Annotated in this window: 61 protein-coding genes, 1 tRNA gene and 1 pseudogene; 38 read left to right on the plus strand and 25 right to left on the minus strand. The window is 75.6% G+C overall.

Annotated features, from left to right (window positions below):
* Positions 1 to 99: 99 nt before the first annotated feature.
* The 3 genes from ACI79O_RS17845 to ACI79O_RS17855 form a co-directional block, all read right to left on the minus strand.
* Positions 100 to 888, minus strand: a complete 789-nt coding sequence (locus tag ACI79O_RS17845; protein WP_456889793.1) for an enoyl-CoA hydratase/isomerase family protein — start codon at positions 886 to 888, stop codon at positions 100 to 102.
* A 4-nt stretch (positions 889 to 892) separates the two neighbouring features.
* Positions 893 to 1,813, minus strand: coding sequence for a KPN_02809 family neutral zinc metallopeptidase (gene ypfJ / locus ACI79O_RS17850; RefSeq protein WP_456889789.1), 921 nt, complete (start codon positions 1,811 to 1,813; stop codon positions 893 to 895).
* A gap of 66 nt (positions 1,814 to 1,879) precedes the next feature.
* Positions 1,880 to 2,725 carry a formate/nitrite transporter family protein gene (locus ACI79O_RS17855; RefSeq protein WP_456889785.1) on the minus strand — a complete coding sequence of 282 codons (846 nt, stop codon included), beginning with the start codon at positions 2,723 to 2,725 and terminating at the stop codon, positions 1,880 to 1,882.
* Positions 2,726 to 2,854: 129 nt separating this feature from the next.
* On the opposite strand from ACI79O_RS17855, the gene ACI79O_RS17860 reads away from it, so the two are divergent.
* The gene (locus ACI79O_RS17860) at positions 2,855 to 3,238 is read left to right on the plus strand and encodes a hypothetical protein (RefSeq protein WP_456873540.1); all 384 of its coding nucleotides are present in this window, start codon (positions 2,855 to 2,857) and stop codon (positions 3,236 to 3,238) included.
* Positions 3,239 to 3,248: 10 nt separating this feature from the next.
* Positions 3,249 to 4,472, plus strand: a complete 1,224-nt coding sequence (locus ACI79O_RS17865; protein WP_456914811.1) for a glutathionylspermidine synthase family protein — start codon at positions 3,249 to 3,251, stop codon at positions 4,470 to 4,472.
* Positions 4,473 to 4,481: 9 nt separating this feature from the next.
* Here the strand turns inward: ACI79O_RS17865 and ACI79O_RS17870 are convergent, their stop codons facing one another.
* Positions 4,482 to 5,036, minus strand: coding sequence for a dihydrofolate reductase family protein (locus ACI79O_RS17870; RefSeq protein ID WP_456914812.1), 555 nt, complete (start codon positions 5,034 to 5,036; stop codon positions 4,482 to 4,484).
* A gap of 76 nt (positions 5,037 to 5,112) precedes the next feature.
* Here ACI79O_RS17870 and ACI79O_RS17875 point away from each other — a divergent pair, with 76 nt between their 5' ends.
* Positions 5,113 to 5,571, plus strand: coding sequence for a nitroreductase family deazaflavin-dependent oxidoreductase (locus ACI79O_RS17875; protein ID WP_456914813.1), 459 nt, complete (start codon positions 5,113 to 5,115; stop codon positions 5,569 to 5,571).
* 57 nt (positions 5,572 to 5,628) lie between these two features.
* The gene (locus ACI79O_RS17880; RefSeq protein WP_456914814.1) at positions 5,629 to 6,594 is read left to right on the plus strand and encodes an ABC transporter substrate-binding protein; all 966 of its coding nucleotides are present in this window, start codon (positions 5,629 to 5,631) and stop codon (positions 6,592 to 6,594) included.
* 24 nt (positions 6,595 to 6,618) lie between these two features.
* Here ACI79O_RS17880 and ACI79O_RS17885 read toward each other — a convergent pair whose 3' ends face one another.
* From ACI79O_RS17885 to ACI79O_RS17895, 3 genes are all read right to left on the minus strand, one after another.
* On the minus strand, positions 6,619 to 7,590 hold the full coding sequence (locus tag ACI79O_RS17885) for an aldo/keto reductase (RefSeq protein ID WP_456914815.1): 972 nt from the start codon (positions 7,588 to 7,590) through the stop codon (positions 6,619 to 6,621).
* Positions 7,591 to 7,939: 349 nt separating this feature from the next.
* Positions 7,940 to 9,013, minus strand: a complete 1,074-nt coding sequence (locus ACI79O_RS17890) for a winged helix DNA-binding domain-containing protein (protein ID WP_456914816.1) — start codon at positions 9,011 to 9,013, stop codon at positions 7,940 to 7,942.
* Positions 9,014 to 9,052: 39 nt separating this feature from the next.
* Positions 9,053 to 9,583, minus strand: coding sequence for a GNAT family N-acetyltransferase (locus ACI79O_RS17895; RefSeq protein ID WP_456914817.1), 531 nt, complete (start codon positions 9,581 to 9,583; stop codon positions 9,053 to 9,055).
* 61 nt (positions 9,584 to 9,644) lie between these two features.
* On the opposite strand from ACI79O_RS17895, the gene ACI79O_RS17900 reads away from it, so the two are divergent.
* The 6 genes from ACI79O_RS17900 (at position 9,645) to ACI79O_RS17925 (ending at position 13,240) form a co-directional block, all read left to right on the plus strand.
* Positions 9,645 to 10,244, plus strand: a complete 600-nt coding sequence (locus tag ACI79O_RS17900; protein WP_456914818.1) for a class I SAM-dependent methyltransferase — start codon at positions 9,645 to 9,647, stop codon at positions 10,242 to 10,244.
* Between the two features lie 10 nt (positions 10,245 to 10,254).
* The gene (locus ACI79O_RS17905) at positions 10,255 to 10,380 is read left to right on the plus strand and encodes a hypothetical protein (protein WP_456889767.1); all 126 of its coding nucleotides are present in this window, start codon (positions 10,255 to 10,257) and stop codon (positions 10,378 to 10,380) included.
* An 11-nt stretch (positions 10,381 to 10,391) separates the two neighbouring features.
* A complete protein-coding gene (locus ACI79O_RS17910) occupies positions 10,392 to 10,817 on the plus strand; it encodes a DUF1801 domain-containing protein (protein ID WP_456889766.1) in 426 nt (141 codons plus the stop codon).
* 105 nt (positions 10,818 to 10,922) lie between these two features.
* Positions 10,923 to 11,135, plus strand: coding sequence for a three-helix bundle dimerization domain-containing protein (locus ACI79O_RS17915; protein WP_456873529.1), 213 nt, complete (start codon positions 10,923 to 10,925; stop codon positions 11,133 to 11,135).
* A 45-nt stretch (positions 11,136 to 11,180) separates the two neighbouring features.
* Complete coding sequence (locus ACI79O_RS17920) at positions 11,181 to 12,800, plus strand: ABC-F family ATP-binding cassette domain-containing protein (RefSeq protein WP_456914819.1); 1,620 nt, start codon at positions 11,181 to 11,183, stop codon at positions 12,798 to 12,800.
* Between the two features lie 50 nt (positions 12,801 to 12,850).
* Positions 12,851 to 13,240 carry a hypothetical protein gene (locus tag ACI79O_RS17925; RefSeq protein WP_456889761.1) on the plus strand — a complete coding sequence of 130 codons (390 nt, stop codon included), beginning with the start codon at positions 12,851 to 12,853 and terminating at the stop codon, positions 13,238 to 13,240.
* Between the two features lie 104 nt (positions 13,241 to 13,344).
* On the opposite strand, the gene ACI79O_RS17930 is transcribed toward ACI79O_RS17925, so the two are convergent.
* Positions 13,345 to 14,550 carry an alanine racemase gene (locus tag ACI79O_RS17930; protein ID WP_456914820.1) on the minus strand — a complete coding sequence of 402 codons (1,206 nt, stop codon included), beginning with the start codon at positions 14,548 to 14,550 and terminating at the stop codon, positions 13,345 to 13,347.
* Positions 14,551 to 14,647: 97 nt separating this feature from the next.
* Between ACI79O_RS17930 and ACI79O_RS17935 the strand changes: the two genes are divergently transcribed.
* Positions 14,648 to 15,985 carry a D-arabinono-1,4-lactone oxidase gene (locus ACI79O_RS17935; protein WP_456914821.1) on the plus strand — a complete coding sequence of 446 codons (1,338 nt, stop codon included), beginning with the start codon at positions 14,648 to 14,650 and terminating at the stop codon, positions 15,983 to 15,985.
* Between the two features lie 5 nt (positions 15,986 to 15,990).
* On the opposite strand, the gene ACI79O_RS17940 is transcribed toward ACI79O_RS17935, so the two are convergent.
* The 3 genes from ACI79O_RS17940 to ACI79O_RS17950 form a co-directional block, all read right to left on the minus strand.
* Positions 15,991 to 16,884, minus strand: a complete 894-nt coding sequence (locus ACI79O_RS17940) for an oxidoreductase (RefSeq protein WP_456889755.1) — start codon at positions 16,882 to 16,884, stop codon at positions 15,991 to 15,993.
* 42 nt (positions 16,885 to 16,926) lie between these two features.
* Positions 16,927 to 18,141, minus strand: coding sequence for an MFS transporter (locus tag ACI79O_RS17945; RefSeq protein ID WP_456889753.1), 1,215 nt, complete (start codon positions 18,139 to 18,141; stop codon positions 16,927 to 16,929).
* 137 nt (positions 18,142 to 18,278) lie between these two features.
* Positions 18,279 to 19,457, minus strand: coding sequence for an alcohol dehydrogenase catalytic domain-containing protein (locus ACI79O_RS17950; RefSeq protein WP_456914822.1), 1,179 nt, complete (start codon positions 19,455 to 19,457; stop codon positions 18,279 to 18,281).
* Positions 19,458 to 19,744: 287 nt separating this feature from the next.
* Here ACI79O_RS17950 and ACI79O_RS17955 point away from each other — a divergent pair, with 287 nt between their 5' ends.
* The 3 genes from ACI79O_RS17955 to ACI79O_RS17965 all read left to right on the plus strand — a co-directional run bounded on the left by ACI79O_RS17955 (position 19,745) and on the right by ACI79O_RS17965 (position 23,123).
* A complete protein-coding gene (locus ACI79O_RS17955; RefSeq protein WP_456914823.1) occupies positions 19,745 to 21,031 on the plus strand; it encodes a peptidoglycan DD-metalloendopeptidase family protein in 1,287 nt (428 codons plus the stop codon).
* Between the two features lie 91 nt (positions 21,032 to 21,122).
* Positions 21,123 to 22,037, plus strand: a complete 915-nt coding sequence (locus ACI79O_RS17960) for a cation diffusion facilitator family transporter (protein WP_456873520.1) — start codon at positions 21,123 to 21,125, stop codon at positions 22,035 to 22,037.
* Positions 22,038 to 22,130: 93 nt separating this feature from the next.
* A complete protein-coding gene (locus tag ACI79O_RS17965; RefSeq protein ID WP_456914824.1) occupies positions 22,131 to 23,123 on the plus strand; it encodes a cytochrome c oxidase assembly protein in 993 nt (330 codons plus the stop codon).
* Positions 23,124 to 23,181: 58 nt separating this feature from the next.
* Here the strand turns inward: ACI79O_RS17965 and ACI79O_RS17970 are convergent, their stop codons facing one another.
* Positions 23,182 to 24,783, minus strand: a complete 1,602-nt coding sequence (locus tag ACI79O_RS17970) for an MFS transporter (RefSeq protein ID WP_456914825.1) — start codon at positions 24,781 to 24,783, stop codon at positions 23,182 to 23,184.
* Positions 24,784 to 24,860: 77 nt separating this feature from the next.
* On the opposite strand from ACI79O_RS17970, the gene ACI79O_RS17975 reads away from it, so the two are divergent.
* A complete protein-coding gene (locus ACI79O_RS17975; protein ID WP_456914826.1) occupies positions 24,861 to 25,382 on the plus strand; it encodes a metallophosphoesterase family protein in 522 nt (173 codons plus the stop codon).
* Entirely contained in the window at positions 25,379 to 26,233 is an 855-nt protein-coding gene (locus ACI79O_RS17980) for a putative RNA methyltransferase (protein WP_456914827.1), read from the plus strand. Before ACI79O_RS17975 ends, ACI79O_RS17980 begins: the two co-directional genes overlap by 4 nt.
* A gap of 103 nt (positions 26,234 to 26,336) precedes the next feature.
* Here the strand turns inward: ACI79O_RS17980 and ACI79O_RS17985 are convergent, their stop codons facing one another.
* The gene (locus tag ACI79O_RS17985; protein ID WP_456873515.1) at positions 26,337 to 26,615 is read right to left on the minus strand and encodes a GlsB/YeaQ/YmgE family stress response membrane protein; all 279 of its coding nucleotides are present in this window, start codon (positions 26,613 to 26,615) and stop codon (positions 26,337 to 26,339) included.
* Positions 26,616 to 26,819: 204 nt separating this feature from the next.
* Here ACI79O_RS17985 and ctaD point away from each other — a divergent pair, with 204 nt between their 5' ends.
* Together ctaD and serB are read left to right on the plus strand one after the other, a co-directional pair.
* Entirely contained in the window at positions 26,820 to 28,577 is a 1,758-nt protein-coding gene (gene ctaD / locus ACI79O_RS17990) for an aa3-type cytochrome oxidase subunit I (RefSeq protein WP_456873514.1), read from the plus strand.
* 116 nt (positions 28,578 to 28,693) lie between these two features.
* Positions 28,694 to 29,974: a phosphoserine phosphatase SerB gene (serB, locus tag ACI79O_RS17995; protein WP_456914828.1), complete on the plus strand. Its 1,281-nt coding sequence runs from the start codon at positions 28,694 to 28,696 to the stop codon at positions 29,972 to 29,974.
* A gap of 69 nt (positions 29,975 to 30,043) precedes the next feature.
* Here the strand turns inward: serB and ACI79O_RS18000 are convergent, their stop codons facing one another.
* Complete coding sequence (locus tag ACI79O_RS18000) at positions 30,044 to 30,616, minus strand: isochorismatase family protein (RefSeq protein WP_456889739.1); 573 nt, start codon at positions 30,614 to 30,616, stop codon at positions 30,044 to 30,046.
* 13 nt (positions 30,617 to 30,629) lie between these two features.
* Positions 30,630 to 31,913, minus strand: coding sequence for a nicotinate phosphoribosyltransferase (locus ACI79O_RS18005; RefSeq protein ID WP_456914829.1), 1,284 nt, complete (start codon positions 31,911 to 31,913; stop codon positions 30,630 to 30,632).
* Between the two features lie 72 nt (positions 31,914 to 31,985).
* On the opposite strand from ACI79O_RS18005, the gene clpS reads away from it, so the two are divergent.
* Entirely contained in the window at positions 31,986 to 32,282 is a 297-nt protein-coding gene (gene clpS, locus ACI79O_RS18010) for an ATP-dependent Clp protease adapter ClpS (RefSeq protein WP_456914830.1), read from the plus strand.
* The gene (locus tag ACI79O_RS18015; RefSeq protein ID WP_456914831.1) at positions 32,279 to 32,776 is read left to right on the plus strand and encodes a DUF2017 family protein; all 498 of its coding nucleotides are present in this window, start codon (positions 32,279 to 32,281) and stop codon (positions 32,774 to 32,776) included. The genes clpS and ACI79O_RS18015 overlap by 4 nt, the downstream gene beginning before the upstream one ends.
* On the opposite strand, the gene ACI79O_RS18020 is transcribed toward ACI79O_RS18015, so the two are convergent.
* Positions 32,715 to 33,071, minus strand: coding sequence for a hypothetical protein (locus ACI79O_RS18020; protein WP_456889736.1), 357 nt, complete (start codon positions 33,069 to 33,071; stop codon positions 32,715 to 32,717). The genes ACI79O_RS18015 and ACI79O_RS18020 overlap by 62 nt on opposite strands.
* Before the next feature lie 94 nt (positions 33,072 to 33,165).
* Here ACI79O_RS18020 and ACI79O_RS18025 point away from each other — a divergent pair, with 94 nt between their 5' ends.
* The 7 genes from ACI79O_RS18025 to ACI79O_RS18055 all read left to right on the plus strand — a co-directional run bounded on the left by ACI79O_RS18025 (position 33,166) and on the right by ACI79O_RS18055 (position 38,207).
* A complete protein-coding gene (locus ACI79O_RS18025; protein ID WP_456873507.1) occupies positions 33,166 to 33,639 on the plus strand; it encodes a Mov34/MPN/PAD-1 family protein in 474 nt (157 codons plus the stop codon).
* Positions 33,640 to 33,796: 157 nt separating this feature from the next.
* Positions 33,797 to 34,075, plus strand: a complete 279-nt coding sequence (locus ACI79O_RS18030) for a ubiquitin-like small modifier protein 1 (protein WP_456873506.1) — start codon at positions 33,797 to 33,799, stop codon at positions 34,073 to 34,075.
* A 44-nt stretch (positions 34,076 to 34,119) separates the two neighbouring features.
* The gene (locus ACI79O_RS18035; protein ID WP_456889728.1) at positions 34,120 to 35,070 is read left to right on the plus strand and encodes a PLP-dependent cysteine synthase family protein; all 951 of its coding nucleotides are present in this window, start codon (positions 34,120 to 34,122) and stop codon (positions 35,068 to 35,070) included.
* Positions 35,067 to 35,717, plus strand: a complete 651-nt coding sequence (locus ACI79O_RS18040) for an HAD-IA family hydrolase (protein WP_456889726.1) — start codon at positions 35,067 to 35,069, stop codon at positions 35,715 to 35,717. The genes ACI79O_RS18035 and ACI79O_RS18040 overlap by 4 nt, the downstream gene beginning before the upstream one ends.
* Before the next feature lie 54 nt (positions 35,718 to 35,771).
* A complete protein-coding gene (locus tag ACI79O_RS18045) occupies positions 35,772 to 36,509 on the plus strand; it encodes an MBL fold metallo-hydrolase (protein WP_456914832.1) in 738 nt (245 codons plus the stop codon).
* 157 nt (positions 36,510 to 36,666) lie between these two features.
* Positions 36,667 to 37,620, plus strand: a complete 954-nt coding sequence (locus tag ACI79O_RS18050; RefSeq protein WP_456914833.1) for a DNA polymerase domain-containing protein — start codon at positions 36,667 to 36,669, stop codon at positions 37,618 to 37,620.
* A gap of 101 nt (positions 37,621 to 37,721) precedes the next feature.
* Complete coding sequence (locus ACI79O_RS18055) at positions 37,722 to 38,207, plus strand: DUF4262 domain-containing protein (RefSeq protein ID WP_456914834.1); 486 nt, start codon at positions 37,722 to 37,724, stop codon at positions 38,205 to 38,207.
* A 38-nt stretch (positions 38,208 to 38,245) separates the two neighbouring features.
* Here the strand turns inward: ACI79O_RS18055 and bcp are convergent, their stop codons facing one another.
* On the minus strand, positions 38,246 to 38,734 hold the full coding sequence (gene bcp / locus ACI79O_RS18060) for a thioredoxin-dependent thiol peroxidase (RefSeq protein WP_456873500.1): 489 nt from the start codon (positions 38,732 to 38,734) through the stop codon (positions 38,246 to 38,248).
* A gap of 48 nt (positions 38,735 to 38,782) precedes the next feature.
* On the minus strand, positions 38,783 to 39,187 hold the full coding sequence (locus tag ACI79O_RS18065; RefSeq protein WP_456889714.1) for a YjbQ family protein: 405 nt from the start codon (positions 39,185 to 39,187) through the stop codon (positions 38,783 to 38,785).
* A 170-nt stretch (positions 39,188 to 39,357) separates the two neighbouring features.
* On the opposite strand from ACI79O_RS18065, the gene rph reads away from it, so the two are divergent.
* The 5 genes from rph to ACI79O_RS18090 all read left to right on the plus strand — a co-directional run bounded on the left by rph (position 39,358) and on the right by ACI79O_RS18090 (position 43,380).
* Positions 39,358 to 40,080 carry a ribonuclease PH gene (gene rph / locus ACI79O_RS18070; protein ID WP_456914835.1) on the plus strand — a complete coding sequence of 241 codons (723 nt, stop codon included), beginning with the start codon at positions 39,358 to 39,360 and terminating at the stop codon, positions 40,078 to 40,080.
* Complete coding sequence (gene rdgB / locus ACI79O_RS18075; protein WP_456889710.1) at positions 40,077 to 40,688, plus strand: RdgB/HAM1 family non-canonical purine NTP pyrophosphatase; 612 nt, start codon at positions 40,077 to 40,079, stop codon at positions 40,686 to 40,688. The genes rph and rdgB overlap by 4 nt, the downstream gene beginning before the upstream one ends.
* Positions 40,689 to 40,785: 97 nt before the next feature.
* Complete coding sequence (locus ACI79O_RS18080) at positions 40,786 to 41,871, plus strand: HPP family protein (protein WP_456914836.1); 1,086 nt, start codon at positions 40,786 to 40,788, stop codon at positions 41,869 to 41,871.
* A gap of 89 nt (positions 41,872 to 41,960) precedes the next feature.
* Complete coding sequence (locus ACI79O_RS18085) at positions 41,961 to 43,175, plus strand: glycosyltransferase (protein ID WP_456889705.1); 1,215 nt, start codon at positions 41,961 to 41,963, stop codon at positions 43,173 to 43,175.
* A 43-nt stretch (positions 43,176 to 43,218) separates the two neighbouring features.
* On the plus strand, positions 43,219 to 43,380 hold the full coding sequence (locus ACI79O_RS18090; RefSeq protein WP_176450154.1) for a hypothetical protein: 162 nt from the start codon (positions 43,219 to 43,221) through the stop codon (positions 43,378 to 43,380).
* A gap of 5 nt (positions 43,381 to 43,385) precedes the next feature.
* On the opposite strand, the gene ACI79O_RS18095 is transcribed toward ACI79O_RS18090, so the two are convergent.
* Complete coding sequence (locus ACI79O_RS18095) at positions 43,386 to 44,267, minus strand: hypothetical protein (RefSeq protein ID WP_456914837.1); 882 nt, start codon at positions 44,265 to 44,267, stop codon at positions 43,386 to 43,388.
* 211 nt (positions 44,268 to 44,478) lie between these two features.
* On the opposite strand from ACI79O_RS18095, the gene ACI79O_RS18100 reads away from it, so the two are divergent.
* Positions 44,479 to 45,399, plus strand: coding sequence for a DUF6910 family protein (locus tag ACI79O_RS18100; RefSeq protein ID WP_456889698.1), 921 nt, complete (start codon positions 44,479 to 44,481; stop codon positions 45,397 to 45,399).
* A gap of 32 nt (positions 45,400 to 45,431) precedes the next feature.
* Here the strand turns inward: ACI79O_RS18100 and ACI79O_RS18105 are convergent, their stop codons facing one another.
* Positions 45,432 to 46,043: a class I SAM-dependent methyltransferase gene (locus ACI79O_RS18105; protein WP_456889694.1), complete on the minus strand. Its 612-nt coding sequence runs from the start codon at positions 46,041 to 46,043 to the stop codon at positions 45,432 to 45,434.
* Positions 46,044 to 46,103: 60 nt separating this feature from the next.
* Positions 46,104 to 46,184 (minus strand) — tRNA-Leu (locus ACI79O_RS18110).
* Between the two features lie 91 nt (positions 46,185 to 46,275).
* Here ACI79O_RS18110 and ACI79O_RS18115 point away from each other — a divergent pair.
* Positions 46,276 to 46,539: a DUF3618 domain-containing protein gene (locus ACI79O_RS18115; RefSeq protein ID WP_456873491.1), complete on the plus strand. Its 264-nt coding sequence runs from the start codon at positions 46,276 to 46,278 to the stop codon at positions 46,537 to 46,539.
* A 1-nt stretch (position 46,540) separates the two neighbouring features.
* Entirely contained in the window at positions 46,541 to 47,038 is a 498-nt protein-coding gene (locus tag ACI79O_RS18120; RefSeq protein ID WP_456889691.1) for a DUF427 domain-containing protein, read from the plus strand.
* A gap of 18 nt (positions 47,039 to 47,056) precedes the next feature.
* On the opposite strand, the gene ACI79O_RS18125 is transcribed toward ACI79O_RS18120, so the two are convergent.
* A complete protein-coding gene (locus ACI79O_RS18125) occupies positions 47,057 to 47,692 on the minus strand; it encodes a TetR/AcrR family transcriptional regulator (RefSeq protein ID WP_456873489.1) in 636 nt (211 codons plus the stop codon).
* A 120-nt stretch (positions 47,693 to 47,812) separates the two neighbouring features.
* Between ACI79O_RS18125 and ACI79O_RS18130 the strand changes: the two genes are divergently transcribed.
* Complete coding sequence (locus ACI79O_RS18130) at positions 47,813 to 48,910, plus strand: EAL domain-containing protein (protein ID WP_456889687.1); 1,098 nt, start codon at positions 47,813 to 47,815, stop codon at positions 48,908 to 48,910.
* On the opposite strand, the gene ACI79O_RS18135 is transcribed toward ACI79O_RS18130, so the two are convergent.
* Both ACI79O_RS18135 and ACI79O_RS18140 read right to left on the minus strand, forming a co-directional pair.
* Positions 48,888 to 49,469, minus strand: coding sequence for a histidine phosphatase family protein (locus ACI79O_RS18135; protein ID WP_456873487.1), 582 nt, complete (start codon positions 49,467 to 49,469; stop codon positions 48,888 to 48,890). The two genes, ACI79O_RS18130 and ACI79O_RS18135, sit on opposite strands and share 23 nt — an antisense overlap.
* A gap of 92 nt (positions 49,470 to 49,561) precedes the next feature.
* Entirely contained in the window at positions 49,562 to 50,032 is a 471-nt protein-coding gene (locus ACI79O_RS18140) for an STAS domain-containing protein (RefSeq protein WP_456873486.1), read from the minus strand.
* 186 nt (positions 50,033 to 50,218) lie between these two features.
* Here ACI79O_RS18140 and ACI79O_RS18145 point away from each other — a divergent pair, with 186 nt between their 5' ends.
* Positions 50,219 to 51,373: an acyl-CoA dehydrogenase family protein gene (locus ACI79O_RS18145; protein WP_456914838.1), complete on the plus strand. Its 1,155-nt coding sequence runs from the start codon at positions 50,219 to 50,221 to the stop codon at positions 51,371 to 51,373.
* Positions 51,366 to 52,043, plus strand: a complete 678-nt coding sequence (locus ACI79O_RS18150) for a PaaI family thioesterase (RefSeq protein WP_456914839.1) — start codon at positions 51,366 to 51,368, stop codon at positions 52,041 to 52,043. The genes ACI79O_RS18145 and ACI79O_RS18150 overlap by 8 nt, the downstream gene beginning before the upstream one ends.
* A gap of 245 nt (positions 52,044 to 52,288) precedes the next feature.
* Here the strand turns inward: ACI79O_RS18150 and ACI79O_RS18155 are convergent.
* A pseudogene (locus ACI79O_RS18155) lies at positions 52,289 to 52,405 on the minus strand (dihydrofolate reductase family protein); the annotation flags it as partial.

Consider the following 52,405-nt stretch of genomic DNA (forward strand, 5'->3'; position numbering starts at 1 on the left):
CCCCCCCCCCCCCCCCCCCCCCCCCCCCCCCCCCCCCCCCCCCCCCCCCCCCCCCCCCCCCCCCCCCCCCCCCCCCCCCCCCCCCCCCCCCCGGGGGAGTCAGCCGCCCCAGGGGAAGCGCGGGGCGCGGCGCTCGGTGAAGGCGGCGACGCCCTCGGCGAGCTCGCCCGCGGCCGCGGTCTCCCGGTACCAGCGGCCGGCGAGCTCCTCGACCCGGTCCTCGTCGTCCCGGTCGGCGAGCGCGGCGGTGATCTCCTTGGCCGCCCGCTGGGTCAGCGCCGAGCGGGCGGCCAGCACCTCGGCGAAGCGCCGCACCTCGCCGGCGAGGTCACCGGCGGGCAGCAGCCGGTCGACCAGGCCGGTGCGCAGTGCGGTCTCGGCGTCGACCAGCTCGCCGGAGTAGAGGAGGTAGCGGGCCGTCGCCGGTCCCACCAGCCGGACGAGCTGGCGGGTCGACGTCGGGGTGAAGACGATGCCCACCTTCGCCGGGGTCACCCCGAAGACGCCGGTCGGGTCGGTGAACCGCAGGTCGCAGCAGGTGGCCAGCTCCACCCCGCCGCCGATGCAGTAGCCGCGGATCATCGCGATCGTCGGCTTCGGGAAGTCGCGCAGCGCGGCCTGCGCGGCGAGGTTGGCCTCGCGCACGTGCGCCATGGGGTCGCCGGCGTCGGGCCCGCCCAGCAGGTCGGCGATGTCGGCGCCGGCGCAGAAGACGGGCCCGGTCCCGGTGACGACGAGGACCCGCACCTCCGGGTCCTCGGCCAGCCCGGCCAGGATGCCCGGCAGCGCCGCCCACATCTCCGCGGTGAGCGCGTTGCGCTTCTCGGGACGGTCGATGGTGAGGGAGGCGACCGCGCCGTCGCGGCCGGTCCGCAGGGTCCCGGTCACCGGCTCAGCCCAGGTCGTCGGTGGCGAAGGTGTCGCACTGCGCCGGGTCGCCGGTCTCGTAGCCGGTGGTGAACCAGCGCCGGCGCTGCTCGGAGGAGCCGTGGGTGAACGCGTCCTGGTCGACCGTGCCACCGCCCAGGTTCTCCTGGATGAAGTCGTCGCCGATGCGCCCCGCCGCGTCCAGTGCCGCGTCGATGTCGGCCTGGGTGATCTCCTCGATCAGCGGGGCGCCGGACTCGTCGGGCACCGTCTCGGCGTGGTTGGCCCACGCCCCGGCGAAGCAGTCGGCCTGCAGCTCCAGGCGCACCGTGCCGCTCGTGGGCCCGGTCTCGCCCGGGGTCACCTGCTGGTTGGTCCCGAGCAGGTTCTGCACGTGGTGGCCGTACTCGTGGGCGATGACGTAGGCGTTGACGAACAGCCCGCCCTGGGCGCCGAACTGGGTGCGCAGGGTGTCGAAGAAGGTCAGGTCGATGTACACGAGCTGGTCGGCCGGGCAGTAGAACGGTCCCGAGCCGCTGGTCGCCCCGCCGCACCGGGTCTGCACCTGGCCGGAGAAGAAGACCGTGTCGGTGGGCACGTACCGGTCGCCCAGCGTCAGGGACCAGTAGTCCTGGATCGAGTCGATGTCGGCGACGACGGCGCACTCGACCGACTCGTTGGCGTCGCCGCTGTCGTCGCAGGACTGCTCGAGCGCGGTGTTGTCGGCCGTCTCGCCCTCGGCCAGGCCGCCCGAGAGCGCCCCGAGCCCGGCACCGGCGCCGCCGCTCCCGCCGCCGAGCACCTGGATCAGCACGATCACGAGGATGCCGACCAGGCCGAGCCCGCCGCCGCCGACGGCGATCCCGCGCCCGCCGCCGAGCCCGCCGCGTCCGCGCCGGTCCTGGACCGACGACGTGTCGAGCCGCCCACCCTCCCTGTACCGCATCGCCCGACCGTGCCACCGGCTCCCGGGCCCCGCGACCGGGGAGCGGCTCAGCAGCGACGCCGCCGCTCAGGCGCGCTCGGCCGGCTCCGCTCCGGTGCGCGGGGCGGCGTCGCGGTCCTCGCGCAGGAACAGGTACCAGTACGACGTCCCGACGAAGACCACCGCGCCGACCAGGTTGCCCAGGCCCGCCAGCAGCCAGTTGGTCAGGGTGTCACCCCAGTTGGCCCCCTCGACGCCGGCGAACTGCGCGGCCGGGAGGAAGAACATGTTGGCGACGACGTGGTCGAAGCCCATCGCGACGAAGGCCATGACCGGGAAGAAGACGGCGAGGATCTTCCCGGCGACGCTCGTGGCCGACAGCGACATCCACACCGCGAGGCAGACCAGCCAGTTGCAGCCGACGCCGCGCAGGAAGACCTCCCACGCGGTGTGGGAGGTCTTGCCCTCGGAGATCTCCGCCAGCCGAGCGAAGGTCAGCCCGGCGCTGCCGGTGCTGTCCGGGTCGCCGATGACGCCGGTGGAGACGGCGAGGAAGTAGGCCACGAACAGCGCGCCGAGCAGGTTGCCGCCCAGCACCAGCGTCACGTTCCGGACGACGTCGGCGACGGTGATCTTGCCGTTCATCGCGCTCAGCGGGACCAGCATCATGTTGCCGGTGGCCAGGTCGGAGCCGGCGATCAGCACCAACACCAGGCCGAGGGTGAACGCCGCGCCCATGAACAGGGTGGGCAGCGTGCCCCAGGTGTCGGCGTCCAGCCCCGAGGAGACGGTGATCGCGACCAGCGCCCCGAAGGAGATGTAGGCGCCGGCGAGGAAGGAGCTGACCAGCACCCGGTCCCAGCTGCGGTGCACCTTCTTGGCGCCGGTCGCGGCGGCGACCTTGGCGATCTCGGCGGGTTCCCTGGCGGTCATCGCGCCTCCCCGGGGACGACGGCGTCGGTGCCCGGACCGTAGCGGCACAGGACCGTCCGCGCCGCCCGGCGGCCGTGCGCGGGCACGACACGCCTAGGGTCGGGGCGTCCACCGACGCGGGAGGGGTCCATGGCGTTCTCGAACCGGGTGCGCAGCGCGCTGACGACGACGGTGCTCGCCACCGCCGCCACCGGGTTCCTCGCCGGCTGCGGCAGCGACGAGGCCGACGAGCAGGTCGCCTACTGCACCGACGAGGACGGCGAGATCGTCGACGACGACTACTGCGACGACGACTACCGCGGCCCCGGCCTGTTCTTCCTCTACCTCGGCGCCTTCCGCACCGGCCTGCCCGTGGGCACGGTGCTGCCCGCCGGCGGCACCCGCGTCGACCCGCGCGACACCGTCGCCCGCCAGCGCTACGGCCTGCCGGCGGCCGGCGCGGTGGTGGCCGGCACCCGGGTGGCCGGCGGCATCGGCTCGGGCACCGCCGGCACCGGCAGCTCGGGCTCCTGAGGCGCGGGGCGTGCGGCGCGTCGAGAGCGGCGTCGTCCGGCCCGGCTGGGAGGCCGAGATCGAGGCGCAGGGGCTGGTCTACAACCGCACCACCACCCCGGGCGGCGAGGTGCGCAGCTACTGGCGCGAGGGCCCGTACTACGACTTCACCTCCGACGAGGTCGCCCGGCTCGAGGGCTGGGTCGCCCAGCTGTTCGAGATGTGCGTCGCCGCCGGCGACCACGTGATCGAGCACGACCTGTTCGACCGGATGGGCATCCCGCTCATCGCCCGGTCGGGCATCCGCGCCACCTGGGAGTCCGAGCCGCCGAGCGTCTACGGCCGCTTCGACCTGCGCTACGACGGCTCGGGACCTCCCCGGCTGCTGGAGTTCAACGCCGACACCCCGACCGGGCTGGTCGAGTCGGCGGTCACCCAGTGGAACTGGCACCTGTTCACCGGGCAGGGCCGCGACCAGTGGAACGCGCTGCACGAGAAGCTGGTCGCCGCCTGGCAGCGCAACCTCACCCGCTGGGAGCGGCGCACCGGGCTGCGCCCGCGGGTGCACCTGGCCTGGAGCAGCGCGGACGCCTCCGGCGAGGACCGGATGACCGTCGCCTACCTCATGGACACCGTGGTGCAGGCCGGCTACGAGGCCGTCGAGCTGGTCGTCGAGGACATCGCCCTGGACTCCGGCGACGGGCGCTTCTACGACCCGGCCGGCCGCCACCTCGACGTCGTCTTCAAGCTCTACCCCTGGGAGTGGCTGGTCGACGACGAGTTCGGCGCTGCCGTCCTCGCCGACGCGGCGCGGCCCGGCGGCACGACGTGGATCGAGCCGGTCTACAAGATGCTGTGGAGCACCAAGGCGCTGCTGCCGGTGCTGTGGCGGCTCTTCGGCGGCGACCCCGTGCTCTCCGAGCTGCTGCTGCCGGCCTACTTCGCCGACGAGATGCCCTCGAGCTGGCGGGACTACGTGCGCAAGCCGCTGTGGGGCCGCGAGGGCGCCAACGTGCAGATCGTGCGCGACGGGCAGGTGGTGACGGCGCTGCCGGGCCGCTACGGCACCGAGGGGTTCGTCGTCCAGGAGTTCGCGCCGCTGCCCGACTTCGCCGGCGTCGACGGCCCGCACCACCCGGTGCTCGGCGCCTGGGTGGTCGACGGCGAGCCCGCCGGCCTCGGCATCCGTGAGAGCGACGGGCTGATCACCGACAACCTCAGCTTCTTCGTCCCGCACACCGTCGACGCCCGCTGAGCCCCCGGCTCACGCCGGCCGGTAGGTCAGCAGCGTGACGCCCGAGCGGAACGTGCGGCTGCCGGTGGCGGTGAGCCGGACGTCGGTGCCCTCGGGGAACAGCCGCCGGCCGCGGCCGAGGACCCGCGGGAAGACGAACAGCCGGTACTCGTCGACCAGCCCGGCGGCGACCAGCACGTGGCAGAGGGTGATGCTGCCGGTGACGCCCACCTCGCCGTCGCGCTCGGCCACCAGCCGGCGCACCTCCTCGACCGGGTCGCCCGACAGCACGGTGGTGTTCGCCCAGCCCGGCTCGGTGAGCGTCCGGGAGACGACGGCCTTCTCCACCGCGTCCAGGTGCGCCGAGATGCCGGTGGTGTCACCGGTCTGCTGCGGCCAGAAGCCGCGCATCTCCTCGAAGGTGCGCCGGCCGACGAGGAACACCGACTGCCCGGCCATGTGCCCGCGCACGACGTCGAGCTGGTCGTTGGCGTCGGCGCCGTCGTCCTGCGGGGCGAACCAGCCGCCGGTGGCCTCCACGACGCCGTCGAGGGTGGTGTTCTGCGTGATGACGAGCCGGCCCACGGGGCCTCCTGTCGGTCGGGGTCTGCCGAGGGGGACCGGCCCGGCGTCGCGGACTCATCGGTCCTACGGTCGGGACATGCCACTCGAGGGGGAGTACGAGCCGAGCACGCAGGGCTGGGTCCGTGACCAGGTGGAGCGCTACGAGGCCACCGGTGGCCGGGAGGCGAACACGCTGCGCGACACCGGGCTGCCGGTGGTGGTCTTCTCCACCCGGGGCGCGCGGACGGGGAAGGTGCGCAAGCAGCCGCTCATGCGCGTGGAGCACGAGGGCGCCTACGCGATGGTCGGCTCCCAGGGTGGCGCGCCGAAGGACCCGGCCTGGGTGGCCAACCTGCGCGAGCACCCCGACCAGGTGACCGTGCAGGACGGCCCGGAGCCGTGGGACGGCGTGGCCCGGGAGGTCACCGGTGAGGAACGGGCGCAGTGGTGGGAGCGGGCCGTGGCCGCCTACCCGGCCTACGCCGACTACCAGCGCCGGACCGACCGGGTGATCCCCGTCTTCGTCGTCGAGCGGAAGCGGTGGAGTCTTAGGTGAGGCTCCCTAAGGTCATCTGCCGGTGCCGGACGGTCCGGCGCCGGGAGGAGGGCAGTGGTGCTCTGGGGACGGACGGGACGCGGTCGGGTGGCCGGCGCGGTGCTGGCGGTGGCGGTGCTCAGCGGGTGCGGGTCGACGGAGGCCGTGGCGGGAGCCGAGGCGGCGCCCGCCGAGGAGACGCGCACGGTCGAGCACGCCATGGGCGAGACCGAGGTCGCCGGCACCCCCGAGCGGGTCGTCGTCCTGGACACCGGCGAGCTCGACGCCACCCTGGCGCTGGGCGTCACGCCGGTCGGCGCGGTCCGCACCGACGTCAGCGACGAGCTGCCCGGGTTCGTGACGGCGGCCGGCGCCGACCCCGCCGACATCGCCGCCGTGGGCACCATCGCCGAGCCGGACCTGGAGGCCATCGCGGCGCTCGAGCCCGACCTCATCCTGTCCAACTCGGTGCGGCACGCCGACGTCTACGAGCAGCTGGCGGGCATCGCCCCCACCGTCTTCGCCGAGACGATCGGGGAGAGCTGGCAGGAGAACCTGCTGCTGGCCGGCGAGGCGCTCGGTCGCGAGGAGCAGGCGCAGGAGCTGCTCGACGCCTACACCTCCCGGGCCGCGGAGGTCGGCGCCCTCTACGGGGACCCGGCGGCGACGGAGGTCAGCGTCGCCCGGTTCCTCGACGGCACGCTCGTCCGGCTCTACGGCGAGGGCTCGTTCATCGGGTCGGTGCTGGCCGACGTCGGCTTCGCCCGGCCGGAGGTGCAGCGCACCGCCGAGACCTTCGTCGAGGTCTCGCCCGAGCAGGTCACGCAGGCCGACGGCGACCTGCTGTTCCACGGCGCCTACGGGGAGGCGGGGGCGACGGCTGCCGCGCAGGTCACCGGCGGGCCGCTGTGGCAGTCGATCCCCGCGGTCGCCGAGGGGCGGTCCTTCGCCGTCGACGACGACCGCTGGTTCCTCGGCCTCGGCCCGCTCGGCGCCGGCCTGGTCCTCGACGACCTCGAGGAGCTGGCCGGCCGGCCGGCCTGACGCTCCCGCGCCGTCGCCGGCGGCTCAGAACCCGGCGACGGCGTGCGGGGTGTAGGGCTCCTCGAGCCGCGCGACCTCGTCGTCGGTGAGGTGCAGGTCGACGGCGGCGACGGCGTCGTCGAGGTGCCCGACCTGCGTGACACCGACGATCGGTGCGGTCACGACCGGCTTGGCGAGCAGCCAGGCCAGCGCCACCTGCGCCCGCGGGACGCCGCGCTCGCGGGCCACCTCGGCCACCCGCTCGACGATCGCGCGGTCGCTGCGCTCGTCGTAGAGGCGGTTGCCGAAGGCGTCGTTGCGCGAGCGGTGCGTCGTCTCGTCCCAGTCGCGGGTGAGCCGGCCGCGGGCCAGCGGGCTCCACGGGACCACGCCGATGCCCTGGTCGGCGCACAGCGGCAGCATCTCCCGCTCCTCCTCGCGGTTGAGCAGGTTGTAGTGGTCCTGCATCGACACGAAACGGTGCCAGCCGTGCTGGCCGGCGGTGGACAGCGCCTTGGCGAACTGCCAGGCCCACATGCTGCTCGCACCGAGGTAGCGGACCTTGCCCGAGCGGACACACGCGTCCAGCGCCTCGAGCGTCTCCTCGACCGGTGTGTGCGGGTCCCAGCGGTGGATCTGGTAGAGGTCGACGTGGTCGACCTGAAGCCGCCGCAGGCTCGCCTCGAGCTCGCGCAGGACGGCCACGCGGGACAGCCCGCCGCCGTTGGGGCCCGGGCGCATCCGGCCGTGCACCTTGGTGGCCAGGACGACGTCGTCGCGGCTGGTGAACGCGCGGATCGCCCGCCCGGTGATCTCCTCGCTGGAGCCGGCCGAGTAGACGTTGGCGGTGTCGAGGAAGGTCACGCCGGCCTCGAGGGCGCGGCGGATGAGCGGCATCGCCTCGTGCTCGGGCAGGCTCCACGGGGTCATCCCGCGCTCCGGCTCGCCGAAGCTCATCATCCCGAGGCAGATCCGCGAGACCTCCAGGCCGGTGGCGCCCAGCCGCGTGTACTGCATGCGCCCACCCTGCTGCGGCGGCCGGTCGCCCGCGACCGCGCCCACGTGCGCCTTGCCGGGGTCGAGGGCGGCGCTCCTGCGGACATCCGTCGGCGCTCCTGCGGTGTTCTCGACACTCCTGCGGTGTCACAGCACCGCAGGAGTGCGCGCAGCACCGCAGGAGTCGGCGTGGACCCTGCGGCGGCCGGTCGCCTGCGACCGCGCCCGCCCGGGTGCGCGTTGCCGGTGTTCCTCGTGTATTGCCGGCCCTGCAGCGCCCGCAGTGCACGAGGAACGCGGGCAGTGCGGTGCTCAAGGCAACCGCCCGGGCAGTGCGGCGCTCCGGGCAGCTGCGCGGGCAGTGCGGTGCTCAGGGCAGCTGCGCGGCCAGCTCCGGCACCCGCTCGGCAACGCCGTCGGGGAAGGCGGTGAAGGGCTCGGCGGTCACCGTCCGCTTCGCGCCCGTGCCCGTCCACCGCCACGTGCCGACCGCGCAGCCGCCGGTGACCACGGTGGGGCGGAAGACACCGTTGCCGCCCGGGACGATCCGGTCGGCGTGCTCGGCGGGCACGGTGCAGGTGCGGTCGGCGTAGCCCAGCACCACCTCGTCGAAGCCGGGGAGCAGGTGCACGCCCTCGGCCTCGGCGCGACAGGCGGCCAGCCGGTCGGGGGTCTCGGGGTCCATCAGCATCTCGGTGCCGTCGACGTCGACCGCCGCCAGCCGGTCGCGCACCAGCGCGAGGCCGGCCCGGACGTCGCGCACCGTCGTCCCCGCCCAGCGGACCAGGTCGGCGACGGTGGCCGGCCCGTGCCCGGTGAAGAAGCGCAGCGCCAGCTCCCCCCGGGCCTCCTCGCCGGTGAGCCGCCGGGGCCGCGGCACCCACTCGTCGAGCAGCACGAACGCCTGGTCGCCGCCCTCGGGCGGGCCGAGGACCAGCGTCCCGGTCTGCGCGAGGTACCACAGCGTGTGGTAGCCCTTCTGGCCCGCGACGTCACAGCCGCCCTCGGCCAGCGCGGCCAGCAGCTCCCGCCGGCCCAGCCGCCGCCCGCCGGTGAGCGCGGCCACGGCCGTCCCCCGCGAGCGCTCGAGGTCGGCCTCGGTGAGCCCGACGACCGCCCGTCGCCTGGCCGCGCCCGCGAGCGGGCGGGCGCCGAGCAGGTCGAGCATCCAGTGCAGGTCCTCGGCGGCGGTGAGGTGCAGGGTGCCGCGCATCGGCCACGAGCGGACGACGGCGCCGGTCTCCAGCGCCGCCTCGACCCCGGCCCGCGACCGGTCGGCGGTGCGCAGCGCCACCGACGTCACCGCGCCCGGCCAGTCCTGCCCCTGGACGGCGAGCAGCCCGCGGACGGCGGCCGCGGCATCGGGGAACGGCGCACCGGCCACCCGCTGGGCCACCAGCCGCAGCAGCGCGACCTCGCTCAGCGGGACCGACGGCGTCGTCATGGCGCGACCCTGCCACGGGGCACCGACGCACCGGCGCGGTCAGCGCACGAGGTGCAGGTGGACCATGTCCTCCGCGTCGGGCTCGGTGGTCAGCGGCGTGAACCCGGCGGCGGCCGCCGCGCGCAGGCTGGCGGTGTTGTCCGGCTCGATGCCGAGGACGAACTGCTCGACGTCGGCGGTCGCAGGTGCTGCGACCAGGGCCCGCAGCGTGGCCGCGCCGATCCCGCGGCCGCGGCGGGACGGGGCGACGACGTAGGCCGCGCCCATCGTGCGCCGGGGGTCGGTGGACAGGACCCGCTCGGCCGCCGGGTCCCACTCCGTCCAGCGGTCGTAGACGTCGCCGCCGACCTGCGCGACCACCACGCCGTCGCCGTCGAGGGCGACGAAGGCGCACGAGCGCAGCACCCGCCGGCCGCGGAACTCGTCGGTCCACACGGTGCTGCGCAGCGCCAGCTCCCGGGCGGGCCAGTCCCGCCCGCCCAGCCGGCGCCGGGTCTCCGCGTCGTCGAACCACGGCAGCACCCCGGGCAGGTGCTCCGGCTCGAACGGGACCAGCCGGACGGTGTCCACCCGTGCCAGCGTGGCCCGGGCCCGCACCGCCCGCACCCGCGGCGCTGACAGACTGCCGCCCGTGCAGGCGGAGGACTGGGACGCGCGCTACGCCGAGCGGCAGCAGTGGTCGGGGGAGCCCAACCCGCTGGTCGCCGAGCTCGTGGGGGACCTGCCGTCGGGCGACGCGGTCGACCTGGCCGCGGGGGAGGGGCGGCACGCGCTGTGGCTGACGCGGCTGGGCTGGCGCGCCACCGCCGTCGACTTCTCCGCCACCGGGCTGGCCCGCGGGCAGGCCCAGTCCGGCGCCGACCGGGTCACCTGGGTGACCGCCGACGTGACCACCTGGTCGGCGCCGCCCGGATCGACCGACCTCGTGCTGGTCGCCTACCTGCACCTGCCGGACCCGGCGATGACCGACCTGCTGCGGCGCGCCGTCGGCTGGCTGCGGCCCGGCGGGCGGTTCCTGCTGCTCGGCCACGACGTCGACAACCTCGCGCACGGCGTCGGCGGGCCGCAGGACCCCGCGATCCTGCACAGCGCCGCCCGGCTGGCGCCGGTGGCCGGGCTGCTCGACGTCGACCGGCTCGAGCAGGTGCGCCGGGAGACCCCGGCCGGCACCGCCCTGGACACCCTGCTGTGGGGCCGGCGACCGGGCCGATCCGTCGGCTCCGGCCGGTAGCGTCGCGGGCGTGATGGGGATGGGCGGGGCCGGCGGTCCGGGAGCCGAGCGGCGACGGCGGCTGGTGGCCATCGTCGTCGTCGTCGCGCTGGTGGTGGCCGCGGGCGCCACCGTGCTCAGCCTCGTCCTGCAGTGAGGAGGTCTGCCGTGACCGACCCGATCGAGGAGTGGTTCGCCGCGGCCGGTCCGCGGGCCGACGAGCTGCGCCGCGTCGACGCGCTCGTGCGGGAGGCCGCGCCCGGGCTCGACCGGCAGCTCGTGCCCGCGGGCTCCGGGCGGGTGCTCGGCTACGGGCTGATGCCCTACCGGCCGCGGTCGGCGAAGGAGACGACGTCGTGGCCGCTGGTCGCCCTCGCGGCGCAGAAGCGGCACCTGTCGCTGTACGTCTGCGCCGTCGTCGACGGGCAGTACCTGCCCGAGACGCGCGCCGAGCGGCTGGGGAGGGTCTCGTGCGGTCGCAGCTGCGTCCGGTTCACCTCCCTCGACCGCGTCGACGCGGGGGAGCTGAGCGCGCTGGTCCGCGACGCCGCGGCGGTCACCGCGGCCGGCGACAACGCCTACTTCTCGATCTGATCGCCGCCGGGTGGACCTTGGTCCCTGGTGCCGCTGGGACAGGAGGGCCAGTCTGGTCCCACGGGGAGTAACGGAACCGCAACGGACGAGAGGGCGCGCCTGCGCATGACCGCGAGCACCGAGCACGCTCCCGCCGTCGACACGTCCGTCGTCGAGGCGGTCGCCCGTCTCGTGGAGGAGTTCCGTCCGCGGGTGCGACCGCACGTCGTGGGCTCGGTCGTGGCGTCCTGCCGCCGCGACCTCAGCGGCGTCCCGGTCACCGCGCTGCCCGAGCTGGTCGAGCGGCTGGCGCGCACCCGCCTGGAATCGGTCCGCTGAGAGCCGTCGGCTGAATCCGCTTGCCCCGTCGCCGACGATGACCGGGTGGGTTCCGTCGACGTGAGCGGGGTCCGGCACACGCTGCCGGACGGCCGGGTGCTGCTGGACGACGTCTCCTTCCGCGTGGGGGACGGCGCCCGCGCGGCGCTGGTCGGGGAGAACGGCGCCGGGAAGACGACGCTGCTGCGGATCATCGCCGGGGACCTCGTGCCCGAGGTCGGGGCGGTCGCCCGCAGTGGCGGCCTGGGCGTCATGCGGCAGTTCATCGGCTCGGTCCGCGACGACACCACCGTGCAGCGCTTCCTCGTCGATCTGTCCGCCCCGGCCGTGCGCGAGGCCTGGCACGCCGTGGAGGCCGCCGAGCTGGCCCTCATGGAGACCGACGACGAGCCCGCGCAGCTCGCATACGCCGACGCGCTGGCGCAGTGGGGCGACGCCGGCGGCTACGACGCCGAGGTCACCTGGGACACGGTGACCGTCGCGGCGCTCGGCGTGCCCTACGACCGGTGCAAGTATCGGGAGCTGTCCACGCTGTCGGGCGGCGAGCAGAAGCGGCTGGCCCTCGAGGCGCTGCTGCGCGGGCCCGAGCAGGTGCTGCTGCTCGACGAGCCGGACAACTACCTCGACGTCCCGGGCAAGCGCTGGCTGGAGGAGCGGCTGCTCGAGACCCGCAAGACGGTGCTGTTCGTCAGCCACGACCGCGAGCTGCTCGCGCGGGTCGCCGACCGGGTGGTCACCGTCGAGGGCGGGACCGCGTGGGTGCACGGCGGCGGCTTCACGACCTACCCGGAGGCCCGCGCGGCGCGGCACGAGCGGATGGCCGAGCTGCGGCTGCGCTGGGACGAGGAGCACCAGCGGCTGGTCGACCTGGTGCGCACGCTGCAGCAGCAGGCGGCCAACTCGCCGGACATGGCCTCGCGCTACCGCGCCATGCAGACGCGGCTGGCGAAGTTCGAGGCCGCGGGCCCGCCGCCGGACCGGCCGCCGGAGCAGAAGGTGGCCATGCGGCTGCGCGGCGGCCGCACCGGGCAGCGCGCCGTCATGGCCGAGCAGCTGGAGCTGACCGGGTTGATGCAGCCGTTCGACCTGGAGGTCTGGTACGGCGACCGGGTCGGCGTGCTGGGCGCGAACGGCGCGGGCAAGTCGCACTTCCTGCGGCTGCTGGCCGGCCAGGACGTCGCGCACACCGGGTCCTGGCGGCTCGGCGCCCGCGTCGTCCCCGGCTTCTTCGCCCAGACCCACGCGCACCCCGAGTGGCTCGACCGCACGCCGGTGGACCTGCTCTGGCACGGCGAGCCCGGCCGGCCGGGCGTCGACCGCGGCCGGGCGATGGCGGTGCTGCGCCGCTACGGGCTCACCGACTCCGCCGACCAGCCGTTCCGCACGATGTCGGGCGGGCAGCAGGCGCGGTTCCAGATCCTGGTGCTGGAGCTGTCGGGCGCCACGCTGCTGCTCCTCGACGAGCCCACGGACAACCTCGACGTGATCTCGGCGGAGTCGCTGGAGGAGGCGCTGGCCGCTTTCGACGGCACCGTGCTCGCGGTGACCCACGACCGGTGGTTCGCGCGCTCGTTCGACCGGTTCCTGGTCTTCGGCGCCGACGGCCGGGTGTACGAGTCGGCCGAGCCGGTGTTCGACGAGACCCGGGTCGTCCGCGCCCGCTGACCGCTGTCAGGCTGCCTGGACAGTCAGGGCAGCCTGACGGATGCTGGGGCATGGACGTCGACGAGCTCGAGCGGCAGCACACCCTCGCCAGCGCCGTCCGGCGGTACGACGAGCTGCGGGCCCGCGACTCGCTGGCCGATCCCGACGACCCGGCCGGCCCGCGCCCGCTCACCCGCGGGGAAGCGCTGGAGCTGCTGGCCCTGGGTGAGGTCATCGCCCGCCGGGCCGCCCAGGGCCGGCAGCTCACGGTGCGCACGGCGCGGGCCACCGGTGCGTCGTGGGCGCAGATCGGCCGGGCGTTGGGATCCACCCGCCAGTCGGCGTGGGAGGCGCACCGCCGGTGGATCGACACACAGGTCCACCACCCCGAGGGCTCGGGCGGGTTCACCGAGGACGAGGCCGCCGAGGCGAGGGCCCTGCTGGCCAACGACGCCGATTGACGAAGGCGTCTCGTCGATCATCGGGTGTGTGCACGTCCGAGCGGCGTGTCCGGCCGTGTCGCGTGCACGCATCCGATGATCGACACGGAGGGCCACCCGCAGCGTCAGCCGAACGCGCGGCCCTCGCCCCGGTAGGTCGGGACGGCGCCGGTCAGCCGGTCGCCGACCAGCGTGTGCAGGACGTCGACGTGCTCGCACAGCTCGCCGGCCTTGGCGTGCCGGAACCACACCCGGTCGCCGACCGCGAGCCCGCCGGCGCCCGGACCCCGCAGCGGCGTCTGCACCTCCCCGGCGCCCTCGGTGCCGAGCAGTCGCAGCCCCGCCGGGTGCACCGGGCGCGGGGAGCGGTCGGGGCCGGGCGGGCCGGACGCGATCCAGCCCCCCGCCGCCACGGTGACGATCCCGGGTGCCGGGCGGCGGGTGACCGGCAGCGCGAACAGCAGGGCCGGCTGGCCGCGGACGGCGCGGTAGCCGTCGAAGAGCGTCGGCTGGTAGAGCCCCGACCCGGCGGCCACCTCGGTCACCGACGGGTCGGCCGCGGTCCGTTCCAGGCTGCCGGTGCCGCCGCCGTTGACGAACTCGAGCGGCGCCACCGCCGACACGGCGGCCACCATCGCGGCGCGCCGCCGCACCAGCTCGCGCATCGACAGCGCCTGCACCCCGCGCACCGCCAGGGCGCGCACCGGCCGCCCGGGCGGGGCGTCGGGGACCCCGGCCACCTGCGCCTCGTAGGCCATCAGCCCCACCAGCGTGAACCCGGCCCGGCCGTGCACCGTGCGGGCCAGCGCCGCGGCACCGGCCGGGTCGTGCACCGGCGACCGGCGCACGCCGAGGTGGACCCGCCCGCCGCCGGCGCGCAGCGAGGCGTCGAGGTCGAGGCACACCCGCACCGGCGGGCGGGTCCCGGGGGCGGCGAGGGCGTCGACGAGGTCGAGCTGGTCGGGGGAGTCGACCACCAGCGTCACCCGGGCGGCGAGCGCCGGGTCGGCCACCAGCCGGCGCAGCGCGGCCCGGTCGGCCGAGGGGTAGCCGACGACGACGTCCTCGCACACCGGGTCCTCGCCGCCGGCCAGCCACAGGGCCTCGGCCAGCGAGTAGGCCAGCACGCCCGCGAAGCCCGGCCGCGCCAGCACCCGCCGCAGCACCGCGCGGCTGCGCACGGACTTGCTCGCCACCCGCACCGGCCGCCCGCCCGCCCGGCGGACCAGCGCGGCGGCGTTCGCGTCGAGGGCGTCGAGGTCGAGGACGGCGAGCGGCGGGTCGAGGTCGGCGGTCGCGGCGTCGAGCCGGGCCCGCGCCGGGGCGGTCACGGCACCGGAGCCTCCCGGGCGGGAGCGGAGCGGGGCAAGGCCCTCGACGGGTGGAGCCGGGCCGGACACACTGCCGCGGACACCGGAGGAGGACGACGTGGCGGGCAGCCGACGCACGGGCACCTGGCGCAACTGGGCGGGCGACCAGCGGGCGACCGGGCTCACCGTCGTCACCCCGGCCGACACGGAGGCGATCGCCGCGGAGCTGCGGGCGGCCGGTGGCGCGGGCCGCCGCGTGACCGCCCTGGGCAGCGGCCACTCGTTCAGCGGCATCGGCCGGCCCGAGGACGTCGCGCTGAGCCTGCGCCGGCACGCCGCGCTGCTCGACGTCGACGACGCCGGCCTGGTCACCGTGCAGGCCGGCATGTTGCTGCACCGGCTGGGCGCCGAGCTCGCCCGGCGCGGCTGGGCGCTGACCAACCTCGGCGACGTCGACCGGCAGACCGTGGCCGGCGCGGTGTCCACCGGCACGCACGGCACCGGCGCCCGCTTCGGCGGCCTGGCCACCCAGCTGCGGGCGCTCGAGCTGGTCACCGCCGACGGCGCCGTGCTGCGCTGCTCACCGACCGAGCACCCCGACGTCTTCTCCGCCGCCCGCGTGGGGCTCGGCGCGCTGGGCGTGCTGAGCACGGTGACGCTGCAGGCCGTGCCGGCCTTCGCGCTGCGGGCCGAGGAGGGCCCGGCGCGGCTGCCGGACCTGCTGGCCGCCTTCGACGAGGTCATGACCTCGACCGACCACGTCGAGTTCTACTGGTTCCCGCACACCGACCGGTGCGTGACCAAGCGCAACACCCGGGTGCCACTGTCGGAGCTGGCGCCACCGTCCCGGGTGCGGGCGCTGTGGGACGGCGAGGTGCTGGCCAACGCCGGGTTCGCCGCCGTCGTCGCGACCGGTCGCCGGGTGCCCGCGCTGGTCCCGCCCCTCGCCCGCCTCTCGGCCGGCGCCTTCAGCAGGCGCCCCCACACCGACCTCGCCCACCGGGTGTTCGTCGCGCGCCGGCGGGTCCGGTTCCGCGAGATGGAGTACGCCGTCCCGCGGGCGGCCGCCCCGGGGGTGCTCGCCGAGCTGCGCCGGGTGGTCGACGCCGGGCCGTGGCGCATCCCGTTCCCCGTCGAGGTGCGGGTCGCCGCCGCCGACGACGTCCCCCTGTCGACCGCGTTCGGGCGGGACACCGCCTACGTCGCCGTCCACGTGCCCGCCCGCAGCGAGCCCGGCGGTTACTTCTCGGCGTTCGAGGCGATCGCCGCCGCGGTCGGCGGACGGCCGCACTGGGGCAAACAGCACGGCCTGGACGCGGCCGCGCTGGCCGCCCGGTACCCGCGGTTCGGCGAGTTCACCGCGCTGCGGGCCCGGCTCGACCCCGCCGGCGTGCTCGGCAACGCGCACCTCGACCGGGTGCTCGGCCCGGTCGCGCAGCCCGCCGGGCGGACCTGAGCGCCTCAGAGGTCGACGTCGGGCTCGCCGGTGCCGCCGATCCGGTCGAGCTCCTCCATCTCGGCCGGCCCGAGCACCCGTGCCGCGGCCTGCAGGTCCTCCTCCAGGTGCGCCACCGACGAGGTGCCCGGGACGAGCAGCAGGTTGGGGGAGCGGGCCAGCAGCCACGCCAGCGCCACCTGCTCCGGCGTGGTCTCCAGCCGCCGGGCCACGGTCTCCAGCGCCGCCGTGCGCAGCGGCGGGGACCCGCCGAGCGGGCCGCAGGGCACGAAGGCGACGCCCTCGCGGGCCAGCGCGTCGACCATCGGGTCGTCGTCGCGGTGCAGCAGGTCGTAGCGGTTGTGCACGCACACCACCGGCGCGATCGCCCGCGCCTCGGCGAACTGCTGCGTCGTCACGTGGGAGACCCCCAGGTGGCGGACCAGGCCCTCCTGCTGCAGCTGCGCCAGCGCCCCGAACGGCTCGGCCAGCGAGCGCTCCACGGGCCCGGCGGAGCCGGGCATCCGCAGGACCACGACGTCGAGGACGTCGGCACCGAGGTGGTCGAGGTCGTCCTGCACGGCCGAGCGCAGCTCCTCCGGGGTGAGCGCCTCGTGCCACGCGCCGTCCGGGGTCCGCCGGGTGCCCACCGCGGTGACGATCGTCAGCTGCTCCGGGTACGGGTGCAGCGCCTCGCGGATGACCTCGTTGGCGACGTGCGGGCCGTAGGAGCCGCTGGTCGCGACGTGGTCGACGCCGAGCTCCACGGCCCGGCGCAGCAGGGCGACGGCGGCGTCCCGGTCCGCGGGCGGGCCCAGGGCATCCGGTCCGACCAGCCGCATCGCGCCGAGGCCGATCCGGTTGACCGTGCGGTCCCCCAGCGGGAACTGCCCTGACCTCTCGGCGTGGAAGACCGTCATGGCCCACGTCCTACCCGGTCGGCGCCGCCCGACCCGCGGTGCTCAGGCGGCCCGGTCGAGCCGGTCGCCCACCTCCTGGCGCCACCGCCGGACGTCGGCGGTCACCCGCGCGCGCTCGCGGCGGTCGGCCCGCCGGACCGCCAGCGCCAGGCCGCTGCCGACCAGCGCCAGCCCCGCCCCGACCCACATCGGCGCGGCGTAGCCGAGGTCGAGGGACAGGACGAGCGCGCCGAGGGCCGCTCCGAGCGCGTTGGCCACGTTGAACGCCGCCTGGTTGGCCGCGGACACCAGGCTGCCACCGCGCACCCGGGCCGCCTCGATGACGCCGTTCTGGACGACCGGGCCCATCGCGAAGGCCACGGTGCCGAAGAGCACCAGCAGGGCGATCGCCGCGGCGGGCGTGCGGGCGAGCAGCGCGAACGCCCCCAGCAGCACGGCGGTGACCAGCAGGCCGGCGGCGACGAAGGAGAACCCGAAGCGGTCGCCCAGCCGCCCGCCGGCCAGCGTGCCGACGGTCGTGCCGACGCCGAACAGGGCCAGCACCGGGGTCACCCAGCCCTCGGGCAGGCCGGCCAGCTCGGTCAGGATCGGGCTGACGTAGCTGTAGACGGCGAACAGCGCGGCGAACCCGACCATCGTCAGGGTCAGGACCAGCCACACCTGACCGCGGCGGAAGGCGGCCAGCTCCGAGCGCAGGTCGCCGCGCTCGCCGGTCCCGGCCGGCAGCCAGGCCAGCAGCCCGGCGATGGTGACCAGGCCGATCCCGGCGATGGCGCCGAGGACGAGCCGCCAGCTCAGCTGCTGGGCGACGAAGGTGCCCAGCGGCACACCGACGACGTTGGCCAGCGTCAGGCCGGTGATCATCAGGGAGATGGCCTGCGTCGCGCGCTCCGGTGGCACCAGGCGGCGGGCCGCCACCGCGCCGACGCCGAAGAACGAGCCGTGCGCCAGCGCGGTGACCACCCGGGCGGCGACCAGGGTCTCGTAGGTCGGGGCGAGCGCCGACAGGGCGTTGCCCACGACGAACACGCCCATCAGCGCGACCAGCGTCTGCCGGGGCGAGAAGCGCACCCCGAGCGCGGTGAGCGTCGGGGCGCCGAGGACGACGCCGACCGCGTAGGCGGAGATGAGCAGACCCACCGCCGACACCGACACCCCGAGACCGTCGGCGATCTCGGGCAGCATGCCCATGACGACGAACTCGGTGGTGCCGATGCCGAAGGCGCCGATGGCGAGGGCGAGCAGGCCGCGGGGCACGGGAGGACTCCAGGGGGACGACGGCGGGCGAGCGGGAACGTGCGGACGTCGTCGTCCGTGCGGGTCCTACCCGGGGACAAGGAACCGGCCGCGCGGGACATGCCCCGCGCGGCCGGTGGGTCCGGTCACAGGACCGGTCAGGGCTGCAGGAGCACCTTCACCGCGCCGTCCTTCTTCTCGCGGAAGTCGGCGTAGGCCTGCGGTGCCTGCTCCAGCGGCACCCGGTGGGTGGCGAAGTCGTCGACGCCGAGCGGGTCGCCCTCGACCAGCAGCGGGAGGATGTCGGGCACCCAGCGCCACACGTTGGCCTGGCCCATCCGCAGCTGGATCTGCTTGTCGAACATCTTCGACAGCGGCATCGGGTCGGTGGCCCCGCCGTAGACGCCCGACAGCGAGATGGTCCCGCCGCGCCGGACCGCCTCGATGGCCGTGTTCAGCGCGGCCAGCCGGTCGATGCCGGCGACCTTCATCACCGGCGCCATGATCGCGTCCGGGACGACAGCGGAGGCCTTCTGGGCGATCTGCGCCAGCGGGGAGCCGTGCGCCTCCATACCGACGGCGTCGATGACCGCGTCGGCGCCGCGGCCGTCGGTGCGGTCGCGGATCTCGGCGACGACGTCGTCCTGGTCGGTCGAGCGGATCACCTCGGTGCCGCGGGCGGTGGCGCGGGCGAGCCGCTCGGGGACGACGTCGACCCCGACGGCCCGGACGCCGAGGTGGGCGGCGATCCGGGTGCACATGTCGCCGATGGGTCCCAGCCCCAGCACCAGCAGGGTGCCGCCGGGCGGCGTCGCGGCGTACTGCACCGCCTGCCAGGACGTCGGCAGCACGTCGGAGAGGTAGACGAACCGGTCGTCGGCCGGCCCGTCGGGGACCTTGATGGGCAGCGTGTTGCCGAAGGGCACCCGCAGGTACTCCGCCTGGCCACCGGGGACCTGCCCGTAGAGCTTGGTGTAGCCGAACAGCGAGGCCCCGAAGCCCTGGTCGCGGTTCTGCGTGGTCTCGCACTGCGACTGCAGGCCCTGCGAGCACATCCAGCAGGTGTTGCAGGAGATGTTGAACGGCACGACGACGCGGTCGCCCGGCTTGACGGCGGTCACCGCGGACCCGACCTCGCGGACGACCCCCATCGGCTCGTGGCCCATGACGTCGCCCTTGGACATGAACGGCGCCATCACCTCGATCAGGTGCAGGTCCGACCCGCAGATCCCGCTGGAGGTGATCTCGACGACGACGTCGGTGTCCTCCTGGATCGTCGGGTCGGGGACGGTGTCGACCTGTACGTCGGCACGTCCGTGCCAGGTGACTGCGCGCATGAGTGGGCTCCTCAGTTCCTCGTCAAGGGGTTCCGCCACGGGCTCCTGCCCCACGTGAGGCTCGTCGCGCTGGTCGTGCAGCCTCGGCGGCGCGTCCCTGACCTTCCGTAGAGGACCGGTGCACCCTCCGTCGAACGACATCCGTGCGATCTCGTGACCCACGCCACCAAACGGAGTATCGATACCCCTCGACTCAGATCACGAAACCATCACGGCGTGTTTACATGGGCCCCGCCCGCTCTCCCGGGCACCGCACGACGACCCCGTCCCCGACGAGAGCCAGGTGTATGTCCGAGCGCCACCCCGACCGCCTCTCCGACGGAGGGACCCCGCGCGACCCCGCGGGCAGGCCCTCCCGACAGGCCGCAGCGGCATCGCCCTCCCGGCGACGCGCCCCGGCCGGGAAGGCCCAGCGGACGGCCCCGGAACGGCGTCAGGGGGAGACGTCGCCGGCCGGGAAGACCACCGCCACCCGTTCCGCCCGCCCCCGGCCCACATCGCGCCCGCGCTCCGGCGCCGCGGCCGGCTCCACTGCCACCGGCCTCGAGGTCCGCACGGTCGTCGTCACCGGCAACACGGTCGTCGACGACCGCGTCCCGGCGCCCGCCGACGTCGTCGAGGAGGTCCTCGCGGCCGAGCCGGTGACCGCCGTCGCCGACACCGCGGAGCTCGTCGAGGCCGCCGACGCGCAGGCCCTGGCCGCCGTCGTCGTCCCCCGCGAGGAGTCCGGGCCCGAGACGGCCGGGTGCGAGACCGCCGAGTACGAGGCCGCCGAGCCCGAGGACGGCCGGCCCGCCGTGGCCGGCGGCCACACCCGGCGCCGCACCCTCCGCCGGCTCCGGCCGCCGCGCCGCCGCCCGGCCTTCTACCTGGCCGCCGCGCTCGTCGGCGCGGTCGGTCTCGGCACCTCCGCCACCGGTGACCGGGCGGCCCAGGCCGTCGGCACCGAGTCGGTGAGCTCCTCGGTGAGCGTCGCCCAGGAGCTCGGCCTGGACCGCGAGGAGTCCGCCGCGGCCGCCGGGGCCGCTGAGCTGCGCTCCGATGCCGCCCTGCTCGGCGAGCTGGCCGCCAGCCGCACCGCGCGCGAGACCGAGGAGGCCGCAGCCGCCCAGGCGCAGGCCGAGGCGGAGCGGGTCGCCGCGGAGGCGGCCGCCGCCGCGGCGGCGGAGGCAGCCCGGCCCGAGGCGGTCCTGCCGGTGGAGGGCGGTCGGCTCACCAGCAGCTTCGGCGCGCGCTGGGGCAAGCTGCACGCCGGCATCGACCTGGCCGCCCCCATGCTCACGCCGGAGTACGCGGCGGCCGACGGCGTCGTCCTCGAGGCCGGCCCGGCCAGCGGCTACGGCAACGTGGTCTACATCCAGCACGACAACGGCGACGTCACCGTCTACGGGCACATGGAGGAGATCCTCGTGCAGCCCGGCCAGGTGGTCCGCGCCGGCGACACCATCGCGCTGCTGGGCAACCGCGGCCAGTCCACCGGGCCGCACCTGCACTTCGAGGTGCACGTCGGCGGCATCGACGGGCAGAAGATCGACCCGCTCCCGTGGCTGCGGGAGCGCGGCGTCGCCATCTGAGCGAGGACGCCTCGACACGCCCCCTCCCGGCAGGTCCGGGCAGGGGGCGTGCTCGTGCGGGGACACTGCCGGGGGAGGGGAGGTGGCGCCGATGGGAGCCGGGCACGCGCACGGCCACGGCACCGCTGCAGGCGCGTCCCGTGGTCGGCTCGCGCTGGTCCTCGCGCTCACCCTCGCGGTGGCCGGGGCCGAGGTCGTCGGCGCGCTGGTGTCCGGGTCGCTGGCGCTGCTCGCCGACGCCGGCCACATGGTCACCGACGCGCTCGGGATCGGTCTGGCCCTCGGCGCGGTCACCCTGGCCCAGCGCCCGGCCCGCGGCCGGCGCACGTTCGGCTGGCAGCGGGTGGAGATCCTGGCCTCCGTCGCCAACGGGCTGCTGCTCACCGGGGTCGCCGTCGTCGTCGTGGTCGAGGCCGTCCGCCGCATCGGTGACCCGCCCGAGATCGACTCCGCGGTGGTGCTCGCCGTCGCCGCCGCCGGCCTGCTGGCCAACCTCGTGGGGCTGGCGCTGCTGCACCGGCGCCGCGGGTCGCTCGCGGTCCGCGGCGCCCACCTCGAGGTGCTCGGCGACGCGCTCGGCTCGGTGGCGGTCCTGGTCGCCGGCGGCGTCGTCGCCCTGACCGGGTGGACGCCGGCCGACACCGTCGCCGCGCTGCTGGTCGGCTGCCTGGTGCTGCCGCGGGCCTGGGCGCTGCTGCGGGAGTCCCTCGACGTGCTGCTCGAGGCCGCGCCGCGCGACGTCGACCTCGACCGGGTCCGCGCCCACCTGCTCGGGGTCGAGGGCGTCATCGGCGTCCACGACCTGCACGCCTGGACGATCACCTCGGGCCTGCCGGTGCTCTCGGCGCACGTCGTGGTCACCGACGAGGTGCTCGCCGACGGGCACGGCGGGCGGGTCCTCGATGCGCTGTGCGCCTGCCTCGGCGACCACTTCGACGTCCCGCACTGCACCTTCCAGATCGAGGCCGAGGCACACGCCGGCCACGAGGCCCCCGTCCACGATTGACGAAGGGCCCCGCTGCAGGGCCCGCCACTCGCACGCTCGCGGCGGGGCCCTGCAGCGGGGCCGTTCCATCCCGTCACCTGGTGGGACAGTGGGGTGGACGACCGCGGAGGACCGGAGGTACAGGTGGAGCACGGGCACCACTCGGGCATGTGGGTGCCCAGCGAGCCACCCACGTGGGGACGGCTGTTCCTGCCGCACCTCGACGCCTGGTCGGTGCTGCCGGTGCTCGCCCTGCTCGGGCTCGTGGTCTACCTGGTCGGCGTGGTCCGGCTGCGGCGCTCGGGCGTGGCCTGGCCGTGGTGGCGGACCGCGACGTGGGTGGCCGGCTGCCTGTCGCTGTTCGCCGTCACCGGGACGTGGCTGAACGGCTACGGCATGGTGCTGTTCAGCGTGCACATGGCCCAGCACATGGTGCTGTCGATGGTCGCGCCGCTGCTCCTGCTGCTCGGCCGCCCGGTCACCCTCGCGCTGCGGTCGCTGCCGCGGGGGAGGGGACTGGCCGGGGTGCCGCGGGCGCTGCTGCTCGACGCCCTGCACAGCAGGGTCGCTCGCTTCGTATCACACCCGCTGTTCACGCTGCCGCTGTTCCTGGTCAGCCTCTACGGCGTCTACTTCACGCCCGTGTTCGACGCCCTCATGGGCGACCCGCTCGGGCACCAGTTCATGCTCGCCCACTTCACCGTGACCGGGCTGCTGTTCTTCGGGCCGATCCTGGCGCAGGACCCGTGGCCCCGGCAGGTCGGCCACGCCGGCCGGATGCTCGAGCTGCTCATCCCGATGCCGCTGCACGCCTTCTTCGGCGTCGCGGTCATGATGTCGTCGTCCCTGGTGGTGCAGTCCTTCGCCGACCCGCCCGCCGGCTGGGGCGTCGACCCGCTCGCCGACCAGAACACCGCCGGCAGCATCGCCTGGTCCTTCGGCGAGCTGCCGACGGTCTTCGTCCTCGTCGTCGTCCTCTACAGCTGGATGGGCTCGGAGGAGCGCCGCGGCCGCCGCATCGACCGGGCCGCCGCGCGCACCGACGACGCCGAGCTGGAGGCCTACAACGCCCGGCTCCGGGCGATGGCCACCCGGCCCGGCTCCTGACGCGACACCGCCCGCGTCCCCGGGGTGGGGACGCGGGCGGTGTCCGCCGTGCCGCGGTTCAGCCGACGTGGACGACGGCGTCGCCGGCCGGGATGTCGTCCTTGGTCGCCTTGATCAGCAGCGCGGCCACGACCGAGCCGGCGACCAGCAGGGCGGCCGCCCAGGTGAACGCCGTCGTGTAGCCCTCGACCTGTCCCTGCAGGCCGACGGCCGGGTCCTGCGGGTCGGCCCCGGAGGTCAGCGCGTCGGCGGTGTAGGCGCTGATCGCGCCGACCGACAGCGAGGCGAGGACCGCGGTGCCGATCGAGGCGCCCACCTGCTGGGTGGCGTTGAGCACCGCGCTGGCGGCGCCGGCGTCGTGCTCCCCGGCGCCCACGAGAGCCAGGTTCGACAGCGGTACGAACGTGAAGCCCAGGCCCAGCCCCAGCAGCAGCTGCCCGGGGAAGGGCAGCGTCCAGAAGCTCGTGTCGAGCCCGACGAACGACAGCGTGAACAGCCCGGCCGCGGCCAGCAGCCCGCCGACCACCATCAGCGGCTTGGGCCCGGTCCGTGGGGTCAGCGCGCTGGCCGCGCCTGCGGAGACCAGGATGCCCAGTGTCGTCGGGAGTGAGGCCAGACCGGCGATGACCGGCTCGTAGCCGAGCACCTGCTGGAAGTACAGGCTCAGGAAGAAGAAGGCGCCGATCAGCCCGGCGCCCACCAGCGTCGAGGTGAGGTAGGCCCCGCCGCGGTTGCGGTCGAGGACGATGGGCATCGGCAGTAGCGGGTTGCGGGTGCGCAGCTCCAGCAGCACGAAGAGGACGACCAGCACCAGTCCGCCGACGATGAACACCCAGGCCAGGCCGTCGGTCCAGCCGCTCTCGGGCGCGACGAACGTCGTGCCGCCCTGTGCCGCCGCCGCCGCGTTGGCGGCCGCCGCCTCCGCGGCGTTGGTCTGCGAGGCCTCCGCGACCCGGGTGAACCCGTACACGATCGACGCCAGGCCGAGGGTCACCAGCACGGCACCGGGGATGTCGTACCTCGTGTCCCCGGGGGCCTTGCTCTCCGGGACGATCGGGACGGCCAGGACGACGGCCAGCAGGGCTACCGGCAGGTTCACCCAGAAGCACCAGCGCCAGTCGGCGTACTCGGTGAGCACCCCGCCGAGCAGCAGGCCGACCGCCGACCCACCGGCGGCGATGGCGCCGTAGACGGCGAAGGCCTTGGCCCGCTCCCGGGCGTCGGTGAACAGCACGGTGATCAGTGCGAGCGACGCGGGCGCGAGCAGAGCCCCGAAGACGCCCTGCAGCGCCCGGGCACCGAAGAGCATCGCCTCGTTCTGCGCGATGCCGCCCAGCGCCGAAGCGAGGGCGAAACCGCCCGCGCCGACGAGGTAGGTGCGCTTGCGGCCCCAGAAGTCGGCGATGCGGCCGCCGAGGAGGAGGAAGCCACCGAAGGTCAGGGTGTAGGCGGTGACGATCCACTGCTGGGTGGCGGCGCTGATGTCCAGCCCGCCCTCGGACTCCGGCGCGGAGACGGCGGGCAGCGCGATGTTGACGATCGTCGCGTCGAGGATGACCAGCAGCACGGTCATCGCGATGACGCCGAGGGCCAGCCAGCGCTTCTCGTAGGGCTCCGCCGCCGCGGCGTCCGGGCGCGGGGGAGTGGACGGGTGGGTCATGGGGGTCCTCGGGGACTCGAGCGGGAGGCGGCCGAGGTCGTCGGCCGGGACGCAACGTAACGCCCTGCGACGATGGGATGGTGCCCCTCTCGCTGGTGGTGACGGCCGACACGCACTGGCCCAAGCGTGCACGTGACCTACCTCATTCCCTGTGGGCCGCCATCGACTCCGCGGACCTCGTCGTGCACGCCGGCGACTGGGTCGACGTCGCCCTGCTCGACCGGTTCGAGGCGCGGGCGCGGCGGCTGCTCGCCGTCCACGGCAACAACGACCACGGGCCCCTCCGCGAGCGCCTGCCCGAGGTCGCCCGCGCCGAGGTGGAGGGGCTGCGCGTCGCCGTCGTCCACGAGACCGGTGACGCGAGGGGCCGCGAGCGCCGCTGCGCCGCCCGGTTCCCGGACACCGACGTGCTGTTCTTCGGCCACAGCCACATCCCGTGGGACACCGTGGCCCCGGCCGCCGGCACCCCGGCCGGCCTGCGGCTGCTCAACCCCGGCTCGCCCACCGACCGCCGCCGGCAGCCGCACGGCACGTTCCTCACCGCCGTCGCCGACGGCGGGGTCCTCACGCGGGTGACCCTCCACCCCGTCCCCCGGTGACCCGGCGGCCCTGGCCACCGCGGGCGGTCGCGCTGCTGGCCTGCCCGGTGTGCGGGGCGCCGCTGTCGGCGCTGCCCGGCGACACCGGCCTGCGCTGCCCGGCCGGGCACGCCTTCGACCGGGCGCGGCAGGGGCACGTGACGCTGCTGCCACCGGGACACACGCCGCCCTCGGGCGACAGCGCGCAGATGGTGGCCGACCGGGCCGAGGTGCTGGCAGCCGGCACCTACGCCGGGCTGACCCGCGTGCTGGCCGACGCGGTCGCCGCGGGCGAGGGGCCGGTCGGCTCCGTGCTCGACCTCGGCGGCGGCACCGGCCACCACCTGGCCGGGGTGCTCGAGCGGCTGCCGGACGCCGTCGGGGTGGTGCTCGACTCCTCGCGCTACGCGGCGCGCCGCGCGGCCGGCGCCTCACCGCGCGCGCTCGCCGTCGTCGCCGACACCTGGGCGCGACTGCCCGTGCGCGACGGCGCCGTCGACCGGGTGCTGGTGGCCTTCGCCCCGCGGAACGGTCCCGAGACCGCCCGGGTGCTGCGGCCCGGCGGCCGGCTGGTGGTGGCGACCCCGGCCCCGGACCACCTCGCCGAGCTGGTGGGGCCGCTCGGGCTGCTGCGGGTCGACCCCGACAAGGCCACGCGGCTGGCGGGGTCGCTGGAGCCGCACCTGGCGCCGGCCGGGGCGGGAGCGCACCGCGAGGAGCTCGAGCTCGACCACCGGGCCGTGGCCGCGGTGGTGGGCATGGGACCGCACGCCCGGCACCTGTCACCCGGGCAGCTGGCCGAGGCGGTCGCCGGTCTGCCGCCGCGCGTGCGGGTCACCCTGGCCGTCGACGTCACCACCTGGACGGTCTGACCCCCCCGCGCACGACGGAGGGGCCCGGCCGACACGGCCGGGCCCCTCCGCACACCGCACCACCGGGCGTGGAGCCCCCAGGGGTCGGGAGCCCCTCGCCCGGTCAGATGCGCGAGCGGGTGCGTCCCCGGGTGGCGAACACGTAGACCAGCAGCACGATGATCGCGCCGACGATCGAGCCGATGATCCCGGCGGTGCCGAGCTCGAAGCCGCGGCCGCTGATCAGGCTCCCGAGCAGGTTGCCGACGAACGAGCCGATGATGCCGAGGACGATCGTCATGCCGACGCTCATCGACTGCTTGCCGGGGACGACGGCACGTGCGATGAAGCCGGCGATGGCGCCGACGACGATCAGCACGATGATGTTCCAGAGGATCTCCACGGTGGACCTCCCACGAGGGCTGGCCGAGGCGGCCGGGGTTCCTGGGATCTCCAGGGCCAGACGGTCCTGTTCCCCCTCTGAGCAGGGCGGAAACCCGGAGTGATCATGATGTGATCCGGGCGTGCCCTGGCCCGGGTCCCCGGGCACCGGCGCGCCCACCGGTGGGCCCCGACGCACCCGGCGTGCACGGTCTAAGCTGCGGCCGTGACGATCGCGCCTGCACCGATCGTGAGCCGGCCGAGCCCGGCTCGCGAGGTCCAGCGGGGTGCGCGGCTCTCGAACCTGCTGCGGACCACGGACCACAAGACCATCGGCCTGATGTACATGGCCACCTCGTTCGCCTGGTTCGTCGTGGGTGGCTTCATGGCCATGCTGATCCGTGGCGAACTGGGGCAGCCCGGCCTGCAGTTCCTCTCGCCGGAGCAGTACAACCAGCTGGTGACCATGCACGGCACGGTCATGCTGCTGATGTTCGCGACGCCGCTGTTCTTCGCGTTCTCGAACCTGATCATGCCGCTGCAGATCGGTGCGCCCGACGTCGCCTTCCCGCGGCTGAACGCCTTCTCCTTCTGGCTGTTCTTCTTCGGCAGCCTGATCGCGGTCTCGGGCTTCCTCACCCCCGGCGGAGCCGCCGACTTCGGCTGGTACGCCTACGCCCCGCTCTCCGACGTGGTGCACACCCCCGGCGCCGGCGTGAACATGTGGTTCACCGGCCTGGCGGTCAGCGGTCTGGGGACCATCCTCGGCGCGGTCAACTTCACCGCCACGATCGTCTGCCTGCGGGCGCCGGGCATGACCCTGTTCCGGATGCCGATCTTCACCTGGAACACGCTGGTCACCAGCCTGCTGGTGCTGCTGGCCTTCCCGATCCTCACCGCCGCCCTGCTGGGCATGCTGGCCGACCGCAACCTCGGCGCCCTCGTCTTCTCCGACGAGAACGGCGGCCCGATGCTGTGGCAGCACCTGTTCTGGTTCTTCGGCCACCCCGAGGTCTACATCATCGCGCTGCCGTTCTTCGGCATCATCACCGAGGTCATCCCGGTGTTCTCGCGCAAGCCGCTGTTCGGCTACAAGGGCATGGTCGGCGCGACGCTGCTCATCGGTGGCCTGTCGCTGACGGTGTGGGCGCACCACATGTACGCCACCGGCGCGGTGCTGCTGCCGTTCTTCGCCTTCCTGACCTACCTGATCGCCGTGCCCACCGGCATCAAGTTCTTCAACTGGATCGGCACCATGTGGCGCGGCCAGCTGACGTTCGAGACGCCGATGCTGTTCTCGATCGGCTTCCTCGTCACCTTCCTGCTCGGTGGGCTCACCGGTGTGCTGCTGGCCAGCCCGCCGCTGGACTGGCACGTCAACGACAGCTACTTCGTCGTCGCCCACTTCCACTACGTCGTCTTCGGCACCGTGGTGTTCGCCGCCTACGCCGGCATCTACTTCTGGTTCCCGAAGATGGCCGGCCGGATGATGGACGAGCGGCTGGGCAAGCTGCACTTCTGGCTGACCTTCATCGGCTTCCACGCCACGTTCCTGGTGCAGCACTGGCTGGGCACCGAGGGCATGCCGCGGCGGTACGTCGACTACCTGCCCACCGACGGGTTCACCACGCTGCACGTGATCTCGACCATCGGATCGTTCATCCTCGGCGCGAGCACCATCCCGTTCTTCTACAACGTGGTGAAGTCGTGGAAGTACGGTCGGCTGGCGCTGCGCGACGACCCGTGGGGCCACGGCAACTCGCTCGAGTGGGCCACGTCCTCGCCGCCGCCGCGGCACAACTTCACCGAGATCCCGAAGATCCGGTCGGAGCGCCCGGCGTTCGAGGCGCACTACCCGCATCTCATCGAGCGGCTGCAGCGCGAGGCCCACGTCGGCAAGCGGCACGAGCCCTACGGCGGCGTCAGCGAGCTGGCCGGCGGGACCGGACCCCGGCAGGGCCCGAACGACCCCGACCCCTTCTGAGTCCAGCGCGACAGCACCTCTCGGCGATGCCCCGCCGGCCTCGGGCCGGCGGGGCATCGCGTGTCCGGGGTCGGGCTCCGCACCGGTCGCCGGACCGGCCGGGGCGGTGCGGCACGATGGCCGCCGTGTCGCTCGACCCCGCGCCCCGTGTCTCGCCGCAGCCCGTCGGAGAGGGGCCCCGCGCGCTGCTCACGGTCACCGGCGCCGACCGGCCGGGGGTGACCGCCAGGCTCTTCGGCGCGCTGGCCGACGGGAGCGCGGGCGTCCCGCCGGTGGAGGTGGTCGACGTCGAGCAGGTCGTCGTGCACGGCCACCTGGTGCTCGGCGTCGTCGTCGGCGCCGCGCCGGTCGAGGGCCGTGCCGCCGGCCCGCTCGACGAGCCGGCCTTCCTGGCCGGCCTGTCCCGGCTGGGCGCCGACGTCGCCGCGGCCACCGGGGTGCGGGTGGCGGTCGAGTCGGCCTCCGACCGGCGTCCCGACCACGGCCGCCCGGGCCGGCCGCACCACGTCATCCTGCTGGGGCGCCCGGTGCCGCCGGGCGCGGTCGCCGGAGCGGCCACCGCCATCGCCGGCGTGGGGGGCAACATCGACGCGATCCGGCGGCTCTCCGACTACCCCGTCACGAGCCTGGAGCTGACCGTCTCGGGCGCCGAGGCGACCGCACTGCGCACCGCGCTCGCCGTCGTCGCCAGCACCACGGGCGCCGACATCGCCGTCGAGCAGGTCGGGCTGGCCCGGCGCAGCAAGCGGCTGATCGTCCTCGACGTCGACTCGACGCTGGTCCGCGGCGAGGTCATCGACGAGCTGGCCGCCCGCGCCGGCCGGGCCGCCGAGGTCGCCCGCATCACCGCCGCCGCGATGAACGGCGAGCTGGACTTCGCCGAGTCCCTGCGCGCGCGGGTGGCCACGCTGGCGGGGCTGCCCGTGGAGGTGCTCGACGAGGTCCGCGAGCACCTCGAGCTCACCCCGGGGGCGCGCACGCTGATCCGCACGCTGCAGCGGCTGGGGTTCCGCTGCGGGATCGTCAGCGGCGGGTTCACGCAGGTCACCGACCCGCTGGCCGAGTCCCTGGGTCTCGACTTCGCCGCGGCCAACACCCTCGAGGTGGCCGACGGCCGGCTGACCGGGGGGCTGGTCGGCGAGATCGTCGACCGCCCCGGCAAGGCCCGCGCGCTGGCCCGCTTCGCCGCCGAGCACGGCATCCCGCTGGAGCAGACGGTCGCCGTCGGCGACGGCGCCAACGACCTGGACATGCTCAACGCCGCGGGCCTGGGCATCGCCTTCAACGCCAAGCCGGTGGTGCGCGAGCAGGCGCACGCCGCGCTGAACCAGCCCTACCTCGACGCCGTCCTGCAGGTCCTCGGCTTCACCCGGGACGAGGTCCTCGACGCCCTGTGACCTGTCGGCCTACCGGCCGACACCGCGTCCCCGGCTCACCTCGCGGGACGGCTCACCTCGCGGAGCGGCTCACCTCGCGGGGCGGTGGACCTCGCCCTCCAGCTCGACGCCGGCGGTGCGGAGCTGCTCGAGCGCGGCGGTGGTGGAGGCCTCGGCGACGCCGGCGGTCAGGTGCAGCAGCACCCTGGCGGCGAAGCCCTCCGCGACGGCGTCGAGCGCGGTCGCCCGCACGCAGTGGTCGGTGGTCAGGCCGGCGATGTCCACGGCGTCCACCCCGCGCTCGCGCAGCCAGTCGGCCAGCGCGACGCCGTCGGCCCGGCCCTCGAAGCCGGAGTAGGCCGCCGCGTACTCGCCCTTGTCGAAGACCGCCTCGAGCAGCGACCGGTCCAGCGCCGGGTGCAGCTCCACGCCCCCGGTGCCGACCACGCAGTGCGCCGGCCAGGTGTCGAGGTAGTCCGGCTCGTCGGAGAAGTGGCCGCCGGGGTCGACGTGGTGGTCGCGGGTGGCGACCACGTGCGCGTAACCGCCGGACCGGACGTGCTCCGTGATCGCAGCGGCCACCACGGAGCAGCCCGACACGGCCAGGCTGCCTCCCTCGCAGAAGTCGTTCTGCACGTCCACCACCAGCAGCGCGCGCCTCACCGCGGACCCCCGATCACGAGCTCACCGTCTCCAGCGCCGGTTCCCCGCGGGAGAGCGCCCACGCCTCGGCCGGCAGCGCCTCGCGCACCCGCCGGTGATGTGCGGCGGCCGCCGACAGCGCGTCGGCCGGCGACGACGGCGCCACCACCGCACCGGCGCGCACCAGCGGGACCACCAGCTGCCGGTCGCCCTCGCGCGGCTCGATCGGCCCGCTGCTGACCACCTCGGCCACGGCCGTGCCGTCGGCGTCGTGCCGGCGGACGGCGGACTTGCGCCCGCCGGTGGAGTTCTTGCCCTCCGAGCGCTTGGCCACCGGCACGCCGTCGCGCTCGACCAGCTTGTACACCATCCCCGCCGTCGGCGCCCCCGAGCCGGTGACCAGCGCGGTGCCCACGCCGTAGCCGTCGACCGGTGCGGCCATGAGCCCGGAGATCGCGAACTCGTCGAGGTCGCTGGTCACGAGGATCCGCGTCCGCTCGGCGCCCAGCTCGTCGAGCTGCTGCCGGGCGGCGGTGGCCAGCGTGGGCAGGTCGCCGGAGTCCAGCCGGATGGCGCCGAGCCCGGGCCCGGCCACCTCGACGGCGGTGCGGATGCCCTGCACGACGTCGTAGGTGTCCACCAGCAGCGTGGTGCCGACACCGAGGGTGTCGACCTGCGCGCGGAAGGCGGCGGCCTCGTCGTCGTGCAGCAGGGTGAAGGCGTGCGCGCTGGTGCCCGTCGTCGGCACGCCGTAGCGCCGGCCGGCCTCCAGGTTCGACGTGGAGACGAAGCCGACCAGGTGGGCGGCCCGGGCCGCCGCCACGGCGGCCTGCTCGTGCGTGCGCCGCGAGCCCATCTCGATGCACGGCCGCTCGCAGGCGGCGGCCACCATGCGCGCGGCCGCCGAGGCGATCGCGCTGTCGTGGTTGAGCACCGAGAGCACCAGCGTCTCGAGCAGCACGCCCTCGGCGAAGGGCGCGCGCACGGTGAGCACCGGCGACCCGGGGAAGAACAGCTCGCCCTCGGCGTAGCCGTCGACGTCACCGGAGAAGCGGAAGTCGGCCAGCCAGTCCAGCAGCCGGGTGTCGGTGAGCCCCTGCTCCCGCAGGGTCGCGAGCTCGGCGTCGCCGAACCGGAACCGGGGGAGCAGCTCGAGCAGCCGGCCGGTGCCGGCGACGACGCCGTAACGCCGGCCGTGCGGCAGCCGGCGGGCGAAGACCTCGAAGACGCAGTCGCGGGAGGCGGTGCCGTCGGCCAGCGCGGCGGCCACCATCGTCAGCTCGTACCGGTCGGTGAACAGCGCGGGACCCGTCGGCATGGGACGGGAGCCTAGGTCGGCCGCCGCGACCTCACCCGGGATGACGGGGGCCGGCCGTCCTATGGTGGTCGCGTGGCCGGACCTCTCGCCCCGAGCCGGACGACCGAGCCGACGGTCGACGAGGTCGAGGACCTCGACCGTCCGTGGGTGACCATCGTCTGGAACGACCCCGTCAACCTCATGACCTACGTCACCCACGTGCTGCGGGAGCTGTTCGGCTACGACGAGCCGACGGCGACCACCCTCATGCTGCAGGTGCACAACGACGGCAGGGCGGTGGTCAGCTCCGGGCCGCGGGAGCGCATGGAGCACGACACCAGCCGGCTGCACGCCTACGGGCTGCGGGCCACCTACCAGCAGGACGCATGAGGCCGTTCCGGAGGAAGGGCGGCGACGTCGTCGCCCGGCTGGAAGCGGCCGAGTCCGGCGTCCTCGGGCTGCTGCTCGACCAGCTCGAGCAGCTGCTCGCCGCCGACCCCGACGACGTCGAGGGCGACCCGGTGATGGCCCGGCTGCTGCCCGCCGGGCACCGCAGCGACCCCGGGCTGGCCGCCGACTACCGGGAGCTCACCGAGGCGGCGCTGCGCAGCGGAAAGACCGACGACCTGGCCGCCGTCCGCGCGACCCTGCCCGACGGCGGCGGGGAGGTGCGCCTGGACCCCGAGCAGGCCGGTGCGTGGCTGCGGACCACCAACGACCTGCGGCTGGCGCTGGGGGAGCGGATCGGCGTCACCGAGGAGACCGAGCCGCCGGAGGACCCGACCGGCGACGAGGGCCAGCAGCTGGCCGTCTACTACTGGCTCACCGGGCTGCAGGGGTCGCTGGTCGACGCGGTCGCCGCCGTCCGCGACGCCCGAAGGTGAGCAGCACCAGCACGGCCAGCAGCAGGTCGAGCAGGAAGAACACCGGCACCAGGCCGGGCAGCTCCAGGTCGCGGACGATCGCCCCGACGGCGGACACGAGCGTGACCGCGGTGAGGGCGAACACCAGCAGCAGCACCAGCAGGCGGAGGGTGACCAGCAGCACGAGCGAGGCGCGGTCGGCGGAGGCGTCGCTGCTGTAGTGCCCGGTGCGCAGCGTCAGCCCGCGGACGCCCAGCCACAGCGCCGGCAGTGCGACGAGCAGCAGACCGGCGACGATGAGCAGCTCGAGCAGCACGGGTCGGCACGTTATCGGTCGGCGAACGGGGGGTGTCGGCCCCGGTCGGGCGACCGTCGCCGGGGCCCTCCGCGGCGCCGCCTAGACTGGATCCGTGCTGCGCATCGACCGCGCGACCTACGACGCCATCGTGGCCCACGCCCGGGAGGACCACCCGGACGAGGCCTGTGGCGTCGTCGCCGGACCCGAGGGCAGCGACCGCCCCGAGCGGTTCATCCCGATGCTCAACGCCGCGCGGTCGCCCACCTTCTACGAGTTCGACTCGGCCGACCTGCTGCGCCTGTACCGGGAGATGGACGACCGGGGCGAGGAGCCGGTGGTCATCTACCACTCGCACACCGCCACCGAGGCCCACCCGTCGCGCACCGACGTCAGCTACGCCTCCGAGCCGAACGCGCACTACGTGCTCGTCTCCACCCGGCACCACGGCGGCCGGACCGGGCTCGAGGGCGACGACGTGGAGTTCCGCAGCTTCCGCATCGTCGACGGCGAGGTGAGCGAGGAGGACGTCGAGGTCGTCGAGTCCTACCTGTTCGGCCACTCGCCGACCACCGTCGTCTACGACTGAGACAGGACCCCGTCCTGCCCACCCCTCGCGAGCTCGGGGCGGTGCCCTGGACGGGGCCGCCCGCGGAATGGCCCGTCACCAGCGGGCGTTGCCCGCCACAGACACGCTCACCGAGCGTCCCCGCACGTCCCCGTCCTCCCGAGGAGAACCGCACGCCATGGCCATCGAGGTCCGGATCCCGACCATCCTGCGCACCCACACCGGCGGCAACAAGACCGTCGAGGGCAGCGGGGACACCCTGGCCGCCCTCGTCGACGACCTCGACGCCAAGCACCCCGGCCTCAAGGGCCGCCTGGTGACCGAGGAGGGCAAGCTGCACCGCTTCGTCAACGTCTACGTCAACGACGAGGACGTGCGGTTCACCGGCGCCCTCGACACCCAGGTCAAGGACGGCGACCAGGTCACCATCCTCCCGGCGGTCGCCGGCGGCTGCTGACGCCGCACCCCCCGTCCCTCCCGATCTCCCGGAAGAGCTCTGGCATGGCCCGCTTCGCCTCCCTCGTCGACTCGCTCGGCGGCACCCCGCTCGTGGGGCTGCCGCACCTGTCGCCGACCCCCGACGTGCGCCTGTGGGCCAAGCTCGAGGACCACAACCCGACCGGGTCGATCAAGGACCGCGCCGCGATCTCGATGATCGAGGCGGCGGAGAAGGAGGGGAAGCTCGCGCCGGGCGACACCATCCTCGAGCCCACCAGCGGCAACACCGGCATCTCGCTGGCGATGGTGGCCCGGCAGCGCGGCTACCGGCTGGTGTGCGTCATGCCGGAGAACACCTCGATCGAGCGCCGGCAGCTGCTGCAGATGTACGGGGCGCAGATCATCAGCTCGCCGGCCGCGGGCGGCTCCAACCAGGCCGTGGCGATGGCCAAGGAGCTGGCCGCCGAGCACGACGACTGGGTGATGCTCTACCAGTACGGCAACCCGGCCAACGCCGAGGCGCACTACACCGGCACCGCGCCGGAGATCCTCGCCGACCTGCCCTCGATCACCCACTTCGTCGCGGGCCTGGGCACCACCGGCACGCTCATGGGCTGCTCGCGCTACTTCCGCGAGCACAAGCCCGGCGTCCAGGTGATCGCCGCCGAGCCGCGCTACGGCGAGCTCGTCTACGGGCTGCGCAACATCGACGAGGGGTTCATCCCCGAGCTCTACGACCCCGAGCTGCTCGACTCGCGGTTCTCCGTGGGACCCGAGGACGCCCTGCACCGCACCCGCCAGCTGGTCGAGCGCGAGGGCATCTTCGCCGGCATCTCGACCGGGGCGATCCTGCACGCCGCCCTGGGCGTCGCCGACCGCGAGGTCGCCGCCGGGCGCCGGGCCGACATCGTGTTCATCGTCTGCGACGGCGGCTGGAAGTACCTGTCCACCGGCGCCTACGCGGGCACGCTGGAGGAGGCCACCGCGGCGCTGGAGGGCCAGCTCTGGGCATGACGCTGCCCGCCCGCGGGCTGCTGTTCGACAACGACGGCGTGCTCGTCGACTCCGACGCCGCGGTCACCACCTCGTGGTCGCGGTGGGCGCTCGAGCACGACCTGGTGCCGGGGGAGGTGCTGGCCGTCGTCCACGGCCGTCGCGCCGCCGACACCGTCGCCGCGCTGCTGCCCGAGGAGCGGCGGGCCGTCGCGTCGGCGCTCATCGACCGCTACGAGCTCGAGGACGCCGGGGAAGTACCCGCCGTCGCGGGCGCGGCCGACCTGCTGGCGTCGCTGCCGGCCGGCGTGTGGGGCGTGGTCACCTCCGGTACGCCCGCCCTGGCCGCCGCCCGGCTGGCCGCAGCCGGGCTGCCGCTGCCCGGGGTCCTGGTCACCGGACACGACGTGCGCACCGGCAAGCCCGATCCCGAGGGCTACCTGCTCGGCGCCCGCCTGCTGGGCGTGCCGCCGGAGGAGACCGTCGTGGTCGAGGACAGCCCGGCCGGCATCGCCGCGGGCCGGGCCGCGGGCGCGCGGGTCCTGGGCATCGGCGCGCGGGCGCTCGGCGCCGGCGCCGACGCCGTCGTCGCCGACCTCACCGGGCTGTCCTGGGCCGACGGCGTCCTGTCGGTGCCCGCGGACCGCCTGCTCGAGCCCGGCGGCTAGCCTGGCCCCCGCCATGGCGAGCACGCCGGGGACCGTCGGGCGGGAGAGTGTGGAGTGAGGCTCACGGTGGTCGGCTGCTCGGGCAGCGGACCCGGTCCCGCGTCGGCGGCCTCCTGTTACCTCGTCGAGCACGACGGCTTCCGGCTGCTGCTCGACCTCGGCAGCGGCGCGTTCGGGCCGCTGCAGGCGCTGGCCGATCCCGACACCGTCGACGCGGTCTTCCTCTCCCACCTGCACGCCGATCACTGCCTCGACGTGGCCCCGTTCGTGGTCTGGCACCGCTACTCGGGCCGCGCCTCTGGCCGGCGGGTGCCGCTGATCGCCCCCGAGGGTGCGTCCGAGCGGCTGGCGAGGATCTACGACGCCGGCGGCGCCCCGCTGACCGACGTCTTCGACTTCGCCGTCACCCCGGTCTCGGCCGTGCTCGGGCCCTTCCGGGTGCAGACCGCGCGCACCGCACACCCGGTCGAGTGCCATGCCATCCGGCTCACCGCCCACCACTCCTCGCTGGTCTACACCGGCGACACCGGGCCGTCGCAGGCCGTCGTCGACCTGGCGTACGGCGCGGACGTGCTGCTGGCCGAGGCCGCCCATCCCGAGCAGGACGGGCTGCCGCCGGACCTGCACCTGACCGGCCGGGAGGCCGGTGCGGCCGCGGCCGCTGCGCGGGTGCGCCGGCTGCTGGTCACGCACGTCCCGGCGTGGGTGGACCCGGCCGCACAGTTGGCCGCCGCCCGGTCGGTGTTCCCGGCCGCCGAGCTGGTGCGCCCGGGCGCCACCTACGACGTCTGACGGGCGGGGCGCGCCGGGATCAGGTGACCTGATCGTCGGGCGTCCTCCCTCACGTCCCACCGCGGGGGAGGACGCCCTGCGGTGAGGGAGGACGGCGGGATGCCCGCGCTGCCGGCCCGCGCTTGCCCGGCGCCGCGTCGACCGGCACGGTGGGCCGGTGGTCGACGACGAACGGGACGGCGTCCGGCTGACCAGCCTCGACGCGCCGCTGGGCGACGGGCTCGAGGTCACCAAGGGCGACCTAGTCGAGCACCTCGACGCGTTCGCCGACCGGCTCGTGCCCCAGCTGGCCGGCCGGCCGCTGTCGGTCAAGCGCGTGCGGCCGGGCCAGGAGCCGTTCATGCAGCGCAACGTCGCCAAGGGCGCGCCCGAGTGGGTGCGCACCGTCCCGGTCTGGTCGTTCGGCGCCCACCGCGAGGTGCACCAGGTGCTCTGCGACGACCGCCGCACGCTGCTGTGGCTGGCCAACCAGCGGGCGGTGGAGTTCCACGTCCCCTTCTTCCGGGCCGGCGCCGAGACCGAGCCGACCGGCATCGTGCTCGACCTCGACCCGCCGGAGGGGGCCGGGTTCGACGTGGTGGTGCGGGCCGCAGACCTGGTGCGGCGGGCGCTGGCCGACGCGGGCCTCGCCGGGGCGGTCAAGACCAGCGGGTCGAAGGGGGTGCACGTCGTCGTCCCGGTGCGCGGCGTGGGACCCGAGGACGCCGCCGCCGCGACCCGCGCGCTGGCCGCCCGCGCGGCCGCGCTCGACCCCGACCTGGCCACCACCGCCTACATCAAGGAGGACCGGCACGGCCGGGTCTTCCTCGACTCCACCCGCTCGGGCTCCTCGACGATCGTGGCCGCCTACAGCCCCCGGATCCGCCCGGACCTGCCGGTGTCGGCACCGGTCGCCTGGGAGGAGCTCGCCGCGATCCGGCCCGGCGACGTCACCGTGCGGACGGCGCCGCAGCGGCTGGGCGACGGCGACCCGTGGACGGCGCTGCTGCCCGACCCGCAGGAGCTGCCGTCCGACGTGGTCAGCGAGGGGCACACCATCCCGGTCGCGCGGGTGGCCGCGATGCACGAGGGCAAGCGGCGGGCGCGGGCGAAGCGGGCCGCCGAGGACTGAGGGGCCGACGATCCGGGCGCCGCCGTCCACAGCCGGTCCCGCCGTCCACCGCCGGGGAACCGCCGCGGCGTCCTGTCGGTGCCCGGCCGCAGGCTGCCGGCATGACGCCCGATCCCCAGACCACCGCCTGGCTCGACCAGGAGGACGCCCACCTGGCCGCGGTCATCCGCCGCGCCCGCTACGCCGTGCAGTACGTGGGGCCCGGTGACCTGCCCGGCGAGCCACCCTTCGGCTACACCATCGGGCTGTTCGGGCTGGGCCACCCGGAGCTGGTGGTCGTCGGGCTGGGTGCCGTGGCCACCCACGCGCTGCTCGACGCGGTCGCCGGCGAGGTCGTCGGCGGCCGGTCCCTGGTGCCCGGCGAGATGCTCGAGGGAGCCGGGGACCGCTGGGACCTCGTGGTCGAGGAGTGCCCGAACCCCGGCGAAGTGCTGCTGGGGGCCAACCGGTGGTACCAGCGACCGGTGGAGTACTCGGTCCCGGCGCTGCAGCTGACGTGGGCCTCCCCGCCCGGGTGCTACCCCTGGGACCCGGGCTGGGACGGCGGGCGCCACGACCAGCCCCGCCCGGGCACGTGGACGGCCTGAGCCGTCCCCGCTGCGCGCGTCCCCGTGCCGGCCGGCGCTCAGGCCAGCCCGAGGTCGCGGCGCAGCTTGGCGACGTGCCCAGTCGCCTTGACGTTGTAGGCGGCGCGCTCGACCCGGCCCTCGGCGTCGATCACGAAGGTCGAGCGGATCACGCCCTGCACCTCCTTGCCGTACATCTTCTTGGTGCCGAACGCCCCGTAGGCGGTGAGCACCCGCTTGTCCGGGTCGGACACCAGGGTGATGCCCAGGCCCTCCTCCTCCCGGAAGCGCTGCAGCTTCTCCGGCGGGTCGGGCGAGATGCCGATGATGTCGAGCCCCGCCTCGGCCAGCTCCCCGGCGGCGGCGGTGAAGTCGACCGCCTGGGTGGTGCAGCCCGGCGTCAGCGCCGCGGGGTAGCAGTAGACGATCACCCGGCGGCCGCGGTGGTCGGCGAGGGAGACCGGTCGGCCGTCGGCGTCGGGCAGCGTGAAGTCCGGCGCCGGGTCACCGGGCGCCAGGCGGACGGGTGCGGGCGCGGTCTCGGTCATGCCCGGCATCCTGCCGTGCCCCGGCGGCGGGTCACAGGCGGGGGCGCGTCAGCCGCGGAGGAAGGACAGCCGCACCTGCCGCTGCGGGTTGTCCCGGTTGGGGTCGACCAGGCAGATGCGCTGCCAGGTGCCCAGCTGCAGCCGCCCCCCGAGGACGGGCACCGTCGCGTGCGGGGGCACGAACGCCGGCAGCACGTGGTCGCGGCCGTGCCCGGGGCTGCCGTGCCGGTGCCGCCAGCGGCCGTCGCGCGGCAGCAGCTCGTCGAGCTGGGCGAGCAGGTCGTCGTCGCTGCCCGCGCCGGTCTCGATGACCGCCAGCCCCGCCGTGGCGTGCGGGACGAACACGTGCAGCAGGCCGTCGCCCTCGTCCCGGACGAACTCCTCGCACTCGCCGGTGAGGTCGACCACCACCGGCTCCCCGCCGGTCCGCACCGTCAGCAGCTCCGATCGCATGACGGCATCGTCGTCCTACCGGACGACACCGCGGCCACGTGCCCTCCCCGGCCGCCGTGGAGCCGGACAGCCGCCTCGTCGCGGGACCCTCCGGGCCCCACTCCTCGACGGCACCGCGCGACCTCGACAGGGGGGAGCGGTCACCGCCGGCGTCGATAGGCTCGGCGTCCGTGACCCGCCCCGACGGCCGCGCGGCCGACCAGCTCCGTCCGGTGACCATCACCCGCAACTGGCTCGACCACGCCGAGGGCTCCGTGCTCGTCGAGTTCGGCCGCACCCGCGTGCTGTGCGCCGCCAGCGTCACCGAGGGTGTCCCGCGCTGGCGCAAGGGGTCGGGGCTGGGCTGGGTGACCGCGGAGTACGCGATGCTGCCGCGCGCCACGCACACCCGCGGCGACCGCGAGTCGGTCAGGGGCCGCATCGGCGGGCGCACCCACGAGATCAGCCGGCTCATCGGCCGCTCGCTGCGCGCCGCGGTCGACCTCGGCGCCCTCGGGGAGAACAGCATCGCCATCGACTGCGACGTCCTGCAGGCCGACGGCGGCACCCGGACCGCGGCGATCACCGGCGCCTACGTCGCCCTCGCCGACGCCGTCTCGTGGCTGGGCGACCGCAGGAAGCTGGCGAAGAAGACCCCCATCGTGCAGTCGGTCGCCGCGGTCAGCGTCGGCGTCGTCGACGGCGAGCCCCGCCTGGACCTGGCCTACGAGGAGGACGTGCGGGCCGGCACCGACATGAACGTGGTGTGCACCGGGGACGGCGGCTTCGTCGAGGTGCAGGGCACCGCCGAGGGCGCGGTGTTCGACCGGGCCACCCTCGACCGGCTGCTGGACCTCGCCGTCGCCGGGTGCGCCGAGCTCACCCGCGTCCAGACCGAGGCCCTCGCGCGATGAGCACCCGCCTGCTGCTCGCCACCCGCAACGCCGGCAAGCTCGCCGAGCTGCAGCGGCTGCTGGCCAGCGCCGTGCCCGGCGTCGAGGTGGTCGGCCTGCGCGACGTCCCCGAGTACCCCGAGGCCCCCGAGACCGGCGCGACGTTCACCGAGAACGCGTTGCTCAAGGCCCGCGAGGCGGTCCGGTACACCGGCCTGCCCGCCGTCGCCGACGACTCGGGCATCACCGTCGACGCCCTCAACGGCATGCCGGGTGTGCTGTCGGCGCGGTGGTCGGGCCGGCACGGCGACGACGCCGCCAACACCGCGCTGCTGCTGGCCCAGATCGCCGACGTCCCCGACGAGCGGCGCGGCGCGGCCTTCGTCTGCGCCGCCGCACTGGTCACCCCCGACGGCGCGGAGTCGGTGCTCGAGCGGCAGTGGCGCGGCCGGGTGGTCCGCGAGCCGCGCGGGCGCAACGGCTTCGGCTACGACCCGGTCTTCCTGCCCGACGGCCTCGAGGTCACCTCGGCCGAGCTGGAGCCCGCGGAGAAGGACGCCCGCAGCCACCGCGGGCAGGCCTTCGCCGCGCTGGTCCCCGAGGTCGCCCGGCTGCTCACCCCCGGCTGACCGCCACCGGCGCTCGGACGCGGCCCGGGAGGTCCCCCCTCGACGTAGGGTGCCGCCCGCGACGGGCAGCGGCGTCCGCGGCAGGAACGGGGGACACGTGGACCGGCGGGTGTGGATCGGGGCGCTGCGCCCGGGGCCGGTCGGCTACCGGCGCACCGAGGTGCTGCGCGGCGGCCTGGGGGCGCTGCTGGGCATCGCGCTGGCCGGGGCGACCGCGCACGCCGTCCCGGGCGGTCCCGCGGGCCTGCCGTGGATCGTCGCGCCCATGGGCGCCACCGCCGTCCTGCTGTTCGCCGCGCCCGCCAGCCCGCTGGCCCAGCCGTGGCCGGTGCTCGCGGGCAACACGGTGTCCACGCTCGTCGGCGTCGGCGCCGGGAAGCTGGTCGACGACGTCACGCTGGCCGCCGCCGTCGCCGTCGGGGTGGCGATCCCGGTGATGATGCTGCTGCGCTGCGTGCACCCGCCGGGCGGGGCGTGTGCGCTGTTCGCCGCCGTCGGCACGGCCGCGGTCGCCGACCACGGCTGGGCGTTCGCGTTGTGGCCGGTCGGCGTCGACACCGTCGTGCTCCTCGCGGTCGCGGCACTGGTCAACAACCTCACCGGCCGGCCCTACCCGCACGTGCCCGAGCCCCCCGCGCCGCCGCCGGGCACCGACGCCCCGCCGACCAGCCGGGTCGGGCTGCAGACCGAGGACGTCCGCGCCGCGATGGACCGCCTCGACCGCGGCCTCGACGTCATGCCCGGCGACGTCCTCGCGCTGGTCCGCGACGCCGAGGCGCACGCGCTCGACCGCCGGCTCGGGCAGCTGCGGGTCGGCGCGCTCATGGCCCGCGACGTACGCACCGTGCAGCCGCAGGAGACCCTCTACCGGGCGCGGATGCTGATGAACCAGCACGCGGTCAAGGCGCTGCCGGTGGTCACCGACGACGCCCGCGTGGTCGGGATCGTCACCGTGCACGACCTGTTCAACACCGACATCGTGGCCTTCACCCCAGTGGCGGAGGTGATGACCAGCCCGGTGGCCACCGTCGGCGTCGACACGCCCGTCTCCGAGCTGGTCGGCCTCATGGCCGACCGCGGGCTGCGCCACCTGCCGGTGGTCGACGAGGACGGCCGGCTGGCCGGGATCGTCACGCGCGCCGAACTGGTCGCCGTCCTGCACCGGGCGCTGGTCGGCTCCTGACCCGATCGGGTGGTCCCGCCCGGCCGGGCTCCACCGCGGCCGGGCGGCTGCCGAAGCCATCCCGACGACCGACGTCGGAGGGACCGGGCATGGCGGAGGACAGCGGGACGGCGAGCACCCGCCTGGTGGTGCTGATCCCGGCGCACGACGAGGCCGCGAACATCGGGGTCACCCTGACCGCGCTGCGGCAGCAGACCCGGCGCCCCGACCGGGTGGTGGTCATCGCCGACAACTGCACCGACGACACCGCCGGGATCGCCCGTGCGCACGGCGCCGAGGTCTACGAGACGGTCGGCAACACCGACAAGAAGGCCGGCGCGCTCAACCAGGCGATCGTGCAGCGCTTCCGCCGCACCGCCGACACCGACCGCCGCGGGACCTCCGAGGACCCCCGGCGCGGTCCCGACCGCCGCAGCCGGCCGACCTGGACGGCGGCGGACGACGACGTCCCGGCCGGCCCCTCACCCGACCTGCGCGACGACGACTTCGTGCTGGTCATGGACGCCGACACCGAGCTGGCCCCGCGCTTCCTCGAGGCGGCCGCGGCCAGCCTGGAGAGCTCCCCGCGGATCGGCGCGGCCGGCGGGCTGTTCTACGGCCACCCCGGCAGCCGGGTGCTGGGCCAGCTGCAGCGCAACGAGTACCTCCGCTACAGCCGCGACGTCTCCCGCACCGGCCGCGTCATGGTGCTCACCGGGACCGGGACGCTGTTCCGGGTCCGGGCGCTGCGGGAGGTCGCCGCCGCCCGCGGCAGCACGCTGCCGGGCGCCCGCGGCCAGGTGTACGACACCCTCGCCCTCACCGAGGACAACGAGCTCACCCTCGCGCTGAAGACCCTCGGCTGGCGGCTGACCAGCCCGTCGGCGTGCGCGGTGGTCACCGAGATCATGCCGACCTGGGGCGACCTGTGGCGGCAGCGGATGCGGTGGCAGCGCGGTGCGCTGGAGAACCTGCGGCACTACGGCCTGACCCGGGTCACGCTGCGCTACTGGGGGCAGCAGGTCGGCATCGGTCTCGGTGTGCTCGCCTTCCAGGCCTACCTGCTGCTCACCGTGCTGGTCCTGGCCCGCGACGGCGGCCTGACCCTCGACCCGTTCTGGGGCGCGGTGGGCCTGGTCTTCCTCGCCGAGCGCCTGGTCACCGTCCGCCGCGGCGGCCCGCGCGCGGTGCTGCTGGCCCTGCCGCTGGTGGTCGAGCTGGTCTACGACCTGTTCATCCAGGCCGTCTTCGTCCGCTCGCTGGTCGACGTCGTCCGCCGCCGCGAGGCGACCTGGCACCACGTCGCCGCACCGGCGGCGGCCTGACCCCGCCGCCGGTGGCGGCCCGACCCCCCGGAGGGAGGTGCACGTGTACAGCAAGGCGGGTTACGTGACCGCCAGCGGCGTGGGCGGCTCGACCGCCCTGGCCTACACCGGCTTCAACGCCCTGGCGTGGGTGGTCGCCGGCGTGACGCTGGTCTTCGCGGGGATGGCGCTGCTCAAGCTCGTCCCGCGGCGGTCGAGGGGCTGACCGGGTCAGCCGCCGGAGGCCGCCCCGGCGGCTGACCCGTTGTCCGCGCCGGCCTGCGGCTCGGCGCCCGAGCCGGTCTGCGGCTCCTCCGCCGAGGTCTCCGCGGGCGCGGTCGGCTCGGTCCCCCCGGTCCCGTCCTCACCGGAACCCTCCCCGGAGCCGTCCTCACCGGAGCCGCTCTCGGTGGCCGGCGCCGACTCCTCGGGCGCGTCGCTCGGCGTCGCGGACCCGTCGGCGTCGTCCCCGGGCTGCGGCGTCTCCGACGCCGGGGCCTCGGTGGGCGTGCCGTCGGCCGGGTCGGTCTCCGCCGGGGTGGACGGCGTGGTGTCCCGCGACGACGACGCCGGCGACAGCTCACCGATCGTGGTGGACGACGACGAGCTGTCGTCGCCGCCGACGAGCGCCGAGACCGGCTGCTTGCCGACCAGCTCGATGCCGGTGACGACGGCCATGGCCACGGCGAAGACCGCGACGGCGTACACGGCGACCCGGGACCAGCGCGGGCGCCGGCGCCGGGCCGGCGCGCGGCGCGGGTCGAGGGCGGGGGGCAGCTCGCGGGTGGCGGTGTCGCCGGCGGCGGGCGCGGGGTCCTGCGTGCCGCGGGTCCGCCGCAGCCGCGCGCTGGTGCGGTCGAGGGAGGCGCTGTAGAGGGCCGACCCGACGGTGCTCACCACGCTGACGAGCGCGGCACCGATGACGGTCCCGGCGACGCCGAAGAAGGAGGCCAGCACCGCGGCGGACACCGCCGCCAGGGCGCCGGCCACCACCTGCTTGACGGAGAGGGTCGTCCGCGGCGTCTCGGCGGCCTTGTCGGTGGTCTTGTCGGCGGCCTCGTCGGCGGGCTCGTGGCCGGGACGCGGGAGGACTCGGGTGCGTGGGGAGGTCATGGGCTCCGACGGGGTCGTGGCGTGCGCGGGAAGAGGGCTCCCGGCGACCTCGTCGTAGCACCGGGCAACCGGGCCGACCCTACGTGTCCCGCCGGGCCCCCGCAGGTGCCTTCTCGGGGGTCCAGCGTGCCGACCAGCGGGAACGCGATCGTGTGATCTGCGCCTCCCCGCCGCCGGCGTGGGCCGGTGCGGCGCTGGGCACCGGTGCGGCATGCGGGTGGAGACCACCGGGGTGCGCGGGCTCCGGTTCGACGACGGGACGCCGGTGACCGCGGCGTCGGGCATCGCACCGCTGGGCGACGGCCTGCTCGTGGTGCAGGACGACGCCACGCACGCGGCCTGGCAGCGCCCTGGCGGTACCAGGCCGGTGCGGCTGCTGCCGCCGGTCGAGGGGCACGACCGCTTCTCGGAGGCGGCGGGGACCAAGTCGCTCAAGCCCGACCTGGAGGTGGCCTGCCCGGTGGAGGCCGACGGGCGCCCGGCGGTGCTGGTGCTCGGCTCGGGGTCGGGGCCGCGGCGGATGCGCGGTGTGCTGGTCACCGCCGACGGCGACCGGCTCGACGTGCGGGCCGCGGACCTCGCGCCGCTGTACGCCGAGGTCGGCCGGCGGCTCGCCGTGCCGGCCGGGCAGCTCAACCTCGAGGGTGCGAGCCGCTCCGGCGACGTGCTGCGCTGGTACCAGCGCGGCAACGGGCTGGCGGGCGTGGCCAACGCCGCCGTCGAGGTCCCCCTCGAGGCGCTCGTGGCGGTCCTGCTCGGCCGGGCCGACCCCGCCTCGGTGCCGTTGGGCGCGACGCACGTCCTGGAGCTCGGGGAGGTGGCCGGCGTCGGGCTGGCGGTCACCGACGCCGTCGCGCTGCCCGACGGCCGCGAGCTGCTCTCGGCCGCCGCGGAGGACACCCCCAACGCCGTCGACGACGGCCCGGTGGTGGCCACCGCGCTCGTGCACGCCGAGGGCGGCCGGGTGCTCGACGTGGCACCCGTGCCGGAGGTGGCGGGCCGGGTCGCGAAGGTCGAGGGGCTGGCGCTGACCGGCGTCGAGGGCCCGACGGTGCGGCTGGTGGCGGTGGTCGACGCCGACGACCCGGAGCTGCCCTCGCCGCAGGTGGACCTCACCGTCACGGTGGGCTGACGCGCGGCCCGGTCAGGCGGCGGCGCGACCGGTCAGGCGGCGGCCCGGCCGCCGTACATGGAGCCCGCGACCCGCGGCACGCCGTCCTCGTACCAGGTCCGCAGCTCGGTGACCGTCAGCGGCGAGGCGGCCAGCAGCCCCGCCACGTCGGTGTCGAGCGAGCAGCCGGCCAGGACCCGGTTGACCGGGTTGCCCCGCCGCTGCCAGCGCAGGACGCCGGGGTCGGGGGCCGCCCCGTGCTCGACGAAGTGCAGGGTGCCGCCGGGCTTGAGCACCCGGGCCACCTCTGCCAGCACCCGGCCGGCGTCGTGGATGCCGCAGAGGACCCAGGTGCACAGCGCCGAGTCGAAGCGGTCGTCGGGGAGGGGCAGGGACCGGGCGTCGTCCCCGGCGACCACGACCGGCACCGGGGACGCCGCGCGTCGTTCCCCGGACATCCGCAGCGCCGTGGCCGACGGCTCGACCGCCCACACGCTGGTGACCGCGGGCGGCAGGTGGGGCTGGTTGAGCCCCGAGCCGTACCCGATCTCGAGCACGTCGCCGGTCAGCCCGGCGCAGGTCCGCTCCCGGATCGGCCCGGTCAACCGCGGCCCCAGGGACCGGTCGAGGAGCCGGGGACGGATGCACCGGCCGTAGACGCCCACGGGGTCGCAGGCTCCTCCCGGCGACCGCCCGGGGCAAGGGGCCCCGGGGAGGTCGTCGAGTGCGGGAGGCGGGAGTCGAACCCGCACGCCCGGAGGCACCAGATCCTAAGTCTGGCGTGGCTGCCGTTACACCACTCCCGCGTGGCCGCAGAGTGTAGGTCGCATCGCCCGGCCGGGTGCCCCGGTTTCCCGGAACGGGCCGGTCGGGGCCGCGTCTGGCAGGCTGTCGCCCGTGCCTCCTCGCGACCCCCGAGAGATCCAGCTGGAGATCGACGCCGCCCGCGAGTCGCTGGCGGCCACCCTGGACACGCTGGCCTACCGGGGGTCGCCCACCCGGCTGCGGGCCGACGGCCAGGCCGCCGTCGTGCGGTTCCTGCAGTCGCCGGCCGGCCGGGCCACCGTGGGCGGCCTCGGCCTGCTGGTGTCGCTGGTCCTCGTCCAGAAGGTCCGGCACCGCAGGGCCGCGAAGCGGCCGGTCCAGCGCCGCACGCGCTGACGTGCGCCCGCCGCGGCGCGACCCGGTCGGCCCCGGCCAGGAGTCGGTGTGGGACTACCCGCGTCCGCCCTCGGCCGAGGTGACCCCGCGCCGCGTCGTCGTGGAGATCGGCGGGCGGGTCGTCGCCGACACCACCCGCGCGGTCCGGGTCTGCGAGACCAGCCACCCGCCGGTCTACTACGTGCCCCGCGAGGACGTCGCCGCCGGGGTGCTCGAGCGGGCGGCCGGGTCGTCGTGGTGCGAGTGGAAGGGCGCGGCCACCTACTGGGACGCCGTCGTCGACGGGACCCGCCGGCCGGCGGTCGCCTGGTCCTACGAGCAGCCCACCGCCGGGTACGAGCACCTGCGCGGCGCGGTGGCGTTCTACCCGAGCCGGGTCGACCGGGCCACCGTCGACGGGGAGCAGGTGCGCGCCCAGGCCGGCGACTTCTACGGCGGCTGGATCACCGACGACGTCGTCGGGCCGTTCAAGGGGGAGCCGGGCACGCTGGGCTGGTGACCCGGGCGCCCCGCGGGCTCAGTTCTCCCGGCTGGCCGCGCCCTCCCGGCGGACCAGCGGGAGGACGACCCGCTCGAGCACGGCGTCGGCGTAGGCGGTGTCCACCGGCTCCCGAGTGACCAGCCAGCGCTGCACCAGCAGCGCCGTGGAGGCCTCGGCCGGGATCGACTGCGGCATGCCCGGACCCACCTCGCCGCGCACCTGCGCCCGGGACCACATGTCGGCGAACGCCCGCCGCCAGACCGCCATCGGGCCCTCGCGGAAGGCCTCGATCAGCGCCGGCTCGTGCTGCATCGCCGCCAGCAGCGAGCGGGTGGCCGCACCGACCGGGCTGGCCATCATCTCGACCATCCGGTGCACCAGCTGGCGCAGGTCGCCCTCCAGCGAGCCGGTGTCGGCGTCGACGGTCCAGGACCGGTTGAGCTCGGAGACGGTGTCGATGACGAGGTCCTGTTTGGTGCGCCACCGGCGGTAGATGGTGGCCTTGCCGACGCCGGCCTCGGCCGCGACCGCGTCCATGGTGAGGGCGCCGTAGCCGACGTCGCCGAGCAGGCGCAGGATCGCGGCCCGGATGACGTCGTCGCGGCTGGGGTCGCGCGGTCGGCCCCCGCGGCCCGTGCGTGCCGGTTGCTCGGTGACGAGGGCAGCTGCCATGGAGGGACCCTAGAACCTCCGGGGCCCCTCGACGGCGCTCCGCTGCGCGGTGCGGCCACCTCTTCGCGCCGCCCGCGCGCCTGCCCGTGCCGTCCGGCCGGGTCGGTCATCCTGCTGCGCGTGGTGAGCACGACCGGCGCGGCCCGCCGGCGCGAGGAGTGGGACCTGCCCGAGGCCGCGACCCGGGTCCTCCTGGCCAGCGCGGCCGAGCACGTCCTGCCGGCGGTGGCGACGGTCGCCCGGGCGGTGGGCCTGTCGGTCTTCACCGCGCCCGGCCTGCTCGACCTGGCCGACGAGCACGACGGCCTGCGGGTGGAGTTGTTCTTCGACCGCATCTCCCGGGCGCTGACCGGCGCGGAGGCCGAGGCGGTGCGGGTCGCCACCGACCCGGCCAACGAGTACACGGCGCTGGTGCGGGCGCTGCTGGCCGCGCCGACCCTCGCCCAGGAGCTGGCCCGGCGGGGCGTCACCGCGGAGGTCGGCGTGCTGGCCGAGGCCGAGCTGTGGTCGGCCTACCAGCCGATCGTCGACCTCGCCGACCGCTCGGTGGTGGCCTACGAGGCGCTGCTGCGCGGCGACTCCGACGGGCGCGCCGTCGACGGCGGCGACCTGTTCTTCGTGGCCGACTCCGCCGGGTGGCTGCCGCGGCTGGACCGGGTCGGCCGCGAGTGCGCGATCGCCGGAACGGCCGGCTGGCTGGGCGACGCCGACCTGTTCGTCAACACCCACCCGACGTCGGTGCTGCGGCCCGACGACGACCTCGCCGGCACGGCCGAGGCGCTGGAGTTGGCCGGACTGCGGCCGCGGCAGCTGGTGCTCGAGGTGGGGGAGCGGGCCGCCGTCGCCGACCGCGGTCACCTGCTCACCGTCCTGGAGGCCTACCGCGCGCGAGGCTGGCGGGTGGCGCTGGACGAGGTGGCCGCCGGGTGGTCGAGCGCCTCGCTGCTCGACGTCGTCCGGCCCGACGTGGTCAAGCTCGGCCGGGCACTGGTCTCCGCGCTGCCCGACGACGGCGCCCGCGCGGTCGTGCGCACCGTCGCGGGGCACGCCCACCGGCTCGGCGCGGTCGTGGTGGCCGAGGGGGTGGAGACCGAGCAGGCCGCCGAGGAGGTCACCGCCCTGGGCGCCGACCTCGGCCAGGGCTGGCTGTTCGGCCGCCCCGAGGCGCCCGCCGGCGTGCCCGAGCCGGCGGAGGTCAGTCCAGGCCCCACCGCGTGAGCACCGGGCGGGCGTGCTCGTGGCCGAGGACGCCGTAGGCCCCGGCGGGCAGGGCGAACAGCGCGCCCGCGGCCGGCTCCAGGCCGAGCCAGCGCGCGGTCAGGACGCGCAGCACGTGACCGTGGGCGACCAGCGCGACGTCGCCGTCGGCCAGCCGCGGCCGGGCCCGCTCCAGGACGCGGTCGACCCGCCGTCCGACGTCCTCCAGGGTCTCGCCGGGGGTCTCCCCGGGCACGACCGGGTCCCGCCAGACCGACCACTGCCGGCCCAGCTCCTCGCTGATCTCCGCGGTGGTGCGGCCCTCGTAGCCGCCGTAGTCGAGCTCGACGAGGTCCTCGTCGACGGCGGTGGGCGTGAGGCCGGCCAGCTCGGCGGTGCGCCGGGCCCGCTGCCGCGGGCTGACCCACACCTCGACCAGGTCCCGCCGGGCGAGCGCCGGCGCGATGTCGCGGGCCCGCTGCTCGCCCTCGGGCAGCAGCGGCAGGTCGGTGACACCGGTGTGCTGGCCGCTGCGGCTCCACTCGGTCGCGCCGTGCCGCAGCACCACGATCTCGCCCATGCCGTCTCCTCCTGACGGGGTGGCCGGTCCCACCGCCAGGAGCATCGTCGGGGACGGCGGCCGCTAGCGCCGACCCTCCGGTACCGGAGGCCTCAGCGCCAGCGGTCGAGCGCGACCGGGGTGACGGGGCGCCCGGCGCCGTCGGGGCCGTGCACCGACGGCGGTTCCGCCCGGGGACGGCGCCGCTCCTCGCGCGCCGGCGGCACCCAGGCCACCGGCGGGGGCTCGCGGTCCGGTCGCGGACGCGGCCGCACGGGGTCCTGCCCGGTGAGCGGGCCGTCGAGCTCGAGCCGGCCGGCGAGGCCCGCCTCGGTGACCTGCCGGCGCACGGCGGCAGGCGCGCCGACCAGTCGGCAGCGGCGGCCGGCCGCGGCGAGGGTGTCGCTGAAACCGGCGAGGGCCTGCAGGGCGGTGCCGTCGGCGAAGCGGGCCCCGGCCACGTCGACGACGACGCTGCCGGTGCCGTGCCCGGCGGCACGGGTCAGCGCCGAGGCCAGGCGGTCGAGGGTCGCGCGCCCGGCGTCGCCGGTGAGACGGACGACGACCTGCGCAGGGGCTGGCACGACGGCGACGGAGAGGTGCACGGCGACTCCGGGGGACAGCGGCGCCGCTGGTTCGGGCGCCGCCCCCGACCGTAGTGCCGCCGCCCCCACCCCACAACGGGGCGTGCTCGAACGGTCGCTCATCGCACCTGCCGGGGCGGCCGGTCCCGGTCGCCGCGCTCTCGTCGCGGACGGCACGATGAGGGTGTGGACGCCGAGGACTTCACCCACGTCAGGGACGCGGTGCGCCGGCTCGTGCGGGAGGTGGTGGTGCCGCGCGAGGAGGAGATCGACCTCGACGACCGCATCCCCGAGGAGCTGCGCGGGGCGGCGGCCGACATGGGGCTGTTCGGCTACGCGCTGCCCGAGGAGTACGGCGGGCTGGGCGTGGACATGCGGGAGGACGTCGAGCTGGCCTTCGAGTTCGGCTACACGACGCCGGCCTTCCGCTCGCTGTTCGGCACCAACAACGGCATCGCCGGGCAGGTGATCGCGCGGTTCGGCAGCGAGGAGCAGAAGAAGGCCTACCTCCCGCGGCTGGCCTCCGGTGAGTTGATCGGCTCGTTCGCGCTCACCGAGGCCGAGGCGGGCTCGGACCCCGCGGGCCTGCGCACCAGCGCCCGCCGTGACGGCGACGGGTGGGTGCTCGACGGCGCCAAGCGCTACATCACCAACGCGCCGCTGGCCGACCTGTTCGTCGTCTTCGCCCGGACGGACCCGGAGGAGAAGGGCGGCCGGGGCATCTCCAGCTTCGTCGTCGACGCGCGGACGCCGGGGGTCACGCTCGGCCCGCGCGACAAGAAGATGGGGCAGTCCGGCGCCTGGACCTCGGAGGTCTTCTTCGACGGCGTCCGCGTGCCCGCCGACGCGCTGGTCGGCGAGGAGGGGCGCGGGTACTCCAAGGCGCTCACCGTGCTCTCCCGCGGCCGGCTGCACATCGCGGCGCTGTGCGTGGGGATGGCGCAGCGGGTGCTCGACGAGTCGGTGGCCTACGCGTCGACGGCCAGGCAGGGAGGTGCCCCGATCGGGCGGTTCCAGCTGGTGCAGGCGCTGATCGCCGACATGCACGCCGAGCTGCTGGCCGGGCGGGCGATGGTGCGCGAGGTCGCCGCCCGGTACGACTCCGGTGAGGACACCTCGATCGGCCCGTCGGCGGCGAAGCTGTGGTGCAGCGAGATGGTGGGGCGGGCCACCGACCGCGCCGTCCAGGTGCACGGCGGGCTGGGGTACCTGCGCACCACCCCGGTCGAGCGCTTCTACCGCGACGCGCGGCTGTACCGGTTGTACGAGGGCACCAGTGAGGTGCAGCGGGTCATCGTCGGTGGAGGGCTGCTGCGCGCGGCCGGCATGCCGCGTGGTTGAGCCGCTGTCCCCGGGGGAGCGGGCCGCGCGGCGGGTGGCGGTCGGGGAGCTGGGCGAGGCGCTGCGCGAGCTGGTCGACGCCGCCGTGCGCACCGAGGTGGGGGAGGAGGAGCTCGCGGCGGCCGCGGTCGCCGCGCGGGAGCTGGCCGCCCGGCTGCGGGCCCGCGGCCGGGAGCTGCACGAGATCGCCCGCGTCGACGACCCCGAGACCGGGGAGCGCTGGTACAGCCCGGTGTACGGACCAGGCAGCCCGGTGGCGCCGCCGCTGGTGGCCTCGGACAGCCCCGACGGGCGGGCCACCGGCCGGGTCACCGTGGGCAAGGCGCACGAGGGGCCGCCCGGGCTGGTGCACGGCGGGGTGGTGGCCACCCTGCTCGACCACGTGCTGGCCCGCGCGCTGCGCGCGGCCGGCCGCGGCGGGCTGACCGCCACGCTGACCGTCCGCTACCGCCGGCCGGTGCACCTCGGCGTGCCGCTGCTGCTCACCGCCGAGATGGGTGAGAGCGACGGCCGGCGGACCACCGCGCACGCCCGGCTGGTCGCCGAGGACAGCCCCGAGGTGGTGCTGGCCGAGGCGGAGGGCCTGTTCATCGCGCTGCGCAGCGAGCAGGCCGCCGACGTCTTCGCCGCCACCGGCCGGACCGTCGGCGCCTGGACGAGCCGGGGCTGAGACCTCCGCGGGCGCCCGGTCCGCCCGGCCCTGAGCTCGTCCTGCGTATCCGGGGCGACAGGAGGTAGCGAGCGCTGAGTCGGGCGCCTCCCGCCAGACACCGCCCCGACCTCACCCGAGTTCGCGGACGAGCCGGCGGCACCATCGCCGAGCACGGAGGTCAGACGCTGGGTTGTCTCATGACCGAGCCGGTCGACCGGGGTCTGTGGTCCTGGCGGCGGTCCGGACCGGCGGACGGGGCGACGTCACGCAGGGGCACCGAGCGGCGGGTGCTCGAGCACGCGCGGCTTGTACTCGACCAGCTGGATGCGGCCGTCGAAGGTGCGGTGCTCGATCATCTCGAGGGCGACGTCCGGATAGCC

This window comes from Geodermatophilus sp. SYSU D00696, assembly GCF_054050235.1.

What these genes read in the sequence shown, in the direction of transcription:
- ypfJ (WP_456889789.1), bottom strand. Translation starts at nt 1,813, where the DNA reads ATGCGGTACAGGGAGGGTGGGCGGCTCGACACGTCGTCGGTCCAGGAC.
- ACI79O_RS17855 (WP_456889785.1), bottom strand. Translation starts at nt 2,725, where the DNA reads ATGACCGCCAGGGAACCCGCCGAGATCGCCAAGGTCGCCGCCGCGACC.
- ACI79O_RS17860 (WP_456873540.1), top strand. Translation starts at nt 2,855, where the DNA reads ATGGCGTTCTCGAACCGGGTGCGCAGCGCGCTGACGACGACGGTGCTC.
- ACI79O_RS17875 (WP_456914813.1), top strand. Translation starts at nt 5,113, where the DNA reads ATGCCACTCGAGGGGGAGTACGAGCCGAGCACGCAGGGCTGGGTCCGT.
- ACI79O_RS17885 (WP_456914815.1), bottom strand. Translation starts at nt 7,590, where the DNA reads ATGCAGTACACGCGGCTGGGCGCCACCGGCCTGGAGGTCTCGCGGATC.
- ACI79O_RS17890 (WP_456914816.1), bottom strand. Translation starts at nt 9,013, where the DNA reads ATGACGACGCCGTCGGTCCCGCTGAGCGAGGTCGCGCTGCTGCGGCTG.
- ACI79O_RS17915 (WP_456873529.1), top strand. Translation starts at nt 10,923, where the DNA reads ATGACCGCGAGCACCGAGCACGCTCCCGCCGTCGACACGTCCGTCGTC.
- ACI79O_RS17925 (WP_456889761.1), top strand. Translation starts at nt 12,851, where the DNA reads ATGGACGTCGACGAGCTCGAGCGGCAGCACACCCTCGCCAGCGCCGTC.
- ACI79O_RS17940 (WP_456889755.1), bottom strand. Translation starts at nt 16,884, where the DNA reads ATGACGGTCTTCCACGCCGAGAGGTCAGGGCAGTTCCCGCTGGGGGAC.
- ACI79O_RS17950 (WP_456914822.1), bottom strand. Translation starts at nt 19,457, where the DNA reads ATGCGCGCAGTCACCTGGCACGGACGTGCCGACGTACAGGTCGACACC.
- ACI79O_RS17955 (WP_456914823.1), top strand. Translation starts at nt 19,745, where the DNA reads ATGTCCGAGCGCCACCCCGACCGCCTCTCCGACGGAGGGACCCCGCGC.
- ACI79O_RS17960 (WP_456873520.1), top strand. Translation starts at nt 21,123, where the DNA reads ATGGGAGCCGGGCACGCGCACGGCCACGGCACCGCTGCAGGCGCGTCC.
- ACI79O_RS17970 (WP_456914825.1), bottom strand. Translation starts at nt 24,783, where the DNA reads ATGACCCACCCGTCCACTCCCCCGCGCCCGGACGCCGCGGCGGCGGAG.
- ACI79O_RS17975 (WP_456914826.1), top strand. Translation starts at nt 24,861, where the DNA reads ATGGTGCCCCTCTCGCTGGTGGTGACGGCCGACACGCACTGGCCCAAG.
- serB (WP_456914828.1), top strand. Translation starts at nt 28,694, where the DNA reads ATGGCCGCCGTGTCGCTCGACCCCGCGCCCCGTGTCTCGCCGCAGCCC.
- ACI79O_RS18005 (WP_456914829.1), bottom strand. Translation starts at nt 31,913, where the DNA reads ATGCCGACGGGTCCCGCGCTGTTCACCGACCGGTACGAGCTGACGATG.
- ACI79O_RS18015 (WP_456914831.1), top strand. Translation starts at nt 32,279, where the DNA reads ATGAGGCCGTTCCGGAGGAAGGGCGGCGACGTCGTCGCCCGGCTGGAA.
- ACI79O_RS18030 (WP_456873506.1), top strand. Translation starts at nt 33,797, where the DNA reads ATGGCCATCGAGGTCCGGATCCCGACCATCCTGCGCACCCACACCGGC.
- ACI79O_RS18035 (WP_456889728.1), top strand. Translation starts at nt 34,120, where the DNA reads ATGGCCCGCTTCGCCTCCCTCGTCGACTCGCTCGGCGGCACCCCGCTC.
- ACI79O_RS18040 (WP_456889726.1), top strand. Translation starts at nt 35,067, where the DNA reads ATGACGCTGCCCGCCCGCGGGCTGCTGTTCGACAACGACGGCGTGCTC.
- ACI79O_RS18055 (WP_456914834.1), top strand. Translation starts at nt 37,722, where the DNA reads ATGACGCCCGATCCCCAGACCACCGCCTGGCTCGACCAGGAGGACGCC.
- bcp (WP_456873500.1), bottom strand. Translation starts at nt 38,734, where the DNA reads ATGACCGAGACCGCGCCCGCACCCGTCCGCCTGGCGCCCGGTGACCCG.
- ACI79O_RS18065 (WP_456889714.1), bottom strand. Translation starts at nt 39,187, where the DNA reads ATGCGATCGGAGCTGCTGACGGTGCGGACCGGCGGGGAGCCGGTGGTG.
- rdgB (WP_456889710.1), top strand. Translation starts at nt 40,077, where the DNA reads ATGAGCACCCGCCTGCTGCTCGCCACCCGCAACGCCGGCAAGCTCGCC.
- ACI79O_RS18085 (WP_456889705.1), top strand. Translation starts at nt 41,961, where the DNA reads ATGGCGGAGGACAGCGGGACGGCGAGCACCCGCCTGGTGGTGCTGATC.
- ACI79O_RS18095 (WP_456914837.1), bottom strand. Translation starts at nt 44,267, where the DNA reads ATGACCTCCCCACGCACCCGAGTCCTCCCGCGTCCCGGCCACGAGCCC.
- ACI79O_RS18100 (WP_456889698.1), top strand. Translation starts at nt 44,479, where the DNA reads ATGCGGGTGGAGACCACCGGGGTGCGCGGGCTCCGGTTCGACGACGGG.
- ACI79O_RS18125 (WP_456873489.1), bottom strand. Translation starts at nt 47,692, where the DNA reads ATGGCAGCTGCCCTCGTCACCGAGCAACCGGCACGCACGGGCCGCGGG.
- ACI79O_RS18135 (WP_456873487.1), bottom strand. Translation starts at nt 49,469, where the DNA reads ATGGGCGAGATCGTGGTGCTGCGGCACGGCGCGACCGAGTGGAGCCGC.